Consider the following 57022-nt stretch of genomic DNA (forward strand, 5'->3'; position numbering starts at 1 on the left):
CATCAGTTTCGCGGGGATGAGCCTCGGGCAGCTGGCGATGATCGTGTTCGGGGTGCTGGTGGTGTCCAACGAGTACAGCACCGGCATGATCCGCACCTCGCTGGCGGCCGTGCCCCAGCGCGGCACCTTCCTCTTCAGCAAGATCGCGGTGGCCACGGGGCTGGCCCTCGCCGTGGGGCTCGCGACGAGCTTCGTCACCTTCTTCCTGGGGCAGGCGATGCTCGGCTCCTACGGCGCGGACCTCGGGGACCCGGGGGTGCTGCGGGCGGTGATCGGCGGCGGGCTCTACATGACGCTCATCGCCGTGTTCTCCATGGGCGTGGCCACCATGCTGCGTTCGCCGATGCTGTCGCTGGGCATCCTGATGCCGTTCTTCTTCCTGATCTCCAACATCCTCGGCAATGTGCCGGCCACGCGGAAGGTGGGCCGCTATCTGCCCGACCAGGCGGGCAGCAGGATCATGCAGGTGGTCACCCCGGTCGACGACAGCACTCCGTACGGGCCCTGGGGCGGGCTCGCGATCATGGTGGCGTGGGTGGCGGCGGCGCTCGCCGGGGGCTGGCTGCTCCTGCGGAGACGAGACGCGTGAACCTCTGGGCTTTACCTTCATTTGAGCGGAACCGTCAGCGCCTCGCTAAGCTCCTAACCCTTACGGGGGCGTGTGCCCCGCTTTCCTGAACCTGTCGATGGGTGCGGAGCATGATCGAGGCAGTCGGCCTGACCAAGCGCTACGGCGACAAGACCGCTGTGTACAACCTTTCCTTCCAGGTACGGCCGGGCGCCGTCACCGGCTTCCTCGGGCCGAACGGCTCGGGCAAGTCGACGACGATGAGGATGATCCTCGGCCTGGACAACCCCACCGCGGGGACGGTCACGATCGGCGGCTACCCGTACCGCAGGCTGCCGAACGCGGCCCGGCAGGTCGGTGCGCTGCTGGACGCCAAGGCCGTGCACGGCGGCCGGTCCGCCCGCAGCCATCTGCTGTCCCTGGCCCAGCTGTCGGGCATCCCGTCCCGACGGGTGGACGAGGTGCTCGGTGTGGTCGGCCTCCAGGACGTGGCGAAGCGGCGGTCCAAGGGGTTCTCGCTCGGTATGGGGCAGCGGCTCGGGATCGCGGCGGCGCTGCTCGGCGATCCGCAGGTGCTGCTGTTCGACGAGCCGGTCAACGGCCTCGACCCCGAGGGCATCCTCTGGGTGCGCAACCTGATGAAGTCCCTCGCGGCGGAGGGCCGCACGGTCTTCGTCTCCTCGCACCTGATGAGCGAGATGGCGCTGACCGCGGACCATCTGATCGTGATCGGACGCGGTCAGCTGCTGTCCGACATGAGCGTGAGGGACTTCATCTCGGCGAACTCCGCCGACTTCGCGCGCGTCCGCACCCCGCAGACCGAGCCGCAGCTCCGCGAGAAGCTCGCGGGGGCGCTGACGGCGGCGGGCGGCCATGTCCTGCCGGAGCAGGACGGCGCCCTGCGCGTGACCGGACTGGCGCTCCCGCGCATCAGCGACATCGCCCACGACACGGACGTACGCCTGTGGGAGCTGTCGCCGCACCAGGCCTCGCTGGAGGAGGCGTACATGCGGATGACGCAGGGCGCCGTCGACTACCGTTCGACCACCGACCAGAAGGCCGGCCTCCAGCAGCCGCTGCCGCCCGGCGCCACAGCGCCCATGCCGGTCCCCGGCCAGGGCCAGCCCGGCTGGTACGCCCCACCGCCCCCACAGCAGCCCGCACAGCCCTACGGCGGCTACAGCACCCCGCCGCCCCCGAACGGGGCCAACCCGTACGCCCAGGGACCGGCAGCGCCCACCCCGCCGGACACCCCGGGGCCCCCGGCCGGAACCCCGGCACGACCCACCGGCACCGCGAGCCCCGCCCACCCGGCCACCCCGGCAGGGGGCACAGCGCCTCCCCCGGCGCCCGCCACCCCGCAGGACCAGGTCGCGCCCCCGGCGGGCGCCGCCCCGGCAAGGGGCCCCGCGGGCGCCCGCCACGCACCCGCAGGGAGCCCGGCCGCCGACCCCGCGCCGCAGGCCCCGGCACGGACCACGCCGGCCGGAGGCACGGTGCCTTCCCCGGCGCCCGCCGCCCCGCAGGACCAGGTCGCGCCCCCGGCGGGCGCCGCCCCGGCAAGGGGCCCCGCGGGCGCCCGCCACGCACCCGCAGGGAGCCCGGCCGCCGCCCCCGCACCGCAGGCCCCGGCGGGAAGCCAGGCACCGGTCGGTGCGCCCGCCGCGCCGGCACCGGCCGCCCCGGCCACAGGCCAGGCGGCCGCCTCGCTTGCGAAAGCGGCCGCGCCCGTCTCCGACGCCGCCGCCCCGACGACTCAGCCCGAGGACGCCCGATGAGCACCCCGCAGCACCCGTCCCCGCAGGCCGCCGCGCCCGTCTGGCAGGGGGCGCCCGGTCCCTCGTACGCCGCGCCGGGGGTCTTCCCGGGCTACACCTCGCCGATCCCGGTCGTGCGCACGCACCTCGGGCACGCCATCGCCTCCGAGTGGACGAAGATCCGGTCGGTGCGGTCGACGATGTGGACGCTCGGGGTGTTCGTGCTCCTCGTCGTCGGCATCGGGATGATGGTCGCGCTGATCGTCGACGCCAACGCCACGGAGAACGACCTCGCGGGCGAGAGCCCGCTGTCGTTCGGCTTCTTCGGCGTGCTCCTGGGCAGCATGCCGATCATCACGCTCGGCGTGCTCACCACCGCCTCCGAGTACGGCACCGGCATGATCCGCACCACGATGGTCGCCTGCCCCTCACGCGGCCGGGTCCTCGCGGCGAAGGGCATCGTGTTCTTCGCGATCTCCTTCGTCGTGACCCTGGTCTCCACGGGATTCGTCGCCATGGTGGACGCGGCGCTGTTCACCGGCGCGCGCGAGCCCTCGGGCGGCGAGTGGATGAAGGCCACCTTCGGTGTGTCCCTCTACATCGCGCTGCTGGGGCTGCTGTCCCTCGCCGTCGGCTCGGTCATCCGCCACTCGGCGGGCGCCATCACCCTCATGATCGGCCTGCTCCTGGCCCCGCTGGTCATCGCGCTCTTCATGTTCGCCGAGTCCCTGCAGAAGCTCCGCGAGGCCCTGTTCGAGTACTCGATCCCCAGCCAGCTCGGCGTCTGGTACTCCACCCAGCTCAGCGAGACCGGCCCCTCCGGCTGGGACCCGCTGTGGATCGCGCTCGGCGTCACGGCCGTGGCGTTCGGCGCCGCGTTCGCCCTGCTGGAGAAGCGGGACGTGTAACCCGCACCGAGGCTCCCTCAGAAGCGAGGCGCGTTACGGGACCGCCGCACCCCCGGGTTGCGGCGGTCCCTCGCGTTCCAGCAGGCCTTGTGCCAGTGGCGGCGGTCGTCGACGCCCGCGTGCTCGGGCCAGACGACGACATGCGGCACCCCGTCGGGGATCATCTGGTCGCAGCCGGGGCACCGGTAGCTCTTGCCCTGCGCGCTCGCGCCGGCCACATGCCGTACGCTCCACTCCTCGCCCTGCCAGCTCACCGAGGACTGCCAGCCGCCGTACCGGCTCGCGCGGTCGTCCTCGGCGCCACGCCCGGACGAACCGGACGAGCCTGACGAGTCGGCACCCTTGGGTCGGTTGCGACGCGGGGACACGGAACACCTCACGGGGCTATACAGGAAGCAGGGTTCCCGTCCAGCCTACGCGGCACCGGCCCGGGTACCCGGAAGGGACCGAACCCCACAAGTCCCCCTGCCCGGAACCCCATTCTGCAGACAATCGGCAAATCTCTCCGCCAGGCCGTGTCCTCGGCACGTGTCAGACGGTTATGCCGGGCGGGGGAGCTCCGTGTCGGAGCCAAGGAAGCAGGAAAGTCCATGCGCGTTGGTAGTTTCGTGTTGGGTGCCCAGTTCCCCGGGCAGGGCCAGGGAGAGGCGCTGCATCGCGCGGTCCGCTCCGCGGAGGTCGCCGAGGAGTCGGGCCTGGACTCGGTCTGGCTGGGCGAGCACCACTTCGTGCCGTACGGCACCTGCCCGTCGGCGGTCACGCTCGCAGCTCTGCTGCTGGGCCGCACCCGGCGCATCCGCGTCGGTACGGCGGTGAGCGTCCTGCCCACCGTCCACCCCGTCGCCCTCGGCGAACAGGCCGCGCTGCTGCATCTGACGAGCGGCGGCCGGTTCTCGCTGGGCGTGGGCCGCGGCGGGCCCTGGGTCGATCTGGAGGTGTTCGGGTCGGGCCTCGCGGCGTACGAGACGGGGTTCCCGGAATCACTCGATCTGCTGGTGCGCTGGCTGCGCGAGCCGTCCGTGGGAGCCGACGGCGAGCGCTTCCGCTTCCGTGAAGTCCCCGTCGTACCACGCCCGTCGGAGGCCCTGACGGACACCGAAGGGCCGGAGGTGATCGTCGCGTGCACCTCGCCGTCGAGTGTGCGGCTGGCCGCCGAGCGCGGGCTGCCGATGCTGCTCGGGATGCACGTCGGGGACGAGGAGAAGGCCGAGATGGTGGCCGCGTGGCGGCAGTACGCGCGCGCGGCGGGGCGCTCCGGCGACGAGATCCGGGCCGCGGCCCATGTCTCGGCGGGCGTCTGCCAGCTCGCGGACCGGCGCACGGACGCGGTGGAGGCCCTGGTGAAGGCGATGCCGGGTTGGCTCAGGCAGGGGCTCGACGCCCATGTGACGGTGGACGGCCGCGCCCGCTCGATGCGGGACCCGGTGGCGTACACCGAACTGCTCTGCGGGCTGCACCCGGTGGGCACCCCGCGGCTGTGCGTCGACCGTCTGGCGGCGACCGGCGAACGGACCGGCATCTCGCGCTTCGCCCTGCTCGTGGAGGGCTCGGGCGACCTGGCGGCCACGGAGGAGAACGTACGGCGGCTGGGCGCGGAGGTACTCCCCCACCTCCGCTGACACCCATGCCGAACGGCCCTGCGGGGCCGGGAGCTTGCCGCTCCGGTACTGAGGCACCTCCTGCGTAGGGAGCGGCAAGCAACAGGCTCGATCCGATGCCTCAGCAGTCCCGGAACTCCGGCGACTGGTTCAGCACCTGGCTGCGCACCGAGGTGAAGCGGGCGAGCTTCTCGTCGACAGCCGAGTCCAACGGGAACACCGCCACCCGGTGGCAGTTCTGGAAGGCCAGCCGGACACCGAAGTGCCGCTGCAGGGCGCCGCGTATGGCGTCACTCGCGAGCGCGCGCAGCAGCTGCCCGCGCGCCTGCTCGTCCGGCGGGGGCGTCTGGTTGTCGGCGAAGGCTCCGCCGTCCACCTTCAGCTGGGCCACCAGGGAGCTGATCATCTCCCATGCGTAGGGCAGGGAGGTCCGGACGCAGTCGACGAATTCAGCTTCGTCGACCTCGCCTCGCTCGGCCTGTTCGAGTAGGGCCGGTGAGACGTCGAGCGACATGGGTTCTCCTCTCGCACCCCTAAGAGAGCAGGGGTTGCCGGACAGGGCACGGGAGTTCGCCATGCCGGAACCACCGCAACGCTGAGTACACGCATCGCGACCTCCCGTTTACTACGGTAGGCAACTGACCGTGACGGCACCAGGAGAACGGGCACATAGGCGGTCCCTATGGGGCACACAATCGGCCAGAGTCCGTCCGCGTCCGAACGATCGTTTTCCAGATCAAAAGGGGCGGGCCCGGAGGGGCCTCGGTTGAGGGTGGTGGCGGGAGACGGGCGCCGGAGACGGGCGGGCGAATCGCGTGGGGCACGAGGTGTCGGATAGCGTTGCGGACCATGCGTCTCGTCATCGCCCGGTGCTCCGTCGACTACGCCGGCCGGCTCACCGCCCATCTCCCCTCCGCCCCCCGTCTCATCCTGGTGAAGGCGGACGGCAGCGTCTCGATCCACGCGGACGACCGGGCCTACAAGCCCCTGAACTGGATGTCGCCGCCCTGCACGCTGAAGGAGGGCACCGGTGACGAGGAGGGCGTCTGGACCGTCGTCAACAAGGGCGGAGAGAAGCTCATCATCACGATGGAGGAGATCCTCCACGACTCGTCGCACGAACTGGGCGTCGACCCGGGCCTGATCAAGGACGGCGTGGAAGCGCACCTCCAGGAGCTGCTCGCCGACCGCATCGAGACCCTCGGCGAGGGCTACACCCTGATCCGCCGCGAGTACATGACGGCCATCGGCCCGGTCGACATCCTGTGCCGTGACGCGGAGGGCCAGACCGTCGCGATCGAGATCAAGCGGCGCGGCGAGATCGACGGCGTCGAGCAACTCACCCGCTATCTGGAGCTGTTGAACCGCGACCCGCACCTCGCCCCGGTCCGCGGCATCTTCGCCGCCCAGGAGATCAAGCCCCAGGCCCGCGTCCTCGCCACGGACCGCGGCATCGGCTGCCAGGTCCTGGACTACGACGCCCTGCGCGGCATCGAGGACGACAAGCTGCGGCTGTTCTGAGGGACGGTCCTACGACGCCAGGGGCCGGGTTCCTGGGGAGGAACCCGGCCCTAGGTGCTGCCCGGGGGGTCTCAGATCACCGAGTCCGGTGTGCTCGCGCCACTGCTGCTCTGGGAGGAGCTGGCGGAGCTGACGGGGGCGGAGGAGACCGAGCTGCTGGCCGTCGCCGGGCTGCCGCTCGGCGAGCTGGAGGGGCTCGACGACGGACTCGACGAGGGCGACGACGAGCTACCACCGGTGCTGGTCGCAGTCGGGCTCGGCGATGCGGAGTGCGAGGGCCTCGGGGACTGGTGCGACGAGGTGCTGCTGGGCGTCGGCGACGCCCCGCCGGTACTCGACCCCGTCGATCCGCTCGTCCCCTCCGAGGCCGATGCCGACTCGGACGGCGTCGGGTCGTCCGACGTCCCCATCGTCCCGTCCGGCCCCGGATCCGTGGGCCTGCTGGTCGCCGTACCCGTGTCGCCGGTGCCGGTGTCGGCACCCGGGGTGTCGGAGTCGAGGCCGCCGTCGTCGAGGCCGGTGCTGGCGGAGGGGTTGACGCCGCCGCGGTCGGAGGGGGTGTTGGCGTCGTTGTCGGAGGTCGCCCCGAGCGTGACGACCGTGCCGAGCACGGCGACGAGGAGCGCGCCCGCGCCGGCCGCGACGAGGTTGCGCTTGGCGAGGCCCATGAGGCCGCCCCGGCGCTGGTTGTGCTGGGCCGGGGCGGGCGGCGGGGTCGCCGCGCGGTGGACGAGGGTCTCGGCCTCCGGCGGGTAGGTCGGCAGCGCCGCCTGGATGCCGCGCGGCGGCGAGGCGGACTCCTCGTGGCGGGCGTCGGGCACCTCCTCGCCGACCGTCGCCGCGGCGAGCCCGGGAACGTCCCCGGAGGCGTCGGCGACGAGCGCGAGGGCGCGGCGGCCGGCGACGGTGCCGCGCTTGTCGGTGAGGGCGCCGCGCAGGCCGAGGGAGGCCTCCAGCTCCGAGCGGGCCCGGTCGAGGTCCCCGGCGCACAGGGCGAGGACGCCGAGTTCGTGGTGGAAGTAGGCGCGGTCGGCGGACTGCCCGGCGAGCCGGGCGGCCTCGGTGCCCTCGTGCAGGGCGTTTTCCCAGCCGCTCCAGTGCAGTCCGGCGGCGAACGCGGGCGCCGCGGCGCGGGCGAGCCGGACCGCGGTGGCCTCCTCGTCCTCGGCGGGCGGGGTCGTCGTGGGCACCACGAGGGCGAGGGCGGCGAGGACGGCGTCGGCCTCGGCGCAGACCCGGTCGGGGGTGACGGAGGGGTGGCCGGCCCACCAGGCGTAGTGCTGGGCGGCGGCCGCGACGCGGGCCTCGGTGTCGTCGTCGTATCCGGCGGCCTCCAGCTGCGTCTGGACGCCGGCGGCGAGCCGGTAGCGGACGCCGACCGGGGAGACGAGCCCGCAGGCGACGAGTTCGCCGAGGGCGGCGTCGGCGTGGGTGTCGCCGACGAGGGCGGGCAGATGGGCCTGGTGCGGGACCTCGCCGCCGAGGGCGACGGCGAAGCGCAGGGTGGCGCGGGCGGAGGCGCTGAGGCGGGCGGCGAGCAGCGGGGCGGGCGCGGCGGCCTCGCCGAGGGAGGGCAGGGGTATCTCCTCGGCGTCCCCGGCCCCGGCGTTGACGAGCGCGGCGTCGACGGGCGCGGCGAGCGGGCGGGCGTCCTCGAAGACGCCGAACGCGTCGACGGCGTCGACGTCGGCGCGGAGCTGGTCGCGCTGTCGCAGCAGGGCGCCGGCCTGGACGAAGCGCAGGGGCAGGCCCTCGGACTCGAACCAGAGGTCGCCGGCCCAGTTGGCCTCCTCCTCGGTGAGGGTGCGGCCGACGGCGCGCTCGATGACGTCGACGCCGCAGGCACGGTCGAGGCCGCTGAGGACGACCTCCTCGACGGCGGAGTCGGCGGAGGGCGCCGGGGTGTCGGGGGTGGCGCCGAGCAGGAAGGCGCACTCGGGGGTGGCGTCCAGGAGTTCGTCGAGGAGCGCGCCGCCGAAGCCGAGGTCGTCGACGACGACGACCGCGCCGATCTCCCGGACGAGGGTGCGCAGTTCGTCGTCGCCGGGGCGGTGCCGGTCGGCGTCGTGGACGGTGTGGAAGAGGTCGTGGAGGAGTTCGGCCGGGGTGCGGCCGTAGCCGGAGAGGCGGACGACGCCGTCGGGGGCGAGGTCCTCGCAGTCCTCGGCGACGAGGTCGAGGAGGCTGGTGCGGCCGGAGCCGGAGGGTCCGGTGAGCCGGACGGAACGGCCTCGGGCGAGGAGGCGGACCAGCTGTTCGCGTTCGTCCTGGCGGCCGAGCAGGGGGTACTCGGGCCTGGCGGGGCCGGCGGGAGCGGGCGGCCGGGCGGCGTGCTCGTCGTACTCGGCGCGCTCCTCGGCGGTGCGCTTGGCGGGACGGCGGGGCTGTTCTCCCCCACTCTCGGCTGCGCTCGAGCGGGCGGTGCCCCCAGGCGGGCAGAGTTCTATCTCGCTGCCGTCCACGGGGTTGACCGTGAGCAGATGCTCGCCGGCGACCACCCGGACCGTGCGGGCGGGGCCGGGGGTGTGCGCGGCGTAGTCGGGCGTGAGGGGGTCCCTGGCCGGGCGAGGGCGCGACACGCGGCCGTCGCCTTCCTGACCGTTGTCCTCGGGCCCCTGGTTCGTCGGGTCCATGGGTTCAAGCCCCCCAAGAGCGTCGTGTGGCGGTAGCCCCTCCCGGCCTCGCTGCACACTGCGCTGTCGCTTCTGGTCCGGTGCCCGCTCGGTAGAGGGCCGAGGGCGGCGGGCAGACGAACCGTAAACCTTCGCACAGTATCTACGACAGTCCGGGGTGCCGCGCGGTCCGAGACGTCACAGTCCGGTGAGGATTGGTGCCCGCCGTACGTTTCGCCGCAGGTGGCCCCGGTCGCGGGGTCACACCCGGGGCAGCGACTCCACGCCGATGCCGCCCTCGATGGCCAGAATCCGGTGCAGCCGGGTCGCCACCAGCAGGCGCTGCATCTGCGGCGGTACGCCGCGCAGCACCAGGCGCCGGCCGCAGCGGCCGGCCCGTCGGTGGACGCCCATGATGACGCCGAGTCCGGTGGCGTCCCAGGAGTCCAGTTCGGACAGGTCGAGCACCAGGTCGCCGACGCCGTCGTCCACGGCCGTGTGCAGGGCCGTGCGGGCGTCCGCCGCGCTGCGCACGTCGAGGCGGCCCCCGACGACCAGCTCGACGTGGTCGCCCCTGATGTGCATAGCGCTCCCCTAAGCGTGCGTCTCGTGCTCCGCGGTGTGATGTCCGGTGTTGCATGCTCTGACTGCGTGAAGCGGCCGGAGGTTGCCGTCTGTGAGCGATCCGATACCGAATTCACCCTCACGGGTGACACCCCTGGGGCCTGTGCGGTTTCAGCGCTTGGAGTAAGCCCTGCCCGCTCTCGCGTCGGATGTCACCGGCGTCAACCATCCGGCGCATTCGCCGTCTGGCTCTCGGCCGGAGATTAGCGTTCATGGAGCGCGGTGCGACCGGTTAGTAACGCGTCTCACGTCTCACGGCGTGAGACGCCGGTCACGTCGTCAATTCCTGTCCGATTCAAGCCTATTCGCACCGTTTGGATCTTCGCGAGTCCGGCGTGACCAAGCGAACGGAACGGATCGCCGGGGACGGTCTAGATTGGCCGCATGGTCAATCTGACGCGCATCTACACCAGGACCGGGGACCAGGGCACCACGGCCCTCGGCGACATGAGCCGGGTCGCCAAGACCGACCTGCGGATCGCGGCGTACGCCGACGCCAACGAGGCGAACGCCGCCATCGGCACGGCGATCGCGCTGGGCGGCCTCGACGAGGAGATCGTGGCGGTCCTCACCCGGGTCCAGAACGACCTGTTCGACGTGGGCGCGGACCTGTCGACGCCGGTGGTGGAGAACCCGTCGTTCCCGCCGCTGCGGGTCGAGCAGTTCTACGTCGACCGGCTCGAGGCGGCCTGCGACCGCTTCAACGAGCGACTGGAGAAGCTCCGCTCGTTCATCCTCCCCGGCGGCACCCCGGGCGCCGCCCTCCTCCACCAGGCCTGCACGGTCGTACGCCGCGCGGAACGCTCGACGTGGGCCGCCCTGGAGACCCACGCCGAAACGATGAATCCCCTCACCGCGACCTACCTCAACCGCCTCTCGGATCTCCTCTTCATCCTCGCGCGCACGGCGAACCGGGACAGGGGAGACGTCCTGTGGGTCCCTGGCGGCGAACGCTGAGGCCGTCACGGACGGCGGTGGAGCTCCCTGCGCAGCCGCGTCCAAGCGGCCGCGCCGGCACAGGAGTTGGGATCCAGCGGCCGTATACGAGAGTGGTCCAGACCTATTGACCCGTGGTCCAGACCTTTCTATTCTCGCGGCACTGTGGGCGTGAAGGCTCAGTCGCGCCCCCCAACTCCCCATAGGAGGCGCAGAATGCGCTTCAGACACAGAGCCGCGGCAGGGTTCGCGACCCTGTTGCTCCCCCTGGCCGGACTCGTGGGCCTCGCGAGCCCCGCCCAGGCCGCGACGACGGCGACCGCCACCTACGCCAAGACCCAGGACTGGGGCACCGGCTTCGAGGGCAAGTGGACGGTGAAGAACACCGGCACCACCGCCATCAGCTCCTGGACCGTGGAGTGGGACTTCCCCTCCGGTACGTCCGTCACCTCCGCCTGGGACGCCGACGTCACCTCCTCCGGCACCCACTGGACCGCGAAGAACAAGTCCTACAACGGCTCCCTCGCCCCCGGCGCCTCGGTGTCCTTCGGCTTCAACGGCGCGGGCTCCGGCTCCCCGTCCAACTGCAAGCTGAACAACGACAGTTGCGACGGCACGACGGTCCCCGGCGACGCCGCCCCCTCGGCGCCCGGCACCCCCACCGCCTCCGGCGTCACCGACACCTCGGCCACCCTGTCCTGGTCCGCCGCCACCGACGACAAGGGCGTCAAGAACTACGACGTCCTGCGCGACGGCGCCCGGGTCGCCACGGTGACGACGACGTCGTACACGGACACGGGTCTCACGGCCGGCACCGACTACTCCTACACCGTCCAGGCCCGTGACACCGCCGACCAGACGGGTCCGGTCAGCGGCGCGGTCGCCGTGCACACCACGGGCGGCACCACTCCCCCGACCACCGGCTCCACGGTCAAGCTCGGCTACTTCACCGAGTGGGGCATCTACGGCCGCAACTACAACGTCAAGAACCTGGTGACGTCGGGCTCGGCGTCGAAGATCACCCACATCAACTACGCCTTCGGCAACGTCACCAACGGGCAGTGCGCGATCGGTGACTCCTACGCCGACTACGACAAGGCGTTCACCGCCGACCAGTCCGTCAGCGGCGTCGCCGACACCTGGGACCAGCCGCTGCGCGGCAACTTCAACCAGCTGCGACAGCTGAAGGCGAAGTACCCGAACATCAAGGTGCTGTGGTCCTTCGGCGGCTGGACCTGGTCCGGCGGCTTCGCCCAGGCGGCGGCCAACCCGGCCGCCTTCGCCCAGTCCTGCTACAACCTGGTCGAGGACCCGCGCTGGGCCGATGTCTTCGACGGCATCGACATCGACTGGGAGTACCCGAACGCCTGCGGTCTGACCTGCGACACCTCGGGGGCCGCCGCCTTCAAGAACCTGATGTCGGCACTGCGGACCAAGTTCGGCTCGAACTACCTGGTCACCGCGGCCACCACGGCCGACGGCTCCTCCGGCGGCAAGATCGACGCCGCCGACTACGCGGGCGCCGCCGGTTACGTCGACTGGTACAACGTGATGACGTACGACTTCTTCGGCGCCTGGGCCGCCCAGGGACCGACCGCCCCGCACTCCCCGCTCACCTCGTACAGCGGCATCCCGACAGCCGGGTTCACCACGGCGGACGCGATGGCCAAGTTCAAGGCGAAGGGCGTGCCCGCGAGCAAGCTGCTGATCGGCATCGGCTTCTACGGCCGCGGCTGGACCGGCGTCACCCAGGACGCCCCGGGCGGCACCGCCACCGGCGCCGCGGCGGGCACCTACGAGCAGGGCATCGAGGACTACAAGGTCCTCAAGACGTCCTGCCCCGCCACCGGCACCATCGCCGGCACGGCCTACGCGCACTGCGGCAGCAACTGGTGGTCCTACGACACCCCGGCCACGATCGCCGGAAAGATGACGTGGGCCAGGAACCAGGGCCTCGGCGGCGCGTTCTTCTGGGAGTTCAGCGGAGACACGAGCAACGGAGAGCTGGTGAGCGCCATCAGCAACGGTCTGGGCTGACCCACCCGGCGCGCCGACCCACGACGGGTCGGCGCNCCCCACCGGGTCAGATGACGGGCGCGGGCACCCTCGTGTAGGTCAGGCCGTTGCTGGTACCGCCGGGGGTGGTCACCGTGACGGAGACCGGCCCGGGGGTGTCCACCGGGGCGAGGGCGGTGATCTGCGTCGGGGAGACCACGCTGAAGGACGCGGTCACGGTGCCGAACCGGACCTCGGTGGCGGTCGCCAGACCGGTACCGGTCAGCGTGACGACCGTGATGGAACTCGCCGGACCCTGATCCGGATCGAGGGAGACCAGCGTGGGGGCGTCGAGGAAGACGAAGCCGAGGGGGCCGCTCACTCCCCCGGGGGTGGTCACCGTGACGTCCGTGGCACCGGCCGCGTGGCTGGGGGTCACCGCGGTGATCTGCGTGGCGGAATCGACGGTGAACAAGGCCGCCGCCACCCCGCCGAACCGCACCGCCGTCGCACCGAGGAAGTCGCCGCCGGTGACGACGACCGTGGTGCCGCCCGTCGTGGGACCCGACGCCGGGGTGAGGGCGGTCAGCACGGGCTGCGCGGCGTAGTAGAAGAACGCGTTGGGATCGTTGGGATTGCTGGTGCCGCTGGGCGTGGTGACCGTGACCGCCGCCGCGCCGGCCGCATGGGCCGGACTGACCGCCGTGATCTGCGTGGCGCTGTTGACCGTGAACGAGGCCGCCGCCACCCCGCCGAACGACACCGCCATCGCACCGGAGAGGTTCGCACCCGTCAGCGTGACCGTCGTGCCACCGGAGACCGGACCCTGATTCGGCGACACCCCCGAGACGGTGGGAGCGGCGACGTAGGTGAAGGTGACGGAGTTGCTGGTGCCGCTGGGCGTGGTGACCGTGACCGCCGCCGCGCCGGCCGCGCGGGCCGGACTGACCGCCGTGATCTGCGTGGCGCTGTCGACGGTGAACGAGGCCGCCGCCACCCCGCCGAACGACACCGCCATCGCACCCGAGAGGTTCGCACCCGTCAGCGTGACCGTCGTGCCACCGGAGACCGGACCCTGATTCGGCGAGACACCCGAGAGCGAAGGAGCCCCGGCATAGGTGAAGGGCACGGACTGGGTGCTCGTGCCCTGGCTCGTGGTGACGGTGACGTTCACGCTGCCGGTTCCCGACGGTGTCACGGCCGTGATCAGGGTGCTGCTGTTGACGGTGAACCACGTGGCGTTCTTGGTACCGAACCGGACCGCCGCCACGGAGGTGAAACCGGTGCCGGTGATGAGGACAGTGGTACCGCCTGATGCCGGCCCCTGGTTGGGACTGACCGAAGAGACCACAGGGGCAGCCATGCTGACTCCTTAAGCGTGAACGGGACATCACAACACGTGCGGCCACCTCGGGGCGCGGCTGCGGGACTGAGCCCGTCCGGGCGGAGGGGGGCCACCGCCCGGACGGGGGTTTTCGTCACCTCCTCAGGCGGAGGCGGTCGGACCGGTCAGATACCGGGGCCCTCGACGTAGGTGAAGCCACCGACCTCGGTGTCCGATCCGGCGGGGTTGGTCACGACCACGTCGGCCGCTCCCGCCGTACCGGGCGGAGTGACGACGGACAGCGTGGTCGCGTTGATCACCGCGAACGGGGCGGCGGTGCCCCCGACGGTGACCGATTCCGTGCTGTCCAGGTTGGTGCCGGTGACGGTCACCGCCGTGCCACCCGAGGTCGATCCCGAGTTCGGGCTGATCGTCCCGATCGTGGGAAGGTCGACGTAGGTGTAGCTGAACCCGTTGTTGGTGCCGCCCGCGGTGGTCACGCTCACCGAGACCGACCCGGCCGCCGCGCCCGCCGGAACGGTGACGCTGAGCGAGCTGTCGCTGCTGACCGTCGGGGTGGCGCTGTTGGCGCCGAACGACACGCTGGTGGCCGTCGACAGGCCGGTGCCGGTGATGGTGATGGAGTTGCCGCCGGCCAGCGGCCCGGAGGTGGCGCTCAGGACGGACTTGAACGGGGCACCGACGTAGAAGTACGACACCGGGGCGCTGGTCCCGCCCGGGGTGGTCACGGTGACCCCGACCGTGCCCGTTCCCGAGGGGGAGACGGCGGTGACCGTGGTCGCGTTGACGTTGGTGACGCTCGTGGCGTTCTTGCTGCCGAACTTCACCGCGGTGGTACCGGACAGGTTCGTGCCCGTGATGGTCACCGCGGTGCCGCCGCCGGTGGAACCCTGGTTCGGAGAGATAGGCATGAGGAGACTCCTCGTCCTCGCTCGGTGATGGGGACAATGCGAGGAACCGGCGGAGTGGGCCAGCCACTGGCGGCCATGTCGTGGGGAGATGACCCCTGTCGGCCGACAACGTACGTCGGTCTTCTCCCGACACCTCCGATGCGGCAGGCACCCACAGAGTGCTGCCACGCCAGGTGAACGAACCGACACGGGTGTCCCGCGTCGCAGCGTCAGCCATCCGTCCCGGGCAAGGAAAAACCGGCAAACGCTGCCTGTCCGAACGTTCCCCCGGCTCGGGGATGGGCAGCCCGCCGGTTCAACACTCTCAGTGACCCATACATCCAACTGGGTGACAAGACATGGTCGCCTCCAGTCACCCGAACGGAGTAACAGGCAGGCCCCGGGCGTGTGCCCGGGGCCTGATCCCTCGGAAGAGCTCCAGGACAGGTCCTAGGCGGGGCAGCCGAGGACGGCTCCCGCGGGTGCGCAGTTGTCCGGCTGGTTGCCGAGGACGAATGCTCCGAGCAGGCGGACCGGGCCACTGGTGACGACGCGGAAGACGCCGCCCCCCGCTCCGCCCGCCTGGTTGCCGGTGACCACACCGCCGACCAGGCTGGAGCTCCCGGCCAGCTGGTACAGGCCCCCGCCGTCGAGTCCGGCGCGGTTGCTGGCCGTGTACACGGCCAGCAACCGCACCTGGCTGCCGTGGTTGGCGATGCCGCCGCCCGACGAGGCCGCCTCGTTCTCCGTCACCCGGCCGCCGTTGACGGTGAGGGTGCCGAACGCCGTGAACACACCGCCGCCCTCGAAGTTCTGGGTGCTGTTGGACGTGACCGCCGTACCGTTGAGGACCGCTGTGCCGAAGGTGTTCAGCCCGCCACCGGTGAAGACCGCCTTGTTCCTCTTGACGGCCCCTCCGGCCATGGTCAGCCGGGCGGAGTCGCCCACGTGGACTCCGCCGCCGTCGCCGCCGCTGTTGTCCGACACGGTGCTGGCGCTGAGCGTCGCGGTCGCGCCGGAGGCGACCGCGATCCCGCCTCCGGCCCCGGAAGCGGTGTTGTGGGTGATCCGGCTGTTGACCAGGACCAGCGTCCCCGCGGTCAGGATGCCACCGCCGGCCGTACCGGAACCCTCGGTCGCGCTGCCGCCCGACACGGTGATCCCGTTCAGGGTGAGGGAGCCCTGCGCGGCGACTTCGGCGACACGGAACGCGGCGGTCCCCGTACGGCTGATCGTGGCACCTCTGCCGATCAGGGTGACTCTTCCGCTGATCACCGGAAGCCCGTTGGCGCCGTTGGTGTCGGTACCGGTCGGAGCGTTGAGCGCGTAGGTGCATCCGGGCGCCAGCAGAATCGATCCGCCTCCGACGGCGTTCGCCGCGGTGATCCGGGCGATCAACCCGGTGACGTCCCCGCACGGCACCACGACCGCCTTTCGCGCGGGCAGGGCCTGGGCGGTGGTCGACAGGGCGATCCCCGGGACGCAGACACTCACGAGTGCGGCCGCGGCCAGGGCACGCATGTTCTTCACGGTCAGCACGGGGGGCTCCCTCAGGTCGTTGTTCTCCCACTTGATCGGGAGCCTCGGCCGTCGGCATCCGGGGAGACCTGAACGGGTGAGAGAGCGCTGCCACGTGGCGTAGCGTCAGCGACGAAGAGAGCCGGGGGCGTTGCGCCATTCGAGTGGCATATGCACGAAGCCCGGCGGCTGCCGGGCTGCGAATGGGTTACTGGAATGGATCTAGCCGGTGGGCCGCCCATTCCACTGGGGGAGCGGATGTCGGACCACCTGTGGCGTTTCTGCAGAAGCCCCGGGTAACCACACCGACACCCGCGATGGGCACCCCCGGTGGAATCTGGATCCCGATCAGCCGGTGCCGTTCGCGGCACCGGCTGATTCGGCTTCTGTCAGCGGGGCTACGCCACATTCACCCGCTGGCCGGGCGGGGCCGCCTCCAGCCACGCGAGGAAACCGGTCAGCGCGTCCTCGCTCATGGCGAGTTCGAGACGCGTGCCCCGGTGGGTGCAGGCGAGGATCACCGCGTCGGACAGCAGGGCCAGTTCCTCCTCGCCCTCGGGAAGGCGACGGCCGGCCACCTCGATCGAGGCGCGCTCCAGAACACGGCGGGGTCGATAGGCGTACGAGAAAACGCGGTACCACTCGATGCGGTCGCCGTTGTAGCGGGCGACGCCGTAGCTCCAGCCCTTGCCGCTGGTGTCCGGTTTCTCGGGGACGTCCCAGCGCAGGGAACAGTCGAAGGTGCCGCCGGAACGCTGGATGAGTCTGCGGCGCAGACCGAACACGAACAGCCCCAGCACCACCAGGGCCACGACGATTCCGCACACAGTCAGAGCGAGGACCATCGACACCGACCTCCTCGTCTCCTAGGTACCGAAATAGGTAACGGAACGGAAAAAACATCCATATCTGCCTCAGCCGCGGTCGGCTCCGGATTCCTCCGGTGCCGACCGCGGCTGAGTGACGTCATACAGCTCCGCGCCGGGTTGTCAGCGCGTGGCCGCCGCACGCAGTCGTACGTCCGCACGGCGCTGGGCGGCGGCGTCGGCCTCCGCCTGGGCACGCTCCAGTGCCCGCTCCGCACGCTGGACGTCGATCTCGTCGGACAGCTCGACGATCTCGGCCAGCAGCGACAGCTTGTTGTCCGCGAACGAGATGAAACCGCCGTGCACCGCGGCGACGACCGTCCCACCATCACTCGTACGGATGGTCACCGGGCCCGACTCCAGCACACCGAGCAGCGGCTGGTGACCGGGCATGACGCCGATGTCGCCGGACGTGGTGCGCGCGACGACCAGGGTGGCCTCGCCGGACCAGACCTCTCGGTCGGCCGCGACCAGCGCGACGTGCAGCTCAGCAGCCAAGGTGGCTCCTCGGGTCACCACCCGGCGGGTCTGCCGGGTGTTGGTTACTAAGTCTAGTGGGCGTGAATGAGGGGGCGGGACGCGCCCGCCCCCTCACACGTACTCGGACAGTCCGAGATCAGGAGACGCCCAGCTCCTTGGCGTTGGCCTTGAGGTCCTCGATGCCACCGCACATGAAGAACGCCTGCTCCGGGAAGTGGTCGTACTCGCCGTCGCAGATCGCGTTGAAGGCCGCGATCGACTCGTCCAGCGGGACGTCCGACCCGTCGACGCCGGTGAACTGCTTGGCGACGTGGGTGTTCTGGGACAGGAAGCGCTCCACGCGACGGGCACGGTGGACGACGAGCTTGTCCTCCTCGCCGAGCTCGTCGATACCGAGGATCGCGATGATGTCCTGGAGGTCCTTGTACTTCTGCAGGATCGTCTTGACGCGCATGGCGGCGTCGTAGTGGTCCTGCGCGATGTAACGCGGGTCCAGGATGCGGGACGTGGAGTCCAGCGGGTCCACGGCCGGGTAGATGCCCTTCTCGGAGATCGGACGGGAGAGCACCGTCGTCGCGTCGAGGTGGGCGAAGGTGGTGGCCGGGGCCGGGTCGGTCAGGTCGTCCGCGGGGACGTAGATCGCCTGCATCGAGGTGATCGAGTGACCACGGGTCGAGGTGATGCGCTCCTGGAGGAGACCCATCTCGTCGGCCAGGTTCGGCTGGTAGCCCACCGCGGAGGGCATACGGCCGAGCAGGGTCGACACCTCGGAACCGGCCTGCGTGAAGCGGAAGATGTTGTCGATGAAGAACAGCACGTCCTGCTTCTGGACGTCACGGAAGTACTCGGCCATGGTGAGGCCGGCCAGCGCGACGCGCAGACGGGTGCCCGGGGGCTCGTCCATCTGACCGAAGACCAGCGCGGTCTTGTCGATGACGCCCGAGTCGGACATCTCCTCGATCAGGTCGTTGCCCTCACGGGTGCGCTCACCGACACCGGCGAACACGGAGACACCGTCGTGGTTGTTGGCGACACGGTAGATCATCTCCTGGATGAGCACCGTCTTGCCGACGCCGGCGCCGCCGAACAGACCGATCTTGCCGCCCTTGACGTACGGGGTCAGCAGGTCGATGACCTTGACGCCGGTCTCGAACATCTCGGTCTTCGACTCGAGCTCGTCGAAGTTCGGGGCCTTGCGGTGGATGGTCCAGCGCTCGCCGTCGTACTTCTCGTCGACGTTCAGCACCTCACCGAGGGTGTTGAACACCTTGCCCTTGGTGAAGTCGCCGACCGGGACGGTGATGCCCGTGCCCGTGTCGGTGACGGCGGCCTGGCGGACCAGACCGTCGGTGGGCTGCATGGAGATCGTGCGGACCAGGCCGTCACCCAGGTGCTGGGCGACCTCCAGGGTCAGGATCTTCTTCTCGCCGGCGTTCGCCGGGTCGGCGACCTCGACGTGCAGCGCGTTGTAGATGTCCGGCATCGCGTCGACGGGGAACTCCACGTCGACGACCGGGCCGATGACCCGGGCGACGCGGCCCGTGGCCGTCGCGGTCTCAACAGTGGTGGTCATTAGCGGTCACTCCCCGCGGTCGCGTCGGCCAGGGCGCTCGCGCCACCGACGATCTCGCTGATTTCCTGGGTGATTTCGGCCTGGCGGGCCGCGTTGGCAAGCCGGGAGAGGCTCTCGATGAGCTCACCGGCGTTGTCGGTGGCCGACTTCATCGCGCGCCGCGTCGCGGCGTGCTTCGAGGCCGCCGACTGGAGAAGCGCGTTGTACACGCGGCTCTCCACGTAGCGCGGCAGCAGGGCGTCGAGGACGTCCTCCGCCGAGGGCTCGAAGTCGAAGAGCGGAAGGATCTCGCCCGCCGGCTTCGCCTCCTTCGCCACCTCGTCGAGGCTGAGCGGCAGCAGACGGTCACCGAGGGCCGTCTGCGTCATCATCGAGACGAACTCGGTGAAGACGATGTGGATCTCGTCCACGCCGCCGTCGGCCGTGTCCTTCTCGATCGCCTCGATCAGCGGCGCCGCGACCTTCTTGGCGTCCGCGTACGAGGGCTCGTCGGTGAAGCCCGTCCACGACTCCGCGATGGTGCGCTCACGGAAGTTGTAGTGGGCGACACCGCGCCGGCCGACGATGTACGTGTCGACCTGCCTGCCCTCGGCCTCGAGGCGCGCCGTCAGCTGCTCCGCCGCCTTGATGGCGTTGGAGTTGAAGGCACCGGCGAGACCGCGGTCGCTCGTCAGGAGCAGCACCGCGGACCGCACGACCGTCTCGGCCTGCGTGGTCAGCGGGTGCTTGGTGTTCGAACCGGTACCGACCGCCGTGACCGCGCGGGTGAGCTCGGTCGCGTACGGCGTGGAGGCCGCCACCTTGCGCTGCGCCTTGACGACGCGCGAGGCGGCGATCATCTCCATCGCCTTCGTGATCTTCTTGGTCGCGGTGACGGATCGGATGCGACGCTTGTAGACCCGGAGCTGTGCTCCCATGAGTCAGGTCCCTTCCTTACGTCACTTGGAGACGCTGACGGCGTCCTCGCCGAGGAGCTTGCCGTCCGAGGTCTCGAACTGCTTCTTGAACTCCACGATCGCGTCGGCCACGGCCGTCAGCGTGTCGTCCGAGAGCTTGCCGCCCTCGCGGATGGAGGTCATGAGGCCCTGCTCCGAGCGGTGCAGGTACTCGAGGAGCTCCTTCTCGAAGCGGCGGATGTCGGCGACCGGGACGTCGTCCATCTTGCCGGTGGTGCCGGCCCAGACGGAGACGACCTGGTTCTCGGTGGACATCGGCTGGTACTGAGCCTGCTTGAGCAGCTCGACCATGCGCTGACCACGCTCCAGCTGCGCCTTCGACGCGGCGTCCAGGTCGGAACCGAAGGCGGCGAACGCCTCCAGCTCACGGAACTGGGCCAGGTCGACGCGGAGACGGCCGGAGACCTGCTTCATCGCCTTGTGCTGCGCGGAACCACCGACTCGGGAGACGGAGATACCGACGTTCAGCGCGGGGCGCTGACCGGCGTTGAACAGGTCCGACTCCAGGAAGCACTGGCCGTCGGTGATGGAGATGACGTTGGTCGGGATGAACGCCGAGACGTCGTTGGCCTTGGTCTCGACGATCGGCAGACCGGTCATCGAGCCCTTGCCCATGTCGTCCGAGAGCTTCGCGCAGCGCTCCAGCAGACGGGAGTGCAGGTAGAAGACGTCACCCGGGTAGGCCTCACGGCCCGGCGGGCGGCGCAGCAGCAGCGACACGGCGCGGTAGGCGTCGGCCTGCTTCGACAGGTCGTCGAAGATGATCAGGACGTGCTTGCCCTCGTACATCCACTGCTGACCGATGGCCGAACCGGTGTACGGCGCCAGGTACTTGAAGCCGGCCGGGTCGGACGCCGGGGCGGCGACGATGGTCGTGTACTCCAGCGCGCCGTTCTCCTCCAGCGCGCGACGGACCGACGCGATGGTGGAGCCCTTCTGGCCGATGGCGACGTAGATGCAGCGGACCTGCTTGTCCGGGTCGCCCGAGCGCCAGTTGTCGCGCTGGTTGATGATCGTGTCGACGGCCAGGGCGGTCTTGCCGGTCTGGCGGTCACCGATGATCAGCTGACGCTGACCACGGCCGATCGGGGTCATCGCGTCGACGGCCTTGTAGCCGGTCTCCATCGGCTCGTGCACCGACTTGCGCTGCATGACCGTGGGGGCCTGCAGCTCGAGGGCGCGGCGGCCGGACGTCTCGATCTCGCCGAGGCCGTCGATCGGGTTGCCGAGCGGGTCGACGACGCGGCCGAGGTACCCCTCGCCGACGGCCACGGAGAGCACCTCGCCGGTACGGGTGACCGGCTGACCCTCCTCGATGCCGCTGAACTCACCGAGGACGATGGCACCGATCTCGCGCTCTTCCAGGTTGAGCGCGAGGCCGAGGGTGCCGTCCTCGAACTTCAGCAGTTCGTTGGCCATGGCCGAGGGAAGACCCTCGACCTTCGCGATGCCGTCGCCGGCAAGGGTGACCGTACCGACCTCCTCGCGCGAGGCCGCGTCCGGCTTGTACGACTGGACGAAGTTCTCCAGCGCGTCCCGGATCTCCTCCGGCCGGATCGTGAGCTCCGCCATCTGGGTTCCCTGCTCTCCTTGTTGGGCCCGAAGTTTCACTTTGGGGGGATGTCTGAACTCCCGGACTCCCCCCTGAAAGAGGTGAATCCTCTGCACGGCCCAACCAGGGCCGCTTGCGTACGTACTGCGTAATGGGTTGCTGCTAGCTCGCCATGCGGCGGGCGGCGTCCTCGATGCGGTCCGCGAGGGAGCCGTTGATCACCTCGTCGCCGACCTGCACCCGGATCCCGCCGACGACCTGGGGGTCGACGTCGAGGTTGAGGTGCATCTGCCGCCCGTAGAGCTTCGCGAGGGCGGCGCCGAGGCGTCGCTTCTGCGTGTCGCTCAGCGGCACGGCCGACGTGACGACGGCCACGACGCGGTCGCGGCGCTCGGCGGCGAGCTTGGACAGGGACTCGAGTCCCGCCTCCAGGCTACGTCCACGCGGAGCGGTCACAAGGCGCGTCACCAGACGAACGGTGGCCGCGTCGGCACGGCTGCCGAGCAGGCTGCGCAGCAGCTCGCCCTTGGCCGAGGCGGTGGCCTTCCGGTCGGTGAGTGCCGCGCGCAGATCGGTGTTGGAGGAGACGATCCGCCCGAAGCGGAACAGCTCGTCCTCGACGTCGTCGAGCGCGCCGGCCTTCTGCGCCGCGGTGAGGTCGGCGATGTTCGCCAGCTCCTCCAGGGCGTCCACCAGGTCGCGCGACTGCGACCAGCGGGACCGCACCAGACCGGACACCAGGTCGGCGGTGGTGCCGCTGACCTGGGAGCCGAGCAGGCGCTGGGCCAGCTGGGCCTTGGCCTCACCGGCCTGCGCCGGGTCGGTGAGGACCCGACGCAGCGACACCTCGCGGTCGAGCAGCGCGGTGACGGCCGCCAGCTCGTCGGCGAGCTGCGCCGCGTCCACGGACGTGGAGTCCGTCAGCGCGTCGAGACGCTCTCGTGCGGCTGCCAGGGCCTCGCGGCTCGCTCCGTTCATCGCGACGCCTCGGCCTTCTCCTCGAGCTCGTCGAGGAAGCGGTCGATGACGCGGCTCTGGCGGGCGTGGTCCTCGAGGGACTCGCCGACGAGCTTGCCGGCCAGTTCGGTGGCGAGCTTGCCGACGTCCTGACGCAGCGCGGACGCGGCGGCCTTGCGGTCGGCCTCGATCTGGGCGTGACCGGCGGCGACGATGTCCTCGCGCTGCCGCTGGCCTTCCGCGCGCATCTCCGCGATGAGCGTGGCGCCCTGCTCCTGAGCCTCCTGGCGCAGGCGCGCGGCCTCGTGGCGGGCCTCGGCGAGCTGAGCCTTGTACTGCTCGAGCACGCTCTGGGCCTCGGTCTGAGCGGCCTCGGCCTTCTCGATACCGCCCTCGATCTGCTCGCGACGCTCTTCCAGAACCTTGTTGATGTTCGGGAGGAGCTTCTTGGCGAGGAAGCCGAAGACGATGACGAAGGCGATCAGGCCGATCACGAGCTCCGGAATCGGCGGGATGAGCGGGTTTTCCGCTTCCTCGGCCGCCAGCTGAACCAGGGGGCTCATATCAGTGCCTTTCGTCGAAAGGGGCAGTCCGACGGATCAGGTCAGGAGGTCGGGTAGACGAACGGCATGACCAGACCGATCAGGGCCAGCGCCTCACAGAAGGCGAAGCCGAGGATCTGGTTGGCGCGGATCAGACCGGCAGCCTCGGGCTGACGGGCGAGCGCCTGGGTGCCGTTACCGAAGATGATGCCGACGCCGACGCCCGGGCCGATCGCGGCGAGGCCGTAGCCGATCGAGCCGAGGTTGCCCACGATCTTGACATCGGCAAGGGTCTGGAGAGCGGACATGCCGGTTCTTCCTTCTCTTTCAAGGACCGGTGGGGGTTGGCCACCGGATGTCTGGATGGGGGTCGGGAGTGCTCAGTGGTGCTCGGCGAGCGCGCCCTGGATGAAGCTGCAGGTCAGCAGGACGAAGACGTACGCCTGCACCGCCTGGATGAAGAGCTCGAAGGCCGTCATCACGAGGACCATCACGAACGAGACGGCCGAGTAGGCGATGCCGATGCCGTTGAGCATGTACCAGCTGGCGATGGTGAAGAGCAGCAGGAGGGTGTGACCGGCGAACATGTTCGCGAAGAGTCGGACGGCGTGGGTGAAGGGCCGCACGAGGAGGTTCGAGAACAGCTCGATCGTCATCGACAGCGGGAGGACCGCGCCGAGGGACTTGTCGTAGCCGGTGAAGTTCTTCCAGGCGCCGACGAAGCCCTGGCGCTTGAAGGTCAGCGAGACCCAGATGATGTAGACGATGCCGGCGAGGACCGCGGGGTAGGAGATGATCGCGGTGACCGGGAACTGGGCGATCGGGATGATCGACCAGAGGTTCATCATCCAGACGAAGAAGAACAGCGAGACGACGAGCGGGACGTACTTCTCGCCTTCCTTCTTGCCGATGGTCTCGTAGACGACGCCGCGGCGGACGAAGTCGTAGCCGGCCTCGGCGACCATCTGGAGCTTGCCGGGGACGACCTTCGGCTTGGCGAAGGCGGCCCAGAAGAAGCCGACGATGATGATCGAGCCGAGCAGGGCCAGCAGCATCGTCTTGTTGAAGTACGAGTTGCCGTCCGCGTCGCCGAAGAGCGGCTCGAACAGGAACGAGTGCAGGCCCGGAGCCGGGAAGCCACAACCGTCGAACAGGTGGCAGTCGGTCTCGAAAGCGAGCACCTGCGTCGGGTCAGCACTCACCGCGGGCTCCTTCGTCGTGGCGCATAGGTACGGCAACCTCGTTGTGTCGGCGCGGCGTACGGCCGCGTTTCGGCACGGGACTGGTGTTTCGGATGTGGGGGCGGCTGTGGGGCATCTCGCCTCGCGCTTGAGCAGGCGTCAGCTGGGATGCCCGCGCCCGCGATGCCGCAGTTGGCACCGGACGATAGCAGGAGATCTCAGACGTCTTTATCCCGGCCCTACCCCTCACGACGAGTGCCCCGATTTTTCGGGCTTCTCGCCCTTCGAGGAACGCGAAGTGCTCGAGGAGGAGGCCGAATCGGGTTCGACGTAAAGGATCTTGGCCTTCATGTGCGCCCGCGTCTGCGCCGCGATCCAGGCGATCGTGGCGACGACGAGCGTGGCGGCGAAGGCCCGGGGGTTGAACAGCGTCGTGTTCTTGAACGCGGCCATGAAGATGAACAGCAGCAGGATCTGCGCCGCGTAGAGCATCAGACCCATGGCCTGGAACAACTGCGGAAGCGATTTGGCGGTGCGCTGCAGGACGTAGAGGCCGATCCCCATGAACGCGATCACGATGACCGTGCCGACGACGGCGCCGATGGCTCCCTTGCCGCCCGCGACCACACCGCTGACGACGGCGGCGATCGCGCCGACGGCGGCTGTGGGCACGGCGGCCTGGGCCAGGATCCGGACGTCGTTGGACGGCATGGCGGCAACTCCGCTTTCAATGGGGGCAGGGGTGTCGTCATGGACGAGCGTAGTCCCGGTTCGAGGGGCGAAAGACCTCACGCCTGCCTCGCGCCAAGGGGCCGTCGCACTACGGCCCTTCGGCTGTCTCCGGGGTTCTCGTGAACCGTATCACAAACTATTTGATGAGGTCTTTACCTGGATGGTGTGCTCACTGTCACACATGAGAGTGACGCTGCGCGTCTGTGCGGAAACAGCGCCGAGTTGTCTGGTATTGGGAGCTTTGACCCCACGTGCTTCCCCCACGACTTGGCAATGCTCTAGTCAGATTCTTACCTTGCCGACCGCGAGCGAGGGCCCACGGCGGTCGCTCCGTTGACCCCGGAGACCCCGACCGCCACGGGCGTACGCGGCTGCGGCTCGGCTCCCTCGGCGGCGGCCAGCGCGGCCTCCGCGGCGAGATCGGCGGCCCGCCGGCGGCGGTAGCGCGGCGGCACGAACGCCTGAGCCCAGCGCGGCGCACGCGGTGTGAAGCGCGGCAGCAGAAGCAGCACCAGGCCGAGCGCGCTGAGGAACACCACGCCGAGGACGATCCACATGGACGCGGCGTTGACGGAGTAGGCGAGCGCGCCGAACGCGATCAGCCCCGACCAGAAGTACATGATCAGCACCGCCCGGCTGTGCGAGTGGCCGATCTCCAGCAGTCGGTGGTGCAGATGCCCGCGGTCCGCGGCGAACGGCGACTGGCCGCGCCAGGTGCGCCGCACGATCGCCAGGATCAGGTCGGCGGCCGGGATGGCGATGATCGTCAGCGGCATCAGCAGCGGGATGTAGACCGGCACCATCTGGTGCACCGTGGAGCGTTCGGAACCGCCGAACAGGGCCTCCGGGTCGACGTTGCCCGTGACGGAGATCGCGCCCGCCGCCAGCACCAGCCCGATCAGCATCGAGCCCGAGTCGCCCATGAAGATCCGTGCCGGGTGCATGTTGTGCGGCAGGAAGCCCAGGCACATGCCCATCAGGACGGCCGCGAACAGCGTCGCGGGGGCGGCCGCCTCGATGCCGTACGAGTACCAGATCCGGTACGTGTACATGAAGAACGCGGCGGCGGCGATGCACACCATGCCGGCCGCGAGACCGTCGAGGCCGTCCACGAAGTTGACCGCGTTGATGGTGATCACGACCAGCGCCACCGTCAGCAGGGTGCCCTGCCACTGGGTCAGCGCGACCGTGCCGACCGTCGGGATCGGCAGCCACAGGATCGTCAGACCCTGCATGACCATCACGCCGGCGGCGATCATCTGGCCGCCCAGCTTCAGCAGCGCGTCGATCTCGAACTTGTCGTCCAGGACGCCGATCAGCCAGATCAGGGCGGCTCCGGAAAGCAGGGCGCGCGGCTCGTTCGACTTCTCGAAGACCTCGTTGAGGTTGGTGAGGTGGTCCGCGACCAGCAGACCCGTGCACAGCCCGAAGAACATGGCGATCCCGCCGAGCCGCGGAGTGGGTTCCCGGTGCACGTCACGGGCCCTGATCTCCGGCATCGCGCCCGCCACGATCGCGAACTTCCGTACCGGCCCGGTCAGCAGATACGTCACCGCGGCCGTGATGCAGAGCGTCAGCAGGTATTCACGCACAGGCTTCCCCACAGGTCTCGCTGGCCATCTCAGCCCCACACCCTAGCGATCGACTCACACACGGCGCATATGTGTGGGGACTTCCGGGTAGCGACGATGGTTGCACGTGCCGCTGTGAGCGTGGGTGCACGGGGGCGTTTTGTGACAGCGCGCGTACCCGGTCCTCCCCGCCGGTACGCGCGAAGTCGGCCGGTTCCGGGTCCCTCACCCGGGATACGGCGGGAAGGCCGTGGCCAGTTCCCGCACCTCCTCGCGCGCCCGCTTGGCCTCCACCTGGCCGCGCAGCACGGCCCCCATCAGCGACCCGACACCCGTCATCTCGTCCTCGCGCATGCCCTGCGTGGTCACCGCGGCCGTGCCGAGCCGCAGCCCGCGCACGTCGGCGGCCGCGACACCAACGGCTCCGCCGTGTGGCAGCGCACAGCAGTCCAGGACGATCCCGGCGGCGGCGAGCAGCCCGCGCGCGGAGCGCCCGTCGACACCGAGGGGCGCCGGATCGACGGTGACGAGGTGGGTGTCGGTGCCACCCGTCGTCACCGCCAGCCCTTCCTTCTCCAGGCGGGCCGCGAGCACCTTCGCGTTGGCGATCACCTGATGGGCGTACGCCGCGAACGCCTCGGTCGACGCCTCGCCGAACGCGACCGCCTTCGCGGCGATCGTGTGCATCTGCGCTCCGGCCTGGGTGAACGGGAACACGGCCCGGTCGACCCGCTCCGCGAGGTCGCTCCCGCACAGCAGCATCCCGCCGCGCGGGCCCCGCAGCACCTTGTGGGTGGTGGCGCAGACGATGTCGGCGTACGGCACCGGAGAGGGCGCCGCTCCCCCGGCGACCAGCCCGATGGGGTGGGCGGCGTCGGCGATGAGATAGGCACCGACCTCGTCGGCCACGGCCCGGAAGTAGGCGTAGTCGATGTGGCGCGGGTAGGCGATGGAGCCGCACACGATCGCCTTGGGCCGATGGCTGCGGGCCAGCGTCCGCACCTGCTGGTGGTCGATGAGCCCGGTCTCGGCGTCCACGCCGTACGGCACGAAGTCGAACCAGCGCCCGGAGAAGTTCGCGGGCGAGCCGTGGGTGAGGTGCCCGCCGTAGGGCAGCCCGAGGGCGAGGACGGTGTCGCCGGGCCGCAGCAGGGCCGCGTACGCGGCGAGCACGGCGGACGACCCGGAATGGGGCTGCACATTGGCGTGCTCGGCCGCGAACAGCCGCTTCGCCCGCTCCACGGCGAGCCGCTCGGCGACGTCGACGATCTCGCAGCCCCCGTGGTGCCGGGCCCCCGGATACCCCTCGGCGTACTTGTTGGCGAGCGCCGAGCCGAGCGCGGCCAGCACGGCGGGCGAGCAGAAGTTCTCGGCGGCGATCAGCTGCAGCGTCGACGCCTGCCGCGCCGCCTCCCCGAGCAGGATCTCGGCCATCTCGGGATCCTGCCGACGCAGGACATCGGCCGCTACGGGGGCAGGGATGACCGACATGACGGCCTCCGGGGGCGTCGACGGTGACGTACGTCCAATGTAGGCCCGAGACGCGCCAGACGCTCCCGTACTGGCCGGCGTACTGGCTGTGGGCAGTCGTTCCGCTGGGGCGATGGGGGTCCCCCCGCTCGAGCGAAGCCGAGAGTGGGGGAGGGTGGGCACAGCCCTCAGCGCCGGGTGCCGGCTAGAGAAACGCCCGCGTCACCTACATCCGCGCCGGCACCCCGGTCAGCGCCGTCACCACGGGGTCCAGGGCCTGATGTATCTCGTCGCCGATCGAGCGGAAGAACGGCAGGGGCGCGCCGTAGGGGTCGTACACCTCGTCCGCCTCCAGGGTGGGGGCGAGGAGCCAGCCACGCAGGGCGGCGGCCGCGCGGACCAGCGCGCGGGCGCGACGGACCACGCCCTCCTCCAGGGGAGGCAGCGTGGCCGGGTCGATGGCGTTCACCAGGCGGGTGAACTCCTTGAGGGTGAAGGTGCGCAGGCCCGCCGAGTGCCCCATGGAGATGACCTGGGCGCGGTGGTCGCGGGTCGCGGTCAGGACGAGGTCGGCCATGATGACGTGCTCGTCGAGCAGTTCCCGGCCGACGAAGCCGGAGGGGTCCGCGCCGAAGTCGGCCAGCACGGTCTCCGCGTTGGCCTCCATCGGCGCGCCCTCGTGGCCCCAGGTGCCCGCGCTCTCCACGACCAGCCCGCCGCCCAGCACCCCGAGCCGCTGCCACAGGAAATGCCGGGTCAGCCGCTCGGTGATGGGCGAGCGGCAGACGTTGCCGGTGCTGACGTGGAGGATGCGGAAGGTGTCGCGCGGAAGTCCGACGAAGGTCGTCGTGATCTCCGCGGCGCGTTCCCCGTTGCCTATGCCACGCCCCGCGTCAGGGGCTGTCAATTCGCCACCTCGAGGTCGGGTACGACCTTCCTCAGCTCGTCGGCCGTGATCGCCCCCTCGCGCAGCAGCAGCGGGATCTCGCGGGTGACGTCGACGATCGAGGACGGGACGTTGCCGGGGGTCGGGCCGCCGTCGAGGTAGACGGAGACGGAGTCGCCCAGCATCTCCTGGGCGTAGTCACAGTTCTCCGGCGCGGGGTGACCCGTGAGGTTGGCGGAGGACACCGCCATGGGGCCGACCTCGGTCAGCAGCTCGATGGCGACCGGGTGCAGTGGCATGCGCACGGCAACCGTGCCCCGGGTGTCGCCCAGGTCCCACTGCAGGGACGGCTGGTGCTTGGCGACGAGCGTCAGCGCGCCCGGCCAGAACGCGTCGACCAGCTCCCAGGCCAGCTCGGAGAAGTCCGTGACCAGGCCGTGCAGGGTGTTCGGGGAGCCGATGAGGACGGGGGTGGGCATGGTGCGGCCCCGGCCCTTGGCCTCCAGCAGATCGCCCACGGCCTCCTTGGAGAACGCGTCGGCGCCGATGCCGTACACCGTGTCGGTCGGAAGGACCACGAGCTCGCCCCGGCGGACGGCGGACGCGGCCTCGCGCAGACCGGTCACGCGGTCGGTCGCGTCGTTGGTGTCGTATCGCCGAGCCATGTCTAGCGGGCCTCCTCGTGCACGTACTGCTGGATGGAAGTCTGAGCGGTGTTCACGTGAGCGGTGTTCACGGCATCGCCCTGCGGGCGGTCGCGAAGCGCGGGCGTCTGTTGAGGTCCGGGTGGTCGGCCGCGTCGGCCCAGCCCAGCTCCTCGGTGAAGATCCACGGCACCTGGCCGCCCTGGGTGTCGGCGTGCTCGATGACGACGACACCGCCCGGGCGCAGGAGCCGGTGCGCGGTCCGTTCCAGACCGCGGATGAGGTCGAGGCCGTCCTCGCCGGAGAACAGCGCCATGTCGGGGTCGTAGTCCCGCGCCTCGGGGGCGACGTACTCCCACTCGGTCAGCGGGATGTACGGCGGGTTGGAGACCACCAGGTCGACCTGCCCGTCGAGGTCGCGGAAGGCGTCCAGGGCGTTGCCCTGCCGCAGGTCGACGCGGGAGCCCTCCATGTTCTTCCGCGTCCACACGAGCGCGTCCTCGGACAGCTCCACGGCGTGCACGCTGGAGCGCGGCACCTCCTGGGCGAGGGCGAGCGCGATGGCGCCGGAGCCGGTGCACAGGTCGACGATGCACGGTTCCACGACGTCCATGGCCCGTACGGCGTCTATGGCCCACCCGACGACCGACTCGGTCTCGGGCCGCGGCACGAAGACGCCGGGGCCGACCTGGAGCTCCAGATAGCGGAAGTAGGCCCGCCCGGTGATGTGCTGCAGCGGCTCGCGCTGCTCACGCCGGGCGATGACCTCCCAGTAGCGGGCGTCGAAGTCGGAGTCCTTCACGGAGTGCAGTCCGCCGCGCTTCACGCCGTGCACGAACGCGGCGAGCTCCTCCGCGTCGTTGCGCGGCGAGGGCACGCCGGCGTCGGCCAGCCGCTGGGTGGCCTGGGCCACCTCCGAGAGCAGCAGGTTCACGCAAGTCCTCCGTGGTGGTACTCGTCCGTGCCGTGGTTACGCGGCTGCCAGCTTCGCCGCCGAGTCCGCGTCGACGCAGGCCTGGATGACCGCGTCGAGGTCGCCGTCCAGGACCTGGTCCAGGTTGTACGACTTGAAGCCGACGCGGTGGTCCGAGATGCGGTTCTCCGGGAAGTTGTACGTGCGGATCTTCTCGGAGCGGTCGACGGTGCGGACCTGGCTGCGGCGGGCGTCGGCGGCCTCCCGCTCCGCCTCCTCCTGCGCCGCGGCGAGGAGCCTGGAGCGCAGGATACGCAGCGCCTGCTCCTTGTTCTGCAACTGGCTCTTCTCGTTCTGGCAGGAGGCGACGACTCCGGTGGGAATGTGCGTGATGCGCACGGCGGAGTCGGTGGTGTTGACGGACTGCCCGCCGGGCCCGGAGGAGCGGTAGACGTCGATGCGCAGGTCGTTCGGGTTGATCTCGACGTCGACCTCCTCGGCCTCGGGGGTCACGAGGACACCGGCGGCGGAGGTGTGGATACGCCCCTGGGACTCGGTCGCGGGAACGCGCTGCACCCGGTGCACGCCACCCTCGTACTTCAGCCGCGCCCACACGCCCTGACCGGGTTCGGTGGCGCCCTGGCCGCCCTTGGTCTTCACGGCGACCTGGACGTCCTTGTAGCCGCCCAGTTCGGACTCGGTGGCGTCGATGATCTCGGTCTTCCAGCCGACGCGCTCGGCGTACCGGAGATACATCCGCAGGAGGTCCCCCGCGAAGAGGGCCGACTCGTCGCCGCCGGCGCCCGCCTTGATCTCCAGGATGACGTCCTTGTCGTCGGACGGGTCCCGGGGCACGAGCAGCAGCCGCAGCTTCTCCGTCAGCTCCTCGCGCTGCTTGTCCAGCTCCTTGACCTCGGCGGCGAAGTCCGGGTCGGCGGCGGCGAACTCGCGCGCGGTCTCGATGTCGTCGCCGGTCTGCTTCCAGGAGCGGTATGTGGCGACGATCGGGGTGAGCTCGGCGTAGCGCTTGTTCAGCTTGCGCGCGTTGGCCTGGTCGGCGAAGACCGACGGGTCCGCGAGCTTCTTCTCCAGGTCGGCGTGCTCACCGACCAACTCCTCGACGGCCTCGAACATGGTGGGCTCCTGAAATGCTGGTGCGTGGATGAAGGCGAACGACCAAAAACGCCGGTCCCGGCGCACCCCGGGCGGGGGCACGGCCGTGGACCGGCGAAAGAGGGCTCGCTACTTCTTGGAGCCGGCGGCAGCCTTGCCGAAGCGGGCCTCGAAGCGGGCCACACGGCCACCGGTGTCGAGGATCTTCTGCTTGCCCGTGTAGAACGGGTGGCACTCGGAGCAGACGTCGGCGCGGATGGTGCCGCTCGCGATCGTGCTGCGGGTGGTGAACGACGCGCCACAGGTGCAGCTGACCTGCGTCTCGACGTACTCGGGGTGGATGTCGCGCTTCAAGGTGTCTCCTAGTTTCGGGAGGGCGCCGGGTCGCTGCCGCGGGATACGACACGCGTGAACCGGAGCCGACGTACCAGTCTGCCAGGACTGGCGCCATCCCCCAAAACCGGGGGGTGCGGCAATCTATTCCGTGCGGGTGCGTCGTGGCTTGTCGCGCAGTTCCCCGCGCCCCTGAAGGAGCTGCAGTCGACCTACTCAGGGGCGCGGGGCTGTATCAATATGCGGCTCCGCCGCGTGGGCGCGAGAAACCACGACGCACCCGCACCCGGACTACGACGTCACGACCCCCGCCGCTTCCCCGGTCGCGTTGCCCGTCGTCGCCGCCGCCGGGATCGGCTGGTCGTTCTTCAGGGCCGTCCAGACCTGCTGGGCCTTCTTCTCCAGGACGACGACCCGGTTGGGGTCGTCGGGGTCGTACCGCACCGGCATGGTCACCATGTGCATGTGGGACGCGCTGATGCCCTTGAGGCCGTTCGTGAAGGACATCAGGGAGTTGACCGAGCCGAGGTCGGAGTCGGTGGTGACCGCCTTCGTCGCGGTGTCCGCGAGGTCGTACAGGTTCTTCGGGCTGGTGAAGAGGCCGATGTGCTTGACCTGGGTGACCAGGGCCTTGATGAAGGCCTGCTGGAGCTGGATGCGGCCGAGGTCGGAGCCGTCGCCGACGCCGTGCCGGGTGCGGACCAGGCCGAGGGCCTGCTCGCCGTCAAGGGTGTGGGTTCCGGCCTTGAGCTTGAGGTGGCTGTCGGGGTCGTCGATGGCCCGGGTGGTGGTGACCTCGACGCCGCCCAGCTCGTCGATCAGCTTCTCGAAGCCGGAGAAGTCGACCTCGAGGTAGTGGTCCATACGGATGCCGGTGATCGACTCGACGGTCTTCACGGCACAGGCCGCGCCGCCCGTGGAGTACGCCGAGTTGAACATCACGCCGTTCGCCGCGTCGTGCTTGACGCCCTCGGCGTCGGTGCAGGACGGCCGGTCGATGAGGGTGTCGCGCGGGATGGAGACCACGCTGGCCCGCTTGTGGCCCTCGTACACGTGGATGATCATCGCCGTGTCGGAGCGGGCGCTTCCGTCGTCGGTGCCGCCGCCGAGCTTCTTGTTGGAGCCGGAACGGGTGTCCGAGCCGAGGACGAGGATGTTCTCCGAGCCGTTGTCGACCTTGGTGGGCCGGTCGGTGCCGAGGGCCTGGTCGATGTCGACGCTCTTGATGTTGCCGTTGAGCTTGAAGTACACGTAGCCCGCGCCGGTGCCGCCCAGGGCGACGATGCCGGCGGCCGTCCACGCCGTGATCAGCAGCCCCTTGCGCCGGCCCCGCTGTCTGCGGTGGCGCGGCCCGTTGCTGCTGCCGTTCTCGCCCGGTATGCCGGGCTCCGGCGTGCTGTCGGCGGACATGTGCTCCTCTGTTCTCGTACAACCTCACCATCGTCGCTCCGCCAGGTCAGACGGGGAAACGGGAGAAAGGGTTGCACAACGCACTGTGCCCGCCTTGTGGCAAGGCGGGCACAGTGCGTAGTCGTTGAACGCGGGCGCACCGCGCTCACCTGCGACTTCAGCCGAAGATGTCGTATTGCTTGAAATCGGTACCGACCGAGATCCTTGTGGCAAAGATCTCGCTCGTGGCCTTTCCGGTGCCCTTGTACAGATAGAGCGTGCCGCCGGGCGTACGGGCCAGGAAGTCGGCCTTGCCGTCGCCGGTGATGTCACCGATGGCGTCGAAGGCGTTGTACGTGGTGTTGCTCCAGGTGCGGACCTTGACGCGGGCGGAGAACGGGCTCGAGGCCTTGCCGGTGCCCTTGTAGAGGTAGATCGCGCCGGTGCTCTTGTTGCGGGCGATCATGTCGGCCAGGCCGTCGCCGTTGAAGTCACCCTTGCCGCGCAGGAGGTTGTACTGGTTCCAGCCCGTGCCGGTGCCGATCTGCACGCGGGACGAGAAGGAGCCGTTGCCCTTGCCCGGGTAGAGCCACGCCTTGCCGCTGGAGTCCACGGAGACCAGGTCGGGCAGGTAGTCGCCGGTCAGGTCGCCGGGGGTGAGGATACGGGTGCGGGTCTTCCAGTTGTCGAAGATCTGCTTCTCGGACCACGACTCGGTGGACCACACGTAGTGCAGCCAGTAGACGTCGCCGGTGGCGGCGACGCGGTACACGAGGTCCTGGACGCTGTCCCGGTCGAGGTCGGCCTGGAGGACGAGGTTGACGGCACCCCAGTTGCCGAGGCTCTGCCGGGCGCCGAAGGACGTGCCCTTGGAGTCCTTCTCGTAGGCGGTCTTCGTGGAGGCGTTGCGCACGAAGAGGTCGGCCTTGGCGTCGGTGTAGCTCATGCTGGCGTCGTCGACCTGCGCGTAGGCGGCGCCGACGTACGTCTTCACCTTCGAGAAGACGCTGTAGGCGCCCTGCTCGACGCAGTCCACGACACCCCAGGAGACGACACCGACGATGCGGTTGTTGACGACCAGCGGGCCACCGGAGTCGCCGTTGCAGGCGGAGGTGGTGCCCTCGTCGCTGCCGGTGGCGGGGTTGCCCGCGCAGACCATGTGGCCCTTGACGAAGTCGGTGCCGTAGTAGTTGGCGCAGGTGGTGTCCGACTGGATCGGCAGCGTGGCCGTCTTCAGCGTGTCGGAGATGTCCTGGGTGGTGGAGCTGGTGCGGCCCCAGCCGTAGACCTTCGCACTGGTCCCGGCGGTGTACGAGGTGGTGTCAGCGGCCGTCGCCATGCGGATCGGCGTCGCCTTGACGGGAGCGGCCAGGGTGATGACCGCGATGTCGTTGTCGATGGTCGTCGAGCTGTACGAGGAGTGGGTCCACTGACGCAGCGGCAGCGAGACCGTGCCGTCGGTGTTGCCCGAGTCGTCGGGCAGATTCGCGGTGCCGGTCACGACCGCGCCGTGCTTGGCCCAGCTGTAGCCCTTGGCGCAGTGCGCGGCCGTCAGGATCTTCGTCGGGGCGACGACGGCGCCGCCGCAGAAGAAGCCCAGGTCGTCGGCCGTGTCGGTGGTGCCCTTGTCGTCGTAGTACCAGAGCTGGGCCATCCATGGCGCCGAGGTGATCGTCGTGGTCGTACCACCGATGATCTTCGGGTCGACGGTGCCGCTGCTGGTGCTCGCGCTCAGGGACGACTTGCTGGTCGTCTCCCCCGCGGTGTCGTCACCGGCGGCCGCGCCGGCGACCCGGGCCTGCAGCTCGGCGAGCGACGCCGTCTGGATGGCGGGCTTGGTCGTCGGCTCCGGCAGCGCGGTCGCGGCGCCGGCCGACGTGGTCATCAGCGCGGCGGCGACGGCGGCCACACCGGCCACCGCGGCGGGCAGGGCGATCCGTATCCGACGTCTGTGCCGGCCGTCCCCGGACATGGCTTTACCCACGTAAGTCCCCCCTCGGGATCAGAAGTTCAGAGGTCGAAAAAGTGACCGAAGAGCGTGATCGTACACCGAGCCACAGACAGCGAAGAGGGCCACCCTCGCAACGGGGGTGGCCCTCCTCGAAGACTGACGTCAGTCTCCGTTGCCGGGGGTCGGCGTCGTCTTCTGGATCTGCATCAGGAACTCGACGTTCGACTTGGTCTGCTTCATCTTGTCGAGAAGCAGCTCGATCGCCTGCTGCTGGTCGAGCGCGTGCAGCACCCGGCGCAGCTTCCACACGATGCCCAGCTCCTCGGCACCGAGCAGGATCTCCTCCTTGCGGGTGCCGGACGCGTCGACGTCCACCGCCGGGAAGATGCGCTTGTCGGCGAGCTTCCGGTCGAGCTTGAGCTCGGCGTTGCCGGTGCCCTTGAACTCCTCGAAGATGACCTCGTCCATGCGGGACCCGGTGTCCACCAGGGCGGTGGCGAGGATGGTCAGCGAGCCGCCGTCCTCGATGTTGCGGGCCGCACCGAAGAAGCGCTTCGGCGGGTACAGGGCGGTCGAGTCGACACCACCGGAGAGGATGCGGCCGGAGGCCGGGGCGGCGAGGTTGTACGCACGGCCCAGACGCGTGATCGAGTCGAGCAGTACGACCACGTCGTGGCCCAGCTCCACCAGACGCTTGGCGCGCTCGATGGCGAGCTCGGCGACCGTGGTGTGGTCCTCGGCCGGGCGGTCGAAGGTCGAGGAGATGACCTCGCCCTTGACCGACCGCTGCATGTCGGTGACCTCTTCCGGACGCTCGTCGACGAGGACGACCATCAGGTGGCACTCGGGGTTGTTGTGCGTGATCGCGTTGGCGATCGCCTGCATGATCATGGTCTTGCCGGTCTTCGGCGGGGCCACGATCAGACCGCGCTGGCCCTTACCGATCGGCGCGACGAGGTCGATGATGCGGGTGGTGAGGATGCCCGGGTCCGTCTCCAGACGGAGGCGGTCCTGCGGGTAGAGCGGGGTCAGCTTGTTGAACTCCGGGCGGCCACGGCCGTGTTCGGGCGCCATGCCGTTGACGGAGTCGAGGCGGACGAGCGCGTTGAACTTCTCGCGGCGCTCGCCTTCCTTCGGCTGGCGCACCGCGCCGGTGAGGTGGTCACCCTTGCGCAGGCCGTTCTTGCGGACCTGGGCGAGGGAGACGTACACGTCGTTCGGGCCGGGCAGGTAGCCGGAGGTCCGGATGAACGCGTAGTTGTCGAGGATGTCGAGAATGCCCGCGACGGGGATCAGGACGTCGTCGTCGGCGAGCTGCGGCTCGGGGGCGCCGATCTCGTCACGCCCACGACGGCCACGGCGGTCCCGGTAGCGGCCACGACGGCCACGGCGGCCGCCCTCGAAGTCGTCGTCGTCCTGCGGACCGGCGCCCCGGTCCTGGCGGCTCTGCTGCTGGGTCTGCTGACCGCGCTGCTGCTGGCCGCCCTGCTGCTCGTCGCCCTTGCCGCCACGGCGGTCACGGTCACGGCCGCGGTCGCGGTCACGATCGCGGTCGCCGCGCTCACGGCGGCCCTGACGGCGTCCGTCGGCCTCGCCGACCTCGGCGGCCCTGGCCTCGGCCTGCGGCTGCGCGGGCGTCTCGGCCTTGGGCTCGGCCTTGGCCTCGGCGACGACGGTCTCGGCGCCGGTGGCCGTCGGGCTGCCCGCCTCGGCGGTGGCGCGGCGACGGCGGCGCTCGACGGGAGCGTCGTTGCTGGCCGGCTGGCCGGGGATCTCGATCTGCTGCTGGGCCACGGCCTTCTCGGCGGCGGCCTCGGCCTTGGGGGCGGCGTCCGCCTTCTTCTCGGCGGCGTCCTCGCCGGCGCGGGCCTTGGAGGCGGCGCGGCGCTTGGGCTTCGTCTCGGCGGCCGGAGCGTCGGCCTTCGCCGGGGCGGAGCCTCCGGCGGCCTGCGCCTCCTTGATGACCTCGATCAGCTGGCTCTTGCGCATCCGCGCGGTGCCCCTGATACCGAGGCCGGATGCGACCTGCTGCAGCTCGGCCAGCACCATGCCCTCGAGGCCGGTACCGCGGCGCCGCCGCGAGCCGGCACCGGTGGCAGGCGCGGAGGCGTCCGTGGCGGGCGCGGCAGCGGTCTCCTCGACACGTGCGCCCATCAGATCGGTGGTGTCGCTCACGAAGGGTCCTTCCCTGGAGCGGACGTCGGCCTGTCTGGCTCGGCGACCGGTTGTGCTGTCCGGCTTCGGTCCTTGATCTGGCGAAGCCGGGGCGGTGGTCCGCCACAACGGCGGAAGAGAGATTTGCTGGTGATGGCGCTTCCCCGACGAACCGTGACACCCAGTGTCACGTGGCGTGGTAGCACCGATTCCGGAGCTCCCCCAGCGGGGGGACCCCCACCTGCGGACCGCTCAGCGCCGATGTACGGCGTACTGCCCAGATACGACGTACGGAGCGCAGTGCGGCTTGGGGAGCTCCCGGAAGAATGTCTGTCCCGGACGGGGACGTGAAGCACCTCGCCATGGTGGGGTCGGGTGCAGACTTGAGGTTAACACTACCGGATCCAACAAACATTCCCCCTCTCGAAATCCGGCAACCGTGCACTAAATGTCGCCGGAGTGCGTTTCACCAGCAGGTGCGAGCGGCAGAACGCTCGCTCCCTGCACATCCAGGGCCAGGCGGTTCGCGGCCCATTCCGCGCCCGCCAGGGCCTCGACCTTGTCGGCCGTGTCGGCGTCGGCCAGTGCCATCACGGTCGGTCCGGCCCCGGAGATCACCGCGGGGATCCCGTCGGCGCGCAGGCGCTCCACCAGGGCAGCGCTCTCCGGCATGGCCGGGGCGCGGTACTCCTGGTGCAGTCGGTCCTCGGTGGCGGGCAGCAGCAGCTCGGGGCGCCGGGTGAGGGCCTCGACGAGCAGCGCGGCACGGCCCGCGTTGGCGGCGGCGTCGACATGCGGCACGGAACGCGGGAGCAGTCCGCGCGCCGTCTCGGTCAGTACCGGCTTTCCGGGTACGAAAACCACCGGAACGATGGAATCGGCGGGCTCCATCCTGATCGCCCGCGCGGCGCCGGCCTCCATCCAGGACAGGGTGAATCCGCCGAGCAGACAGGCGGCGACGTTGTCCGGGTGCCCCTCGATCTCGGTCGCGAGCTCGAGCAGTCCGGCGTCGTCGAGCTTGCTTTCGCCGCCTATGGTCACCGCGCGTGCGGCGACGATGCCGGCGCAGATCGCGGCGGAGGAGGAGCCGAGGCCCCGGCCGTGCGGGATGCGGTTGGCGCAGACGATCTCCAGGCCGCGCGGCTGGCCGCCCAGGACGTCGAAGGCGGTGCGCAGGGAGCGGACGAGGAGGTGCTTCTCGTCACGCGGGAGCGTCTCGCTGCCCTCGCCCGCGATGTCGATGTGCAGCCCGGAGTCGGCCACCCGGACGACTACGTCGTCGTAGAGCCCCAGCGAGAGACCGAAGGCGTCGAAGCCCGGGCCGAGGTTGGCGCTGGTGGCGGGAACGCGCACCCGGACGGGGGCGGCGCGGAAGGCGGGACCGGCCATCTCTCGATGACTCTCCTTGAGCTGCGTGACTGTCGAATGACATTCGATAGACATGTGACGACCCTGGGCCGCGAGGGCGACGCGGCGCTGCGCTGCGGCATATGCGGCGGGCGGGTTCAGTACAGCCTATCGAAGGAAGGTTCTGCGGCGACATAGGGCGCACAGGAGGCGCACGATGCGTGTCGTAAGCCCCCTGTGCATCCCTTCCAGGGTTATCCCCGCGACTCCGGGGTTATCCCCGCGACTGCGGGGTCAACTCGGCGACTGCGGGGTCAACCCGGCGACGAGGGTGTTACGCGAGACCCAGGCGGGCCGCTGCCGCGGCCGCGTCGACGGGGACGACCACCGGACGCGGGGCGCCCTCGGTGGCCCAGCCCGGGTCCTTGAGGCCGTTGCCGGTGACCGTGCAGACGATCCGCTGCCCCGGGTCGACGTCGCCACGCTCGGCGGCCTTCAGCAGACCGGCGACGGACGCGGCGGACGCGGGCTCGACGAAGACACCCTCCTGCGCGGCCAACAGCCGGTAGGCGCGCAGGATCTCACGGTCCGTCACCTCGTCGATGATGCCGCCCGACTCGTCCCGTGCGGCCAGCGCGTACTGCCAGGACGCGGGGTTGCCGATCCGGATCGCGGTGGCGAGGGTGGACGGGTCCTTGACGACCTCGCCGCGCACGATCGGCGCCGAGCCGGAGGCCTGGAAGCCCCACATCCGGGGCGTCTTCGAGGCGATGCCGTCGCCGGCGTACTCCTTGTAGCCCTTCCAGTACGCGGTGATGTTGCCCGCGTTGCCGACCGGCAGGACATGGATGTCCGGGGCGTCGCCCAGCATGTCCACGATCTCGAAGGCGGCGGTCTTCTGCCCCTCGATGCGCACCGGGTTGACCGAATTGACCAGCGCGACAGGGTAGTTGTCGCTCAGCTCACGGGCGAGTGTGAGGCAGTCGTCGAAGTTTCCGTCGACCTGGAGGATCTGCGCTCCGTGGACGAGGGCCTGCCCCATCTTGCCGAGCGCGATCTTGCCCTGCGGCACGAGCACGGCGGACACCATGCCCGCGCGGACGGCGTAGGCGGCGGCGGAGGCGGAGGTGTTGCCCGTGGAGGCACAGATGACCGCCCGGGCGCCTTCCTCCTTGGCCTTGCTGATGGCCATGGTCATGCCGCGGTCCTTGAAGGACCCGGTCGGGTTGGCGCCCTCCACCTTGAGGTGGACCTCGCAGCCCGTGCGCTCGGAGAGCACCTGCGCGGGCACGAGGGGCGTGCCGCCCTCGCGGAGCGTCACCACTGGGGTGCTGTCGGACACCGGCAGCCGATCCCGGTATTCCTCGATGATTCCGCGCCACTGGTGGGTCATTGCTGGTTACTCTCCTTCAACCCGCATGATGCTGGCGACACCCCGCACGGTGTCGAGCTTGCGCAGCGCCTCGACGGTCCCGGTGAGGGAGGCGTCGGACGCGCGGTGGGTGACGACGACGAGGGAGGCCTCGCCGTCCTTGCCCTGCTGGCGAACCGTATCGATGGATACGCCGCCCTCGGCGAAGACGGTGGCCACCTGGGCGAGCACGCCCGGTTTGTCGGCCACGTCCAGGCTGATGTGGTAGCGCGTGACGACGTCACCCATCGGCGACACGGGCAGGGCGGCGTACGCCGACTCGCCGGGCCCCGTTGCCCCGCTGAGCCGGTTGCGGCAGACGGCGACGAGGTCGCCGAGCACGGCGGAGGCGGTGGGGGCACCGCCGGCGCCGGGGCCGTAGAACATCAGCTGACCGGCCGCGTCGGACTCCACGAACACGGCGTTGTACGCGCCGCGCACGGAGGCCAGCGGATGACTCAGCGGAATCATCGCGGGATGCACCCGAGCGGTGACGGACCCGCCGTCCGCTGCCCGCTCGCAGATGGCCAGCAGCTTGATGGTGCAGCCCATGTTCTTGGCGGAGGCGAAGTCGGCCGCGGTGACCTCGGTCATCCCCTCGCGGTAGACGTCGTCGAGCCGCACGCGCGTGTGGAAGGCGATCCCGGCGAGGATGGCGGCCTTGGCGGCGGCGTCGAACCCCTCCACGTCGGCGGTCGGATCGGCCTCGGCGTACCCGAGGGCGGTGGCCTCGTCGAGGGCTTCCTGGTACCCGGCCCCGGTCGAGTCCATCTTGTCGAGGATGAAGTTGGTCGTCCCGTTGACGATGCCCATCACCCGGTTGATCTTGTCGCCGGCGAGGGACTCCCGCAGCGGCCGGATGAGAGGAATGGCCCCGGCGACGGCGGCCTCGTAGTACAGGTCCTTGCCGTGCTCGTCGGCGACGGCGTGCAGGGCGGCCCCGTCCTGGGCGAGGAGCGCCTTGTTGGCGGAGACGACGGACGCGCCGTGCGCGAAGGCGGTGGTGATGAGGTTGCGGGCGGGCTCGATCCCCCCGATCACCTCCACCACGACATCAATGTCCCCGCGTTTGACGAGGGCGGTGGCGTCGGTGGTGACGAGGGCCGGGTCGATGCCGTCGCGCACCTTCGAGGGCCGCCGCACGGCGACCCCGGCGAGCTCCACCGGGGCGCCGATCCTCTGGGCGAGGTCGTCGGCGTGCGTCGTCATGATGCGCGCCACCTCTGAGCCGACCACTCCACAGCCCAGCAGCGCCACCTTCAGCGGACGCGTACGCATCATCCGACCTCGTTTCCTCATACCGTCTACGGTTGGACCAGTCTCACTCACCGGACCGGAGTTTCTATCCCCGGTCCGGATCGTGAGACATGTATTTCATTTCCACAAGGGCAACAGACAGAAGATTCTCCCGCCCCTTTTTCGTTTTCGTTCCCGTCCGGTTTTTCCCTCACCCGACATCGAGCCGCAGAAGGTCCTCCTCCGTCTCCCGCCGGACGATGACCCTCGACTCCCCGTCGGCCACGGCGACGACCGGCGGCCGCAGCACATGGTTGTAGTTGCTCGCCATGGACCGGCAGTAGGCACCCGTGGCCGGTACGGCGATCAGGTCACCCGGTGCCAGGTCCGACGGCAGGAACGCGTCCTTGACGACGATGTCCCCGCTCTCGCAGTGCTTGCCGACGACCCGGGCGAGCATCGGCTCGGCGTCGGAGGTCCGCGACACGAGCGCGACGCTGTACTCGGCGTCGTACAGCGCGGTACGGATGTTGTCCGACATCCCCCCGTCCACGGAGACGTACGTCCGCAGCCCGTCGAGCGGCTTGATGGTGCCGACCTCGTACAGCGTGAAGGCGGTCGGCCCGACGATGGCACGCCCCGGCTCGACGGAGATCCGCGGCGTCCGCAGCCGCGCTGCCTCGCACTCACGGGTGACGATCTCGGTCAGCGCCTTGGCGATCTCGTGCGGCTCACGGGGATCGTCGTCGCTGGTGTACGCGATGCCGAGCCCACCCCCCAGATCGATCTCGGGCAGTTCGACGCCGTGCTCGTCCCGGACGTCCTTGAGCAGCCCGACGACCCGGTGCGCGGCGACCTCGAACCCGGACATGTCGAAGATCTGCGAGCCGATGTGGCTGTGAATGCCGATGAGCTCGATCCCGTCGAGCTTCAGCGCGCGCCGCACGGCCTCGGCGGCCTGCCCGCCCGCCAGCGGAATCCCGAACTTCTGATCCTCGTGAGCGGTGGCGATGAATTCATGGGTGTGCGCCTCCACCCCCACGGTGATACGAATCTGCACCCGCTGCCGCTTGCCCAGGGACTCGGCGACATGGGCGACCCGCACGATCTCCTGGAACGAGTCGAGCACGATCCGCCCGACCCCGGCGCTGACGGCCCGCTCGATCTCCTCCACCGACTTGTTGTTCCCGTGGAAGGCGATCCGATCGGCGGGCATCCCGGCGGACAGCGCGGTGGCGAGCTCACCACCGGAACACACGTCGAGATTGAGCCCCTCCTCGTGCAGCCACTTCACGACGGCACGGGACAGGAACGCCTTGCCGGCGTAGAACACGTCGGCGTCGCTCCCGAAGGCGGCACGCCACGCACGGGCACGCGCCCGGAAGTCGGTCTCGTCGAGGACGTAGGCGGGAGTCCCGTACTGCTCGGCAAGGGTCTTGACGTCCACGCCACCGACGGTGACGACACCGTCACCGTCCCTCCCGACGGTCTGGGCCCAGACCTTCGGGTCCAGGACGTTGAGGTCGCTGGGCGGCCCGGAGTAGTGACCCTCGGGAAGGACATCGGCGTGACGGGGCCCGGCGGGGTGGGCGGAACGGCTCATGTTCTGACTGGCTCTCTAGAGATGGTCGGGTGCGTCGATGCCGAGCAGGGACAGGCCGCCGGCCAGCACCGTCCCGGCGGCTTCGGCGAGCGCGAGCCGGGCGCGGTGGGCGGCCGAGGGTTTCTCCTCGCCGAGCGGCAGCACGACGGGGAGCAGCAGCAGTGTGGCGTCCGCGACGGCGACGAGATGCCGCGCGAGACGTGAGGGCGCGGCGACGCCGTCCGGGCGGGGAAGGGCGGCGACGGTGGCGAGAACGCGGGGGTAGTCGGCGAGGAGGGGAAGCAGCGGGACCAGCGGAGGCAGGGGAGGCAGGAGTGCCTCCATCTCCAGGTCTCCGGCCTCGGCGGTGAATCCGAGATCGGCGGCGTTACGGCTGAGGGCCCGGGTACGGGCATGTGCGTAACGAACCCGGAAGACGGGGTTGCTCTCGCGCTGGACCAGGTGATCGGCGGTGATGCGGGGGCGGTCGTGGGGCGCGGGGTGGAGCAGCGCCCAGCAGGCGGCGTCGAGCCCGAGGGGGGTGGGGTCCTCGGGGGCGGGGCAGGGCCGGAGCTCGAAGGGCTCGGACGGAGGGTGGTGACCGGGAGAGGCGCCACGGCTGTCACCGGTGTCGCCGATGCCGCCAATTCCATCGGGCTCACGGTGATGGGTGGCGACGCGCCCGCCCTGTGAGGCGACGATCCGCGCCAGGGCGTCGGCGAGAACCTCGGCCCGGACCTCGAACGGCACGCGCAGCTCGTACACCTGCCCCGCGAGGGTGTCCCCGTGCCCGTACCGAAGTCCTTCCCGACGGATCCGTCGGACGAGCCCCGCGGACGCGGCAGGGCGATCGAGGCTGATGTTGAGAAACCCGGGCCCGGTGACCTCGACGCCGGTGACACCGTCCGCGGAGGCCAGATAAGTCCTCAGCACCTCGGCGACCCGCAGGGCGGGCTGTCCGGCGGGGCGGGCCAGCTGCAGGGCGATGTTCGTGGCGTAGTCCCCGGCCCCCCCGGGCTTCGGCGGAGCGACGACCGCCCGCGCCGGAACGGTCACGCTCAGCTCTCCGGCGTCGACAGCACGACGTACCGCATGCAGCACGGTGCGGGAGAGCTCGACGGGGGTCACGGGGACAAGCGTATGGGAGGAGGGGGGTGGGTAGGCGAGCCGGTTTGGCGAGGTCCCGGGATGTGGACGCGGGACGTGGACGGTCGAGGGCGAACGACCGAAGAGGAAACGCGGGAACACCACGCTCCCCTACTCCGAGCCGGGCCCTCCGCTCCCCTGCCCGGCTCCCACGCCTCCCCCGGCGCCGAGAACGGTCCCGAGCCCGAGCCCAACCGCTCCCCCACCCTCGCCCCCACGGACGCTCTCCCGCCGCTTCCCGTCCAGCAACCGCCGTACGACAGTGACGAGTTCAAGGGGTTCGAAGGGCTTGGCGAGGAAGGCGTCGACGCCGACTTCGAGGCCGGCCTCGACCTCGTACGGGGTACACGCGCTGATGATCGCGAGGGGAAGATCACGCGTCCGCGAATCGGAACGCAGCCGAGCGGCGGTCCGAAGGCCGTCCAGGCGGGGCATGACGACGTCGAGCGTCACGACGTCGGGCCGCACCTGATGAACGACTTCCAGACACTCGGCACCATCGGAGGCGGTCACGACCTCGAGACCCTCAAGCTCGAGATTGACCCTGATCAGCTGCCGGATGACCTTGTTGTCGTCCACAACAAGCACCCGACCCGACGCGCCTGGCACAACTCGAGAGTAGGTCGACACCGGCCACCGCGTCCGGGTTTTCCCCACTTCCACCCCCTGCGGGCGACACCCACCCCTCCCTGCCCCACGTAAACCCGTTCATGAACACCCCGAGGGAGCTGGTAGTGTTCTGTCCGTCGCCAGGAGCAAGCAGCTCCCGCCCGACACGCCCCCGTAGCTCAGGGGATAGAGCAACGGCCTCCGGAGCCGTGTGCGCAGGTTCGAATCCTGCCGGGGGCACTGCAGGTCAGAGGGCTAAAATGCCACCTGACCAGCGCAGATGCCAATTCGGAACGACTGCAGCCATGCGCAGCCGAGCGTCAGCGAAAGCTGCCGTAGGACACGCGCTGTGGGCTATTTGTGGGTTCGGACATCGGGCCACAAATCAGTCAATCCGCCACATAAGAAACGCCCCGAGGTGTGCACCTCGGGGCGTTCGGTGTGATCATCGTCACTCGTATTCGAGCAGCAGATCCTCAATTCGTTTGTTGGCCACGGCGTGCCGTCCGTGCAGACACTTCGCATATCGAGCCAGTAGCACCTCCACGGTGTTGCCGGCCCGCTCGGCGACCTCCGTCGGATCGACGCCGGCATTCAGCCACGTGGACAGCGCTGAGTGGCGCAGGTCGTACGGGCGGTCGGCAAGAGGGCTCGCGACGAGTTCCGGCGGCAGGCCGAACTCGCGGGCCTCCGCCCAGACACGCGAGTAGGTCGAGGAGCCGACGAGCCCGCCGCGCTCGTTGAAGAAGAGTCTGCCGTCGTCGGCTGTGCCGAAGGTGTCGATGCTGTCCTGCCAGATTGCCACGAGCCCGGGCGGCAGCGGCGTCGGCCGCACGACTCTGGGATCGCGGTTCTTCAGTCCGCGGTCGTCGTGCACCTCACCCGTCTTGGTCCACTTTTTCCCTGCCGTCGGCCGGGTCCGGTGGAGGTTCGCCACGCCCCAGCCCTCCTTGGGTAGGTGGCAATCCTGGATCGCGACGCCAACGGTCTCGGCCGGACGCATTCCGGCGTAGTACATGCCGGCGAACATCCCGACCAGGCGTCTGCCCCTGGCCCGGTCGTAGCCGCCGATGTAGGAGACGGCGTCGATCAGGTTGCTGGCCTGCTTCGGATTGGCCACGACCCTGGGGTCGACAGGCACAATCCTCGCCGGTGTCTCCCAAGGGACGGCATGGACCGGGTTGTCCTCGAACTCGCCGCGCTCCGTGGCGTAGTTGAGGGCATTGACGAGGATCTTGCGCTTGCGCTTGACCGTTTCACCCGCAGCCGCTTTGCCGTCAAGTTTCAGTTTGAGTGCGTCCAGCACGCCACGCATGACCGCAGGCTGAGCGAGGTCGGAAAGCGGGGGAGAATTCTCCGCCACCCAGTCGATGGCAACTCGCGCCTCTGGCGGAACATCGCGCTCACCTGGACCGGGAAGGACGAATGCCCAGTCCCGCAAGGCCCGCTGCATGGCTATATCCGCCGGACGACCCGGTCTCTTAGGCATAAGCGCCTTAGTGACTGCGGTCAAGCCTTCGCTGATGTCATCCCGATAATTGGGTGCCGCGTGCGGCCACTTCATGCGCAGGTATTCCAGCGCGAAGGCATACCAAGTGAGAGCAGGCGGCTTTTCTTCCATAGAAGGAGGAAAGCCTGTCTCATCGTCGAACAGCTCGCCGGCCTCCTGGGCCATGGCCAGCTGTGAACGCAGTTTGTTGGCGAGACCTTGCGTGCGCCGTGTACGCGAGAATGGGCGTCCTCCCACACTCCAGCGCAACTCGTAGGCATCTTTGCCTTGGCGCCGCTTGGGCCGGACACCCCATATTCGAACGTCACTGGTCTTCAAGCTGCGTTTTCCTCTCTTTCTTGCAGCCATTCCATGAACACGCTCCGCCATACACGCAACTCCCCGTTCGGGAGCTTCAAGGCAGCAGGGCCGGTGCCCATTTCTCGCCACCTGTAAAAGGTCCGTCGGGACGTCCCTTTTAGCGCGTCCAGGATCTCTGGAACAGTCATTAGCTCATCGCCCTTATGTTTTTGGGCATGGGGTATCCCGGAAAGGCGCATGCAGGATTCCTTACAAGGTGGTGCAGAAATGGAGACGGACTGCAATGAGCGGGGGTGCGTGGATCAGGCTTGGGGTCCTTCGTGATCGTGAGGTTGGTCCGGGCGGGTTACCAGGTGCCAGCCACAGCTAGGGCACCCAGAGGGCTGTTCGCTTCATGTCCACCGCCAAGCAGCCAGAGCGAACACCATCAATAGTCGCCACGATCCCCGGTTTCGCTAACCGGGGATCGTCGGCTATATATCGCACCGCGGGCTGGCAGGAACGTGCCGTCAGCGAGCCACCGGTACACGCGGAGGGCGGATGTGGCTCCGTCCGTTTCCAGCATGAGGAGCCCCTCCTCGGTGAGTCGGCTGAGGCTGCGCTGCACAACTCGCTCACGGGCACCGAGGGCGCAGGCAACGTGCCGCGTGGCCGCACCGGGGTGGACCGCGACATGCGCGAGAACAGCTCGGTCACGACGGAAGTCGCGTTGCAGTACGTCCTCACCGAACAGCCCTGCCGCGCATACACAAAGGCACAGCGCCGTGGATAGGGCGCCGTAGTCCTCCCGCTCCTGAGCGGTCCAGGCGTTCATGGCGCCGAGCACCAAGAGGATGGGGGCAGTGAAGCGGGCGGATCGGATTGCGGGATTCGACAGGTGTATCTCCTTGGGCGCATTGGGTCCCCGGATCGAACAGATCAGGCTCTCTGGACTGCCGTGGCGGCCGGCCCGTACGACGGTCGGCCCGGAAGCCCGCACCTATCACTGATCTGGGGTTTCTGGGTCGTTGTACGTTGACATGATCCCGATGGAGGTTCCAGTCCGTTGGGGCTCTTTCTCGTCTGCCGTGGGCTGAAGGCTCCGACCGGGGCTCGCTCGCTGCTGAGCGCCCCGCTGTTGTTCTCCGTGGGGTGGCCTCAGAGCGGAGCAACTTATCGTGCACGAAGCCACTTTCGCGGACGCCCATAAGACATCCTGGGACGTCTGGCTGATCACCGCCCGACTGCCGTCGCCGTACGTCGCAGCCTGCTCAGCACGGATCTCACTGCATGGGATCTGGCCGAGTCTCTTCTCGTTGGGCCTCTGCCGCAGCTCTGGGCGCACTCTCAGGACGTCGCCGCCGGGGCCCAGCCTCTAACAAAGGTCCTGGGCAAGGACGCAGAACTCCTGTGGGAGCGGTGATACTCCACGACATGGACTACGCGCCGTGAAAGCTCCCGCTGCGTTCCATCCGCTCGATGCCGTCCCGGCAGTACCTCAGCGATCCCACCGCGGCTTACGCGGCTGAGCAACGCACTTGAGGCCGAGGTTCCGGCCCCTCGATCATGCCGCACATAGGATGTCCGAGCCCGGCCACCCCGGTGACGGGCCCGTGCCCAGCGAAGGGACCCCGAGTGAGCCAGCACCGTTCCCCCCGTGCGGCGGTGTTCTCGGCCGGGTCCTGGGGTACCGCAGTCGCCAAGATCCTGGCCGACGCCGGCACCAACGTCATCGTGCACGCCCGTCGCCGCGAGATCGCCGACACGATCAACACCAGCCACCGCAACCCTGGCTACTTCGCGGACGTCGAGCTGCCCGCCTCCCTGACGGCCACAACAGACCCGGCCGCCGCGCTGGACGGCGCTGACTACCTCGTGCTCTCCATCCCCGCGCAATCCTTGCGGACCAACCTCGCCACGTGGGCACCCTACATCGGGCCCGACACCGTGATCGTGTCGCTGATGAAGGGCATCGAACTGGGCAGCGGGGAACGAGCGAGTCAGGTCATTACCGAGGTGACCGGGGTGAGCGCGGACCGGGTCGCGACGCTGTCGGGCCCGAACCTCGCCCGCGAGATCATTGACGGCCAGCCCGCCGCCGCCACCGTCGCCTGCCCCGACGAGGACGCCGCCCGCCGCTTCCAGCAGGCGTGCCGCACCCCCTACTTCCGGCCCTACACCAGCACCGACATCATCGGCTGCGAGCTGGGCGGCGCCGTGAAGAATGTCATCGCTTTGGCAGTCGGCATCGCCTCGGGCATGGGCCTCGGCGACAACGCTGCAGCTATGCTCATCACGCGCGGGCTGGCGGAGACCACCCGGCTGGCTGTGGCCATGGGCGCCCACCCGGCCACCCTCGCCGGTCTGGCCGGCCTCGGCGACCTGGTGGCCACCTGCTCGTCCCCGCTCTCCCGCAACCGCACCTTCGGCGCCCACCTCGGCCACGGCCTGAGCGTCGAACAGGCGACGGCCGCCACCCGGCAGACCACCGAGGGCGTCAAATCCGCTGAGGCGATTCTCGCCCTGGCTCATGCCCACGGCGTTGAGATGCCGATTGCGGAAGTGATCTCCGCCCTTCTGCACGAGAAGGTCACCCTCGACGAGGCCGCCGCCGCGCTGACACAGCGATCCCCCAAGCCCGAGCGCTGACCCCCGCGCTGCTCGTCCCGGAGAGGATGCCGTATGCCATCGCAGGCGAGGATCGAAGCGGAGGACGTCCCGGGACGTCCGGCCGATCACCGCTCGGCCTCCGCGCCGGACGTCATAGTCTGCCGAGCATGGATCTGACCATTTGGGCCCGCGACCTGGCCGGGTCTCTCCTCAAGGAGCGATAATGTCTCGCGCCCCCTTTCAGGTCCTTGTCGTTCCCTTCCGCCGAGTTGGCGACCAGGTCGAATTCGCTGTGCTGCGACGCATGGATATGAACGTCTGGCAGGCAGTAGCCGGGGGCGGTGAGGTCGGCGAGACGCCGCAGCAGGCTGCCGTACGTGAGGCTCGTGAGGAACTTGGCCTCGACCGGCCAGTCCGGCTCTACCCGCTGCAGACCATGGCCAGCATCCGGGCCCAGTTTTTCGCTGATCGCGTCAACTGGCCTGTCGGGACCTACGTCGTACCGGAATACTCTTTTGCGATCGACCTGACCAGCGTCGGGATCAAGATCTCCGACGAGCACACCGATGTCCAATGGCTGGACTACGACGCGGCTGTCGAGGCACTGCGGTTCGACAGCAACCGCACGGCTCTCGGTGAACTTCACGAGCGTCTGCTGGCCGACGACCTACCTCTGCCGATCGAGTGATCGCCGATATTGGGCACAAGCCCCCGACCTGGCCTCGCACCCGCTCGCTCGCTTGGTCCGGCCGAGGTAGTGGGCGAGCAGAAATGGGTCGAGAGAGGCGCTGAGACGCTGGCACTGTGGGGCGATGTTGTTCAAGCTCACCGGGTCGAGCTGCTCGGGCAAGACGACGCTCGCCTACGCCACCGCCAGCAGGCTCCCGTACATCGTCGTGCACGACTTCGATGAACTCGGTGTGCCGGCGGGCGCCGACCTGCACTGGCGCCACCGCATGACCGAGATGTGGGTGCGACGCGCGCTGGAGTACCAGGAGCGCGGCATCGACCTGTTGCTCACCGGGCAGTCTCCCTTGGGGGAAGTCCTCGCCGTGCCCTCCGCTCCACTTCTCGATGGCATCGCCGTATGCCTGGTCGATGTCGCCGACGATGTCCGGCGCGCTCGTCTTGCCGCACGTGACCCCGGCCGGTGGGACACGCCGGCCGTGGACGCCTTCCTCGGCTGGGCCACATGGCACCGGCAGCACGCTCTCGACCCCCGCCACCGGCCCGACGTCATCATCGACAACAGCTCGCCTGAGATGGTCTGGCACCGCTGGACCAGCTGGCACGCCAGTGATCCCCGCTGGCGCACTCAACTGCTCGACACCACGGACCAACCCGTGGCGAACTCCATAGGCCAGGTCGAGCGCTGGATCACCGAGCAGCGCGACGCACATCAAGCCGGCCGACTCGCCCTGGGGCACGGATGGGCTTCGTGAAGCGTGCGAGCACTCCCGGCGTCGCATCGATGATCTCGCTCGGGTCGACACCGATCGGAAGTGCCGTCCCCCCGCATGACCATCGAAAGGCGCCCTGACAACGCACCTGCCACCCATCGAGGGCAAACGGAAACGGCGCCGACTCACGCAGGTGAGTCGGCGCTGCGTCTGACCTCAGACGCCTATATGGACGACCTTGCGGCCCGCCTTGAGGTACAGCTCATCACCTTCAAGTCCCCCGATCACGACCTCGCCGAGCGCCTGCCGTACGGAATGTCGGCGGCGGCTGAACTCTGGTTCGGCCGTCGTCGAGACGGAAACCACCGTTGGCATCGACGGCCGCGGCCAGCCGTACGGGACCTGCTCAGGGCAGGTTCTTGATTGCCATCGCCGCCACCCGCTCCGTACCCTGCACAGCAACGCGTCGACGGAGACGAGTAGCCACGGATCACACGAGCCAAGAGAGCCGCCGGAAGCTGCGAAGGCGGTCTCGTGCCCTGTGGTGAAGACCCTCCCGAGCGCGGGGAGGAACGACCCCACCCGGTGGTCCAATGCCCCGCCGGCCGGCCCCCGTCACCGGGCCGAAATGAGGCCGCCACCGCGTGGCGGCGAAAGTGCGGTGGTACCGCGAGTTGCCCTTCTCGCCCGCACTCCCAAGGGATCATGACGACGTCCTTCGGAGGACCCGAATGATCCACAGCCGCGTACGCGTCTCCGACCTTCGAGAACACGTCGGCTCTACCGTTTCTGTCTACGGATGGGTGAACACCCTCCGCCTGCAGAGCACTATGCAGTTCGTCATCGTGCGCGACAGCACCGGCATGGTGCAGGTGACCCACAAGCGCGACGACGGGCCGGTGGAGACCCGACTCGAAGCCCTCACCCCCGAATCCGCAGTCAAGATCACCGGCCGCGTCGTCGCCGCCGCCCAGGTCAAGCTCGGCGGCCTGGAAATCGTCCCCGAGGCGGTTGAGGTCCTGAACCCGGCCGCCACGCCGCTGCCGATCGACGAGCACACCGGCATGGAGCAGCGGATGGACTGGCGCTTCCTGGACGTGCGCCGCCGTCCCGCCACCCAGCTGATGTTCGCTGTGCAGACCACCCTGGAACAGGGCATGCGCGAGTACGCCTACGCGCAGGGCGCCACCGAGATGCACACCCCCAAGCTCATGGGCACCGCCTCAGAGTCGGGCGCCGAGGTCTTCAAGCTCGGCTACTTCGGCGGCAGCGCCTACCTGGCGCAGTCACCGCAGTTCTTCAAGCAGATGGCGATCTCGGGCGGCGTCGACAGGGTCTTCGAGATCGGACCGGTCTTCCGCGCCGAGCCGTCGTTCACCTCCCGGCACGCCACCGAGTTCACGGGCGTCGACGTGGAGCTGGCCTGGATCGACGGCGTCGAGGACGTGATGGCGTTCGAGGAACACATGCTCACCCACGCGATCGCCAAGGTCGCGGACGCGCACGGCGGGGCGATCGCCGAGCGCTTCGGTGTCGAGGTCACCGTGCCCACGACGCCCTTCCCCCGCGTCACCATGGCCGAAGCGCAGAAGATCCTGCGCGAGAGCGGCTGGGACCGGGCAGGGGCCAAGGAGGACCTGGACCCTGAGGGTGAACGGAGCATTAGCGCCCACATCCAGCAGGCCACCGGCCACGAGTTCGTGTTCATCACGCACTACCCGGCTGGCATCCGGCCCTTCTACCACATGCGGCCGGCCGGCGACCCGAGCGTGACGCTCAGCTTCGACCTGCTGTGGAGGGGGCTGGAGGTCACCACCGGTGCACAGCGCGAGCACCGGTATGACGTGCTGCTGGAGCAGGCCGCCGAGAAGGGCATGAGCCCCGAGCCGATGCGGGACTACTTGAACGCGTTCCGGTACGGGTGCCCGCCCCATGGCGGGCTCGGCATGGGCCTCGGACGGGTGCTGATGGTGCTGCTCGGCCTGGACTCCATCCGCGAGGCCAGCTTCCTCTTCCGCGGGCCGAACCGGCTCACCCCATAACTGGCCGCGCGGCCAGCCTTGGTGTGAGCAGCTCCAACGCCTCCTCCCAGAGGAACCGGTCCGCCCCACCGCCGGCCTTCGGCTGGTGAGGTTCGTACGAGCCGATCAGGACGCCCATCTCACGTAGCCGCTCCACGCTCTGGCGGTACGCGGGATGGGCGGCCTGGGCGGAGTTCAGATACGGGAGGGCCACGGTGCGGATGCCGAGACCGTACGCCTCACAAAGGATGGCCAGCGCTAGGGTGTCGGAGATACCGGCGGCCCACTTGTTGATCGTGTTGAAGGTGGCCGGCGCGACCGCGATGGCGTCAGCAGGCGGCAGCGGACGAGGGTCGCCGGGCGAGCGCCAGGCCGAGCGGATCGGGTAGCCGGTCTGTGCCTCGACCGTCCCGGAGTCAAGGAAGCCGAGGCCCTGCGGGGTGGCGACGACACCCACGTCCCATTCTGCTCCTTGAGCAGCAGTGATCAGCTTGCCGACGTCGCCTGCGATACCGGCCGCGCATACGACGACGTACAGGAACGGCTTCTGGATCTGCCGGTCGGGCTGCTCACTCACGCGGGGGCTCCAGGGAAAGTCGATGGCCGTGACGACGTCTTCGAGGATGCCGGGGCGAAAGTGCAAGGGGTAGACGGCAGCCCCGGTGAGCGGGCACATACTGCCCTGCATACGGTCAGATACTGGGTAGGGTCGGCGGCTGTAGCCCGTGCCCCGGCGACGGGGACCTCCCACTGCGCTACTGCTACGTCGCGTCCTTGACCAGGAAAGGCCCCATGAGGCGCCCGCCCCTTAATGCCATTGCTGACAGCTGGCTGGATGCGAGGCCCCGGGGCTACCCGAGACGTCCTGGGACGTCCTGCTGATCATCTCCGGTCAAGGCGTCTCCCACCATAGGCTGCGGAGCATGGACCTCACCGCGTGGGCGCGCGATCTAGCCAACTCCCTCCTCGCTGAGCCCCTGCCGCGGCGCTGGGCGCACTCTCAGGGCGTTGCCGAAAGGGCGCAGTCCCTGGCGAGCATCCTGGGCGACGATGCGGAGCTGCTCTGGGCGGCAGCCATGTTGCACGACATCGGATATGCGCCGTCGCTGGTCATGACAGGGTTCCATCCGTTGGACGGGGCCCGCTACCTTCGCGATTCTTCGGCGGCAGACGAGCGTTTGGTACGGCTGGTCGCCAATCACTCGTGCGCGCTGTTGGAGGCGGAGGAGCGTGGACTGAGGGAAGAACTGGAGGCCGAGTTCCCGATCCTCGACAACGCGGGGCTGGTGGAGGCTCTGGCGTACTGCGACATGACCACCACCCCGGACGGCACCCCCACCACCGTGGATGCCCGCCTGGCGGAGATCCTCACCCGGTACGACCGCGACAGCACCGTCGGCCGTTTCATTCGCCGGGCCAATGAAGATCTCCGAGCTGCTGTGCACAGAGTCGAAGACCGGCTGGTCCTGGCAGAGCGGTAAGGGAGCGCATGGCGCTCAGTCGACGTGGGGGTACGTCCCGTCCAAGTAGTGGGCGATCTGCTTCCTCATGGAGGGGTGGATGTCGTACGAGTCCAGATCGTCGGGCAGGACCCAGCGCACGTCGTCTGCTTCGTCGTTGACGGTCGGTTGGCCGCCGACGGGGCGCCCGATCACGGTCACCTCGTATGCCTGCCGGATCTCGCCGTCGGTGTAGGCGACCACGTGTTCGGGGAGCGAGTAGACGCCTAGGAGTCCGATGGGGATGACATCGACACCGGTCTCCTCCTTGCATTCCCGCACCGAGCACTGGGTGGGGGATTCTCCGATGTCCATGGCTCCGCCGGGGAGCGCGTACTGGCCGGTGTCGCGGCGGCGCTGCAGGAGGATCGCTCCGTCGTCCCGGGCGGCGAGCATGTTGCACGCCGGGATCAGCGTGTTCGGTTTGGGTGCGTTCTCGTCGTACCAGAACTCCGTACGTCCCATCGCGGGCCGGGCTCCTTACATGGATTCGGGGGACCAGGCTTTTGCAGTCTCCCAGACCGCGTCGAAGCTGCAGGCGTAGTGGTCGAACCAGCCGTCGTCCCCCAGGCGACGCAGTTCGAACAGGGGGTTGGCGCTGGCCGGCTGGCCCCAGACGTGCGGGTTGACGAGGAGTGCGTCGTCGAAGCGGAACAGGCTGTTGTAGAGGGTCGTGTCGTGCAGGCGTACCTCGCAGCCGGGGGTCCCGATCAGCTTGCGGTAGTAGGTGAGCGATGCCCTGATCTTCGCGGAGAGCGTGCCGCCGATCCCTTCCTCCTCGTCGCGGACGGCGATTGCCTTGCCCGACGGGTCGCCGAAACAGAGGCGGATCCGGACGCCGGCGTCGGCGCGTTCGGCGAGCATCGCCGCCACGCGCGGGTTGGTCTGGGCGAAGAACGTCCCGCTGAACACCAGGACGTCGATGTGCTCCTGCGCGGACTGCAGGAGGCGGACCCAGGTCTTCTGCGGGACGCTCGCGCGGTTGGGAAAGGCGGCGACCAGTTCCGCCTGCTCCGTCGGCTGTCCCGGGGCGTCGTCCTCCTCCGGCGGCCACAGATACGATTCGTCCACGCCGAGACTCTGCGCAACCGCCCAGCGGTGCCTGCGGAGTGGCTGCCGACCCAGGCTGATCCAGCGCTCCACCGTCTTGACGTCTACTTCGCAGGAGGCCGCAAGGTCCTCCGGGGTCACCTTCCGCTGGATCATCACCGTACGCAGCCGCTCGTTCACATTCGCATCCTCGCAGGACGTCCTGGGACGCGGCAAGATCTTGCGGGACGCCAGGACGTCCCAAGAGGGCTCTATTAACAGGCAGTTCACGCTGCATACCCTGGGCACGTGCAGCTCATCGTGCTCTGGGACGTGGACCACACCCTCGTCGACAACGCCGGCGTCAGCAAAGAGATCTACGCCAACGCCTTCAAGGCCCTCGCGGGGCGGGATGCCGTGCTGCCCGCGCCGACGGAGGGACGCACGGACCGGGCGATCATGCGCGAGATGTTCGTCCGGCACGGTCTGCCGGTTCCCGGATGGGAGTCGGCGCAGGGAGCGCTGGAAGAAGCCGGGCGGGGCCGCGAGCAGGATCTGCGACGGCGGGGCCGGGTTCTGCCCGGTGTCCAGGAGGCGTTGAAGGCGCTCGCGGCGGACTCCGAGGTCTGTTCCTCGGTTCTCACGGGCAACGTCGCGGCGAACGCGCGCGTCAAGCTGAGGGCTTTCGGTCTCGACGGCCTGCTCGACCTGTCCGTGGGTGGGTACGGCGAAGACAGCGAGGACCGGGCCCAGCTCGTCGACGCTGCACGAACCAGGATTCACGCCGCCTATGGCGTGGCGATGATGGTGTCGACTGTGCTGATCGGTGACACGCCTCGCGATGTGCAGGCGGCGCATGACGCCGGGGCACACTGTGTTGCTGTCGCCTCGGGCATCCACTCGATGGCGGAACTCCGTGCCGCTGGCGCCGACTTCGTCGTTCCGGATCTGACGGATACGGAGGGCCTGTTGGCCCACCTGCGGGCAGCAGCGGCCTGAGTCGGCCTGTCCCTGCACCCTAGTGCCTTGTCGAAGTCACTCTTTGGATCGCGGCGGGTCAGGGGCGCAGGGCGTAGCAGCGCATCGAGTCCAGGTCTTCGCTTTCGACCGATGACCAGGGCGCGGTCAGCAGTTCCACCTGCTGCGCGGTGATTCCGATCGACTTCCGCTCCTCTGGGAGGCGCTCCGCGAGAGGGGTGACCAACCAGAACGTTCCGCCGGGCGGGAGGAGGCATCGGATACGGTCGAGGAAGGCGGGCTTGTCCTTGATGAAGGCGAACACTAGTCGACAGGTGACGAGGGCGTAGCCGGCGTCGGGGAGCACGCTGCTGTCGTCGGTCTCGATGTCCAGTTGTTGGAAGACCGGGCCGTCATTCGCGTCTTGCTCGGCCTGCGCGAGCTTCAGCGCGGCGGAGGAACAGTCGATCGCCGTGGTGCGGTATCCGAGGTCGGCGTGCAGGTACCGGGCGAGGGCCCCGTCACCACAGCCGATGTCGAGCGCGGGCCGGCCTCGGCCGGCGCCGAGGAGGCGGCGGGTCAGCTGCTGTTCCTCGGGGCCGAGGCCGCGATAACGGCGCCCCGAAGTCCACAGCGGGTCCCAGTAATCGGCCGGGTTGGTGATCGTCATGGGCTGGCGGGCTCCTCGGTCGGGATCAGGGAGACAGGGGCGGCGGGGCCGAGCCCGCGGACGGGCGAGTTCCACAGCACGAGGAACGGGACGGCCAGGGCCGCGGTGATAAGCGTGAGGGTGGGGCGCAGGCCGAGCAGGCTGCCCAGAGCGCCAGCGGCGAGCGCGGCGAACGGGCGCA

Annotated in this window: 53 protein-coding genes, 1 tRNA gene and 1 pseudogene (2 of these 55 only partly in view); 14 read left to right on the forward strand and 41 right to left on the reverse strand. The window is 69.5% G+C overall.

The annotated features are described in order from the left end of the window. From ACLZN2_RS03620 to ACLZN2_RS03630, 3 genes and pseudogenes are all read left to right on the forward strand, one after another. Nucleotides 1–589: the 3' portion of an ABC transporter permease gene (locus ACLZN2_RS03620; RefSeq protein ID WP_416976862.1), read on the forward strand. The gene continues 182 nt to the left of window position 1, outside the view; the window shows 589 of its 771 coding nt (coding positions 183–771); its start codon lies off the left edge, out of view; its stop codon occupies nt 587–589. 110 nt (nt 590–699) lie between these two features. Beyond that, nucleotides 700–1968: pseudogene (locus ACLZN2_RS03625) on the forward strand (ABC transporter ATP-binding protein); the annotation flags it as partial. Nucleotides 1969–2342: 374 nt separating this feature from the next. Continuing rightward, a complete protein-coding gene (locus ACLZN2_RS03630) occupies nt 2343–3233 on the forward strand; it encodes an ABC transporter permease (RefSeq protein ID WP_416976863.1) in 891 nt (296 codons plus the stop codon). 17 nt (nt 3234–3250) lie between these two features. Here the strand turns inward: ACLZN2_RS03630 and ACLZN2_RS03635 are convergent, their stop codons facing one another. Next, entirely contained in the window at nt 3251–3601 is a 351-nt protein-coding gene (locus ACLZN2_RS03635) for an ATP/GTP-binding protein (protein WP_416976864.1), read from the reverse strand. A gap of 222 nt (nt 3602–3823) precedes the next feature. Here ACLZN2_RS03635 and ACLZN2_RS03640 point away from each other — a divergent pair, with 222 nt between their 5' ends. Next, entirely contained in the window at nt 3824–4852 is a 1029-nt protein-coding gene (locus ACLZN2_RS03640; protein WP_416976865.1) for an LLM class flavin-dependent oxidoreductase, read from the forward strand. Nucleotides 4853–4952: 100 nt separating this feature from the next. On the opposite strand, the gene ACLZN2_RS03645 is transcribed toward ACLZN2_RS03640, so the two are convergent. Then, nucleotides 4953–5345: an SCO5389 family protein gene (locus tag ACLZN2_RS03645; RefSeq protein ID WP_416976866.1), complete on the reverse strand. Its 393-nt coding sequence runs from the start codon at nt 5343–5345 to the stop codon at nt 4953–4955. A 335-nt stretch (nt 5346–5680) separates the two neighbouring features. On the opposite strand from ACLZN2_RS03645, the gene nucS reads away from it, so the two are divergent. Then, nucleotides 5681–6352, forward strand: a complete 672-nt coding sequence (nucS, locus tag ACLZN2_RS03650; protein ID WP_416976867.1) for an endonuclease NucS — start codon at nt 5681–5683, stop codon at nt 6350–6352. Between the two features lie 71 nt (nt 6353–6423). On the opposite strand, the gene ACLZN2_RS03655 is transcribed toward nucS, so the two are convergent. Further along, complete coding sequence (locus ACLZN2_RS03655) at nt 6424–8985, reverse strand: ATP-binding protein (protein WP_416976868.1); 2562 nt, start codon at nt 8983–8985, stop codon at nt 6424–6426. Between the two features lie 240 nt (nt 8986–9225). Further along, nucleotides 9226–9549 (reverse strand): STAS domain-containing protein, encoded by a 324-nt coding sequence (locus tag ACLZN2_RS03660; RefSeq protein WP_020131168.1) that lies wholly within the window; start codon nt 9547–9549, stop codon nt 9226–9228. Between the two features lie 423 nt (nt 9550–9972). On the opposite strand from ACLZN2_RS03660, the gene ACLZN2_RS03665 reads away from it, so the two are divergent. Both ACLZN2_RS03665 and ACLZN2_RS03670 read left to right on the forward strand, forming a co-directional pair. Then, entirely contained in the window at nt 9973–10545 is a 573-nt protein-coding gene (locus ACLZN2_RS03665) for a cob(I)yrinic acid a,c-diamide adenosyltransferase (RefSeq protein ID WP_416976869.1), read from the forward strand. A gap of 195 nt (nt 10546–10740) precedes the next feature. Continuing rightward, a complete protein-coding gene (locus ACLZN2_RS03670; protein ID WP_416976870.1) occupies nt 10741–12561 on the forward strand; it encodes a glycosyl hydrolase family 18 protein in 1821 nt (606 codons plus the stop codon). Nucleotides 12562–12607: 46 nt separating this feature from the next. Here the strand turns inward: ACLZN2_RS03670 and ACLZN2_RS03675 are convergent, their stop codons facing one another. From ACLZN2_RS03675 to ACLZN2_RS03815, 29 genes are all read right to left on the reverse strand, one after another. After that, on the reverse strand, nt 12608–13882 hold the full coding sequence (locus tag ACLZN2_RS03675) for an IPT/TIG domain-containing protein (RefSeq protein WP_416976871.1): 1275 nt from the start codon (nt 13880–13882) through the stop codon (nt 12608–12610). Between the two features lie 146 nt (nt 13883–14028). Next, the gene (locus ACLZN2_RS03680; RefSeq protein WP_416976872.1) at nt 14029–14775 is read right to left on the reverse strand and encodes an IPT/TIG domain-containing protein; all 747 of its coding nucleotides are present in this window, start codon (nt 14773–14775) and stop codon (nt 14029–14031) included. Between the two features lie 429 nt (nt 14776–15204). Beyond that, the gene (locus ACLZN2_RS03685) at nt 15205–16293 is read right to left on the reverse strand and encodes a right-handed parallel beta-helix repeat-containing protein (protein ID WP_416976873.1); all 1089 of its coding nucleotides are present in this window, start codon (nt 16291–16293) and stop codon (nt 15205–15207) included. Nucleotides 16294–16670: 377 nt separating this feature from the next. Beyond that, nucleotides 16671–17117: a DUF2550 domain-containing protein gene (locus tag ACLZN2_RS03690; protein ID WP_416976874.1), complete on the reverse strand. Its 447-nt coding sequence runs from the start codon at nt 17115–17117 to the stop codon at nt 16671–16673. Between the two features lie 144 nt (nt 17118–17261). Beyond that, entirely contained in the window at nt 17262–17636 is a 375-nt protein-coding gene (locus ACLZN2_RS03695) for a F0F1 ATP synthase subunit epsilon (protein ID WP_416976875.1), read from the reverse strand. Nucleotides 17637–17754: 118 nt separating this feature from the next. After that, nucleotides 17755–19191 carry a F0F1 ATP synthase subunit beta gene (atpD, locus tag ACLZN2_RS03700; protein WP_416976876.1) on the reverse strand — a complete coding sequence of 479 codons (1437 nt, stop codon included), beginning with the start codon at nt 19189–19191 and terminating at the stop codon, nt 17755–17757. Beyond that, nucleotides 19191–20108, reverse strand: a complete 918-nt coding sequence (locus tag ACLZN2_RS03705) for a F0F1 ATP synthase subunit gamma (protein ID WP_416976877.1) — start codon at nt 20106–20108, stop codon at nt 19191–19193. Before ACLZN2_RS03705 ends, atpD begins: the two co-directional genes overlap by 1 nt. A gap of 21 nt (nt 20109–20129) precedes the next feature. Further along, nucleotides 20130–21719 (reverse strand): F0F1 ATP synthase subunit alpha, encoded by a 1590-nt coding sequence (gene atpA / locus ACLZN2_RS03710; RefSeq protein ID WP_416976878.1) that lies wholly within the window; start codon nt 21717–21719, stop codon nt 20130–20132. A gap of 142 nt (nt 21720–21861) precedes the next feature. Next, on the reverse strand, nt 21862–22677 hold the full coding sequence (locus ACLZN2_RS03715; RefSeq protein ID WP_416976879.1) for a F0F1 ATP synthase subunit delta: 816 nt from the start codon (nt 22675–22677) through the stop codon (nt 21862–21864). Continuing rightward, on the reverse strand, nt 22674–23219 hold the full coding sequence (locus ACLZN2_RS03720) for a F0F1 ATP synthase subunit B (RefSeq protein WP_404202308.1): 546 nt from the start codon (nt 23217–23219) through the stop codon (nt 22674–22676). Before ACLZN2_RS03720 ends, ACLZN2_RS03715 begins: the two co-directional genes overlap by 4 nt. A 41-nt stretch (nt 23220–23260) precedes the next feature. Beyond that, nucleotides 23261–23506, reverse strand: a complete 246-nt coding sequence (locus ACLZN2_RS03725) for a F0F1 ATP synthase subunit C (protein ID WP_416976880.1) — start codon at nt 23504–23506, stop codon at nt 23261–23263. 72 nt (nt 23507–23578) lie between these two features. Then, nucleotides 23579–24400: a F0F1 ATP synthase subunit A gene (gene atpB, locus ACLZN2_RS03730; RefSeq protein WP_416976881.1), complete on the reverse strand. Its 822-nt coding sequence runs from the start codon at nt 24398–24400 to the stop codon at nt 23579–23581. A gap of 225 nt (nt 24401–24625) precedes the next feature. After that, complete coding sequence (locus ACLZN2_RS03735) at nt 24626–25090, reverse strand: hypothetical protein (protein WP_416976882.1); 465 nt, start codon at nt 25088–25090, stop codon at nt 24626–24628. Nucleotides 25091–25401: 311 nt separating this feature from the next. Continuing rightward, nucleotides 25402–26703, reverse strand: coding sequence for an MraY family glycosyltransferase (locus ACLZN2_RS03740; RefSeq protein ID WP_416976883.1), 1302 nt, complete (start codon nt 26701–26703; stop codon nt 25402–25404). A gap of 204 nt (nt 26704–26907) precedes the next feature. Continuing rightward, nucleotides 26908–28173 (reverse strand): serine hydroxymethyltransferase, encoded by a 1266-nt coding sequence (glyA, locus tag ACLZN2_RS03745; RefSeq protein ID WP_416976884.1) that lies wholly within the window; start codon nt 28171–28173, stop codon nt 26908–26910. A 205-nt stretch (nt 28174–28378) separates the two neighbouring features. Beyond that, the gene (locus ACLZN2_RS03750; RefSeq protein WP_416976885.1) at nt 28379–29059 is read right to left on the reverse strand and encodes a protein-tyrosine-phosphatase; all 681 of its coding nucleotides are present in this window, start codon (nt 29057–29059) and stop codon (nt 28379–28381) included. Continuing rightward, nucleotides 29056–29703, reverse strand: a complete 648-nt coding sequence (locus ACLZN2_RS03755) for an L-threonylcarbamoyladenylate synthase (protein WP_416976886.1) — start codon at nt 29701–29703, stop codon at nt 29056–29058. The genes ACLZN2_RS03750 and ACLZN2_RS03755 overlap by 4 nt, the downstream gene beginning before the upstream one ends. 67 nt (nt 29704–29770) lie before the next feature. Beyond that, a complete protein-coding gene (prmC, locus tag ACLZN2_RS03760; RefSeq protein ID WP_416976887.1) occupies nt 29771–30616 on the reverse strand; it encodes a peptide chain release factor N(5)-glutamine methyltransferase in 846 nt (281 codons plus the stop codon). A gap of 36 nt (nt 30617–30652) precedes the next feature. Next, nucleotides 30653–31729, reverse strand: coding sequence for a peptide chain release factor 1 (prfA, locus tag ACLZN2_RS03765; protein ID WP_416976888.1), 1077 nt, complete (start codon nt 31727–31729; stop codon nt 30653–30655). 108 nt (nt 31730–31837) lie between these two features. Beyond that, nucleotides 31838–32062: a 50S ribosomal protein L31 gene (gene rpmE / locus ACLZN2_RS03770; RefSeq protein WP_133917174.1), complete on the reverse strand. Its 225-nt coding sequence runs from the start codon at nt 32060–32062 to the stop codon at nt 31838–31840. A gap of 270 nt (nt 32063–32332) precedes the next feature. Continuing rightward, a complete protein-coding gene (locus tag ACLZN2_RS03775; RefSeq protein ID WP_416976889.1) occupies nt 32333–33451 on the reverse strand; it encodes an LCP family protein in 1119 nt (372 codons plus the stop codon). Between the two features lie 157 nt (nt 33452–33608). Beyond that, on the reverse strand, nt 33609–35402 hold the full coding sequence (locus tag ACLZN2_RS03780) for a trypsin-like serine protease (RefSeq protein ID WP_416977007.1): 1794 nt from the start codon (nt 35400–35402) through the stop codon (nt 33609–33611). Nucleotides 35403–35543: 141 nt separating this feature from the next. Continuing rightward, complete coding sequence (gene rho / locus ACLZN2_RS03785; RefSeq protein ID WP_416976890.1) at nt 35544–37556, reverse strand: transcription termination factor Rho; 2013 nt, start codon at nt 37554–37556, stop codon at nt 35544–35546. Between the two features lie 423 nt (nt 37557–37979). Next, entirely contained in the window at nt 37980–38924 is a 945-nt protein-coding gene (gene thrB / locus ACLZN2_RS03790; RefSeq protein ID WP_416976891.1) for a homoserine kinase, read from the reverse strand. A 292-nt stretch (nt 38925–39216) separates the two neighbouring features. After that, nucleotides 39217–40275 (reverse strand): threonine synthase, encoded by a 1059-nt coding sequence (gene thrC / locus ACLZN2_RS03795; protein WP_416976892.1) that lies wholly within the window; start codon nt 40273–40275, stop codon nt 39217–39219. 6 nt (nt 40276–40281) lie between these two features. Next, nucleotides 40282–41574, reverse strand: a complete 1293-nt coding sequence (locus ACLZN2_RS03800; RefSeq protein ID WP_416976893.1) for a homoserine dehydrogenase — start codon at nt 41572–41574, stop codon at nt 40282–40284. A 166-nt stretch (nt 41575–41740) separates the two neighbouring features. Then, entirely contained in the window at nt 41741–43132 is a 1392-nt protein-coding gene (gene lysA / locus ACLZN2_RS03805; RefSeq protein WP_416976894.1) for a diaminopimelate decarboxylase, read from the reverse strand. A 15-nt stretch (nt 43133–43147) separates the two neighbouring features. Then, entirely contained in the window at nt 43148–44239 is a 1092-nt protein-coding gene (gene nrtL, locus ACLZN2_RS03810; RefSeq protein ID WP_416976895.1) for an ArgS-related anticodon-binding protein NrtL, read from the reverse strand. A 129-nt stretch (nt 44240–44368) separates the two neighbouring features. After that, on the reverse strand, nt 44369–44887 hold the full coding sequence (locus ACLZN2_RS03815) for a response regulator (protein ID WP_416976896.1): 519 nt from the start codon (nt 44885–44887) through the stop codon (nt 44369–44371). Between the two features lie 147 nt (nt 44888–45034). On the opposite strand from ACLZN2_RS03815, the gene ACLZN2_RS03820 reads away from it, so the two are divergent. Further along, nucleotides 45035–45106 (forward strand) — tRNA-Arg (locus ACLZN2_RS03820). Nucleotides 45107–45317: 211 nt separating this feature from the next. Here the strand turns inward: ACLZN2_RS03820 and ACLZN2_RS03825 are convergent. Then, on the reverse strand, nt 45318–46694 hold the full coding sequence (locus tag ACLZN2_RS03825) for a tyrosine-type recombinase/integrase (protein ID WP_416976897.1): 1377 nt from the start codon (nt 46692–46694) through the stop codon (nt 45318–45320). Continuing rightward, nucleotides 46691–46864: a helix-turn-helix transcriptional regulator gene (locus ACLZN2_RS03830; RefSeq protein ID WP_301987600.1), complete on the reverse strand. Its 174-nt coding sequence runs from the start codon at nt 46862–46864 to the stop codon at nt 46691–46693. The genes ACLZN2_RS03825 and ACLZN2_RS03830 overlap by 4 nt, the downstream gene beginning before the upstream one ends. 1426 nt (nt 46865–48290) lie before the next feature. On the opposite strand from ACLZN2_RS03830, the gene ACLZN2_RS03835 reads away from it, so the two are divergent. From ACLZN2_RS03835 to ACLZN2_RS03845, 3 genes are all read left to right on the forward strand, one after another. After that, entirely contained in the window at nt 48291–49304 is a 1014-nt protein-coding gene (locus tag ACLZN2_RS03835; protein WP_416976898.1) for an NAD(P)H-dependent glycerol-3-phosphate dehydrogenase, read from the forward strand. A 184-nt stretch (nt 49305–49488) separates the two neighbouring features. After that, nucleotides 49489–49953 carry an NUDIX hydrolase gene (locus ACLZN2_RS03840; RefSeq protein WP_416976899.1) on the forward strand — a complete coding sequence of 155 codons (465 nt, stop codon included), beginning with the start codon at nt 49489–49491 and terminating at the stop codon, nt 49951–49953. A 124-nt stretch (nt 49954–50077) separates the two neighbouring features. Further along, nucleotides 50078–50707 carry a hypothetical protein gene (locus ACLZN2_RS03845; protein ID WP_416976900.1) on the forward strand — a complete coding sequence of 210 codons (630 nt, stop codon included), beginning with the start codon at nt 50078–50080 and terminating at the stop codon, nt 50705–50707. Between the two features lie 174 nt (nt 50708–50881). On the opposite strand, the gene ACLZN2_RS03850 is transcribed toward ACLZN2_RS03845, so the two are convergent. Further along, nucleotides 50882–51031, reverse strand: coding sequence for a hypothetical protein (locus ACLZN2_RS03850; protein WP_416976901.1), 150 nt, complete (start codon nt 51029–51031; stop codon nt 50882–50884). Between the two features lie 365 nt (nt 51032–51396). Between ACLZN2_RS03850 and aspS the strand changes: the two genes are divergently transcribed. Next, complete coding sequence (aspS, locus tag ACLZN2_RS03855; RefSeq protein ID WP_416976902.1) at nt 51397–52707, forward strand: aspartate--tRNA(Asn) ligase; 1311 nt, start codon at nt 51397–51399, stop codon at nt 52705–52707. On the opposite strand, the gene ACLZN2_RS03860 is transcribed toward aspS, so the two are convergent. Beyond that, nucleotides 52697–53263: a flavoprotein gene (locus tag ACLZN2_RS03860; RefSeq protein ID WP_416976903.1), complete on the reverse strand. Its 567-nt coding sequence runs from the start codon at nt 53261–53263 to the stop codon at nt 52697–52699. The genes aspS and ACLZN2_RS03860 overlap by 11 nt on opposite strands. 346 nt (nt 53264–53609) lie before the next feature. Here ACLZN2_RS03860 and ACLZN2_RS03865 point away from each other — a divergent pair, with 346 nt between their 5' ends. Continuing rightward, entirely contained in the window at nt 53610–54167 is a 558-nt protein-coding gene (locus tag ACLZN2_RS03865) for an HD domain-containing protein (protein WP_416976904.1), read from the forward strand. A 15-nt stretch (nt 54168–54182) separates the two neighbouring features. Here the strand turns inward: ACLZN2_RS03865 and ACLZN2_RS03870 are convergent, their stop codons facing one another. Both ACLZN2_RS03870 and ACLZN2_RS03875 read right to left on the reverse strand, forming a co-directional pair. Then, nucleotides 54183–54650, reverse strand: coding sequence for an NUDIX hydrolase (locus tag ACLZN2_RS03870; protein WP_416976905.1), 468 nt, complete (start codon nt 54648–54650; stop codon nt 54183–54185). 15 nt (nt 54651–54665) lie between these two features. Further along, the gene (locus ACLZN2_RS03875) at nt 54666–55415 is read right to left on the reverse strand and encodes an XRE family transcriptional regulator (RefSeq protein ID WP_416976906.1); all 750 of its coding nucleotides are present in this window, start codon (nt 55413–55415) and stop codon (nt 54666–54668) included. A 108-nt stretch (nt 55416–55523) separates the two neighbouring features. Here ACLZN2_RS03875 and ACLZN2_RS03880 point away from each other — a divergent pair, with 108 nt between their 5' ends. Beyond that, nucleotides 55524–56213, forward strand: a complete 690-nt coding sequence (locus ACLZN2_RS03880) for an HAD family hydrolase (protein WP_416976907.1) — start codon at nt 55524–55526, stop codon at nt 56211–56213. A 58-nt stretch (nt 56214–56271) separates the two neighbouring features. Here ACLZN2_RS03880 and ACLZN2_RS03885 read toward each other — a convergent pair whose 3' ends face one another. Further along, nucleotides 56272–56841 (reverse strand): class I SAM-dependent methyltransferase, encoded by a 570-nt coding sequence (locus ACLZN2_RS03885; RefSeq protein WP_416976908.1) that lies wholly within the window; start codon nt 56839–56841, stop codon nt 56272–56274. After that, nucleotides 56838–57022: the final stretch of an MFS transporter gene (locus tag ACLZN2_RS03890; protein ID WP_416976909.1), read on the reverse strand. 1105 nt of this gene lie beyond the right edge of the window; 185 of the gene's 1290 nt are visible here — the last part of the coding sequence; the start codon falls outside the window, past its right edge; the stop codon is at nt 56838–56840. Before ACLZN2_RS03890 ends, ACLZN2_RS03885 begins: the two co-directional genes overlap by 4 nt.

This window comes from Streptomyces sp. T028 (genome assembly GCF_048159505.1).
Classification (GTDB): Bacteria; Actinomycetota; Actinomycetes; order Streptomycetales; family Streptomycetaceae; genus Streptomyces.

Bases quoted from the DNA above. Each gene is read 5' to 3' on its own strand.
- ACLZN2_RS03630 (WP_416976863.1), top strand. From the start codon at position 2,343: ATGAGCACCCCGCAGCACCCGTCCCCGCAGGCCGCCGCGCCCGTCTGG.
- ACLZN2_RS03640 (WP_416976865.1), top strand. From the start codon at position 3,824: ATGCGCGTTGGTAGTTTCGTGTTGGGTGCCCAGTTCCCCGGGCAGGGC.
- ACLZN2_RS03645 (WP_416976866.1), bottom strand. From the start codon at position 5,345: ATGTCGCTCGACGTCTCACCGGCCCTACTCGAACAGGCCGAGCGAGGC.
- nucS (WP_416976867.1), top strand. From the start codon at position 5,681: ATGCGTCTCGTCATCGCCCGGTGCTCCGTCGACTACGCCGGCCGGCTC.
- ACLZN2_RS03655 (WP_416976868.1), bottom strand. From the start codon at position 8,985: ATGGACCCGACGAACCAGGGGCCCGAGGACAACGGTCAGGAAGGCGAC.
- ACLZN2_RS03660 (WP_020131168.1), bottom strand. From the start codon at position 9,549: ATGCACATCAGGGGCGACCACGTCGAGCTGGTCGTCGGGGGCCGCCTC.
- ACLZN2_RS03665 (WP_416976869.1), top strand. From the start codon at position 9,973: ATGGTCAATCTGACGCGCATCTACACCAGGACCGGGGACCAGGGCACC.
- ACLZN2_RS03670 (WP_416976870.1), top strand. From the start codon at position 10,741: ATGCGCTTCAGACACAGAGCCGCGGCAGGGTTCGCGACCCTGTTGCTC.
- ACLZN2_RS03675 (WP_416976871.1), bottom strand. From the start codon at position 13,882: ATGGCTGCCCCTGTGGTCTCTTCGGTCAGTCCCAACCAGGGGCCGGCA.
- ACLZN2_RS03680 (WP_416976872.1), bottom strand. From the start codon at position 14,775: ATGCCTATCTCTCCGAACCAGGGTTCCACCGGCGGCGGCACCGCGGTG.
- ACLZN2_RS03690 (WP_416976874.1), bottom strand. From the start codon at position 17,117: ATGGTCCTCGCTCTGACTGTGTGCGGAATCGTCGTGGCCCTGGTGGTG.
- atpD (WP_416976876.1), bottom strand. From the start codon at position 19,191: ATGACCACCACTGTTGAGACCGCGACGGCCACGGGCCGCGTCGCCCGG.
- ACLZN2_RS03705 (WP_416976877.1), bottom strand. From the start codon at position 20,108: ATGGGAGCACAGCTCCGGGTCTACAAGCGTCGCATCCGATCCGTCACC.
- atpA (WP_416976878.1), bottom strand. From the start codon at position 21,719: ATGGCGGAGCTCACGATCCGGCCGGAGGAGATCCGGGACGCGCTGGAG.
- ACLZN2_RS03715 (WP_416976879.1), bottom strand. From the start codon at position 22,677: ATGAACGGAGCGAGCCGCGAGGCCCTGGCAGCCGCACGAGAGCGTCTC.
- ACLZN2_RS03720 (WP_404202308.1), bottom strand. From the start codon at position 23,219: ATGAGCCCCCTGGTTCAGCTGGCGGCCGAGGAAGCGGAAAACCCGCTC.
- ACLZN2_RS03725 (WP_416976880.1), bottom strand. From the start codon at position 23,506: ATGTCCGCTCTCCAGACCCTTGCCGATGTCAAGATCGTGGGCAACCTC.
- ACLZN2_RS03735 (WP_416976882.1), bottom strand. From the start codon at position 25,090: ATGCCGTCCAACGACGTCCGGATCCTGGCCCAGGCCGCCGTGCCCACA.
- glyA (WP_416976884.1), bottom strand. From the start codon at position 28,173: ATGTCGGTCATCCCTGCCCCCGTAGCGGCCGATGTCCTGCGTCGGCAG.
- ACLZN2_RS03755 (WP_416976886.1), bottom strand. From the start codon at position 29,703: ATGGCTCGGCGATACGACACCAACGACGCGACCGACCGCGTGACCGGT.
- prfA (WP_416976888.1), bottom strand. From the start codon at position 31,729: ATGTTCGAGGCCGTCGAGGAGTTGGTCGGTGAGCACGCCGACCTGGAG.
- ACLZN2_RS03775 (WP_416976889.1), bottom strand. From the start codon at position 33,451: ATGTCCGCCGACAGCACGCCGGAGCCCGGCATACCGGGCGAGAACGGC.
- ACLZN2_RS03780 (WP_416977007.1), bottom strand. From the start codon at position 35,402: ATGTCCGGGGACGGCCGGCACAGACGTCGGATACGGATCGCCCTGCCC.
- thrB (WP_416976891.1), bottom strand. From the start codon at position 38,924: ATGGCCGGTCCCGCCTTCCGCGCCGCCCCCGTCCGGGTGCGCGTTCCC.
- thrC (WP_416976892.1), bottom strand. From the start codon at position 40,275: ATGACCCACCAGTGGCGCGGAATCATCGAGGAATACCGGGATCGGCTG.
- ACLZN2_RS03800 (WP_416976893.1), bottom strand. From the start codon at position 41,574: ATGATGCGTACGCGTCCGCTGAAGGTGGCGCTGCTGGGCTGTGGAGTG.
- lysA (WP_416976894.1), bottom strand. From the start codon at position 43,132: ATGAGCCGTTCCGCCCACCCCGCCGGGCCCCGTCACGCCGATGTCCTT.
- ACLZN2_RS03830 (WP_301987600.1), bottom strand. From the start codon at position 46,864: ATGACTGTTCCAGAGATCCTGGACGCGCTAAAAGGGACGTCCCGACGG.
- ACLZN2_RS03840 (WP_416976899.1), top strand. From the start codon at position 49,489: ATGTCTCGCGCCCCCTTTCAGGTCCTTGTCGTTCCCTTCCGCCGAGTT.
- ACLZN2_RS03845 (WP_416976900.1), top strand. From the start codon at position 50,078: ATGTTGTTCAAGCTCACCGGGTCGAGCTGCTCGGGCAAGACGACGCTC.
- aspS (WP_416976902.1), top strand. From the start codon at position 51,397: ATGATCCACAGCCGCGTACGCGTCTCCGACCTTCGAGAACACGTCGGC.
- ACLZN2_RS03865 (WP_416976904.1), top strand. From the start codon at position 53,610: ATGGACCTCACCGCGTGGGCGCGCGATCTAGCCAACTCCCTCCTCGCT.
- ACLZN2_RS03870 (WP_416976905.1), bottom strand. From the start codon at position 54,650: ATGGGACGTACGGAGTTCTGGTACGACGAGAACGCACCCAAACCGAAC.
- ACLZN2_RS03885 (WP_416976908.1), bottom strand. From the start codon at position 56,841: ATGACGATCACCAACCCGGCCGATTACTGGGACCCGCTGTGGACTTCG.